This window comes from Noviherbaspirillum album (genome assembly GCF_035916955.1).
GTDB lineage: Bacteria > Pseudomonadota > Gammaproteobacteria > Burkholderiales > Burkholderiaceae_D > Noviherbaspirillum > Noviherbaspirillum album.
This window is the reverse complement of sequence record NZ_JAWIIV010000042.1, coordinates 1-47668: the sequence shown is the minus strand read 5'-3', so window position 1 is coordinate 47668 and position 47668 is coordinate 1. Positions and strand designations below refer to the sequence as shown.

The following is a 47668-nucleotide window of genomic DNA, read 5'->3' as shown; positions in this document are numbered from 1 at the left end:
CGACCGGGCCGTGAAGGCCTTGCCACATCGTTACACCGTTCGTGTCCTCAAGAAAAACCTTAACTGAACGGCATTACCGCAATGCGGGGCTTTTTCATTGCAGGAGCTTGGGCTGCCGTGCGGTCTGGAGTTGCCTTATTTCTTGGCAGCGCGCGTCGTGGCTTTGGCTGCGGCGGCGGCAGGCTGCGTGAACTGGGTGACGGCCTGGTTCAGGTTGGTCTCGATCGTGTCGGCAGCCTGCTTGGCGGTCTTGTTGAACTGCTCATATCCGGCGCTGGCGTTGCCGATGGCGGACTTGAACAGGGCGACGGCGTTTTCCGAACCCGCCGGGGCGTTCTTTGTCACTTCATCGATCAGATCCAGCAGCTTGCGGCTGTTTTCTGCGATCTGCGCTTCGGCAGCCTTGCTGAATTCCGCCTGGACGCCGGACGCGATGCTGGCCAGCTGACGGCCGTAGGCCAATGCTTTTTCGGTATTCGGCTGAGTCTGCGCTTTTGCAAGCGCCAGCCACTCCTGGGGATCCTTCACCGTCAGCAGCTGCTTGACTGCGGCGCTGGACTCTTCGACCGAGGATTTGAAAGTGGTGAGATTGAGATCGACAACCTTTTCCAGGCTTTCGAAGCTTTTGCTGGTCAGGTTGGAAAATACGGCGAGCTGGGCTTCGACGCTGGCTTTGGAGGCTGCAGAAAATTGCTCGGGAATCGCAAACATGTTGGTCTCCTGGAAAGAAGTGCTTCGTTTGAAAGAAAAGACGCACTCGGATCAAATCATGTTTTGTGCGTCGCAACAATTCGCATTTTATGGATTTTTTTTGGCGAGTCAACAATTTTTGTTGCAAAGCACAAAATCCGGAAAATCCCTGAAAAATCAATTGCATTGGAGAATTGCCGACCGGTGCAGTCAGGCCGGCGGCGCATATGGAAATGACACGAATGCTAAACTCCCCGGATTCTTCCTGACTGCTGATGCAAAGCCCCGGTGAAAGCCTTCTATAGCGATCATTTCGTCCTTCCCCTTCCGCCCGGACATCGTTTCCCCATGCAGAAATACCGCTTGCTGCGCGAGGGCGTGGCGGCCGTGCTGCCGCATGTCGGTTTCGAAGAAGCGCCTTATACGACCGACGGCGTGCTGGCGCTGGCGCATCACCCAAGCTATATAGAGCGGGTGTCGCAAGGCCTGTTGTCGGACAAGGAGCAGAGGGCGATCGGATTTCCCTGGACGCCGCAGATGGTGGAGCGCTCGCGTCGATCTGCCGGCGCCACTATTTCCGCCTGCCGAGCAGCCTTCGATTCCGGCGTTGCCGTCAACCTGGCCGGTGGTACCCACCACGCCTATTCCGACCATGGGGAAGGCTTTTGCATTTTCAACGACGCCGCGATTGCGGCCAGGCTGATGCAGGCCGAACGGCGCGCGCGGCGTGTTGCGATCATCGATCTCGACGTCCACCAGGGCAACGGCACCGCATCGATACTCGCCAGAGACGACTCGGTATTCACCTTTTCCATCCATGGCAGGAACAATTATCCGTTTGCCAAGGAGGTGAGCGACCTCGACATAGCGCTGCCGGACGGCGTCGGCGACGAGGAATATCTTGCCAGCCTGGGCGAGGGCATCGACACGCTGTTTTCCCGTTTCGCGCCCGACCTGCTGATCTATCTTGCCGGCGCGGATCCGCATGAAGGCGACCGGCTCGGCAAGATGAAGCTCACCATGGCCGGGCTCGCTGCGCGCGACCGCATGGTGCTCGACAGCGCGCGGGAGCGTCGGCTGCCGGTTGCCATCGCGATGGCAGGCGGCTACGGCAAGAATATACAAGACACGGTGGCGGTACATCTCCAGACTATCGCCATTGCCTCCGCCTACGCGGAATTCACCGGCCATCAACAGACTGCACAATGAAAGCCATCACTCCGTCCGCCCCCGCAGCATCGGGCAGCAACAGCCCCATGCTCTCCGCCATGCCCTTCGTTTTCGTGCTGATCTGGAGTACCGGCTTCATCGTTGCCAAGTTCGGCCTGCCTTATGCGCAGCCGCTGAGCTTCCTGCTGCTGCGCTTTGTCGGCGTGCTGATCGTCTTGTTGCCGCTGGTGCTGCTGATGCGCGCGCCCTGGCCCGTCGGACGCATGCGGCATATTGCGCTTGCCGGCATACTGGTGCAGGCCGGGTATCTTGCGGGCGTATGGTGTGCGATCAAGGCCGGCATGCCAGCGGGACTGTCGGCGCTCATCGTCGGCATGCAGCCCATCCTGACGGCGTTTGCCGCGCCGCTGATCGGCGAAACGGTGCGCCGGCAGCAGTGGCTCGGCCTCTGCTTCGGCATTGCCGGCGTAGGCCTGGTCGTGGCCAACAAAATTTCGCTGACCGGACTGTCGTGGCAAAGCATCAGCCTGTGCATCTTCGCGTTGCTGTCGATTACGGTGGGCACGCTCTACCAGAAGCGCTATTGCGCCAATTTCGACCTGCGCACCGGCACCATCATCCAGTTTTCCGCTTCCATCGTGGTAGTGCTGCCCTTCGCCATCCTGTTCGAGCGCCTAGATCCGGGCTTCTCGTCGGTGCAGTGGACGCCGCAATTCATCGGCGCGCTGCTGTGGTCCATTCTGGCGCTGTCGATCGGCGCGATCTTCCTGTTGTTCGCATTGATAAGGAAAAGCGCGGCGACCCAGGTAACAAGCCTGCTGTACCTGACGCCGCCGACGACCGCCGTGATGGCCTGGCTTATGTTCGGGGAAGCCTTCAGCATGATCGGCATGCTGGGCATGCTGCTCGCGGTGATCGGGGTCGCCCTCGTGGTGAAACAGAAGGCGTAAAAACGCACGAGAAGGTGTGAAAAGGCATGAGACCGGCTTGGTCACGCAAGCCGGGACGCAGGAGGACGATTGGTTTACACTCCGCTTCGATTCAAAAAACGATGGAGACGCCGCCGATGCAGTCCATGCAGCAGAACAGCAAGCCTGAAAAACCAAGTCCCTTGTCCAGAAAGGATTTCCGGCATTTCCTGCCGATCACCACGCGCTGGATGGACAACGACGCCTACGGACACGTGAACAACGTGGTCTATTACAGCTGGTTCGATACGGTCGTGAACCAGTTCCTGATTACCCGAGGTGTGCTGGACCTTGAACACAGCCAGGTTATCGGACTGGTTATTGAAACGCAGTGCAATTACTTTGCTTCGGTCGCCTTTCCTGAGCAGGTCACGGCCGGGCTGCGGGTAAGCAAGCTGGGAAATTCCAGCGTGCGCTACGAAGTCGGCATTTTCCGGGGCGACGAAGAGCAGGCGTCCGCACAGGGGCACTTCGTGCATGTTTACGTGGACCGCACAAGCCGCAAGCCAACCGCCTTGCCCGACGATCTGCGCAACTTGCTGCGGACAGTTACCACTACGGCGGAATGATTTTTCATGCCTTGAAGACAATCCCGCTGCTGCTGCTGTTGACAAAATAATCATACCTGCGGGGATATTTCCCGTTATCAAGATTGCGAACGATCAAATCCTGATGAGAAAGTCGTTTAATACGCTGCGCTAAGGCCTTAATTTCCTTGCTGATTTTCACTATTTTGCTACCCTGCAAGATATAATTACGACTTGCAGAATCAGGGAGGAGTGCAGGATGGTTAAGTCCGCGCTTGGTATTTTCATTTCATTGCTTGCTTTTACCGTCACAACTCCCGCCGTCCATGCGCAGGGGCCGACTGCCGTAAAATCCAGCAAGAAGCAGGTGGCCAAGAAAGCTGTCTCAAAACCCGTCGTCAAGGCCAAGAAAGCCGTCGAACGCCGTTCCGAGAAGAAGCTTGTGAAGAGGACGTCCGCACGGCCCGCCAATGCTCTGGCCGCAAGTTCTGGAAAAGCTGGAAAGTCTGCAAAGTCTGCAAAGGGTGTAAGCAGTGTAAAGTCGGCAAGGAATGCCAAGGTCAGGCCGAATTCTGGTTACCAGCGCGTGGCATTCAGTCCATCGCCTGCGCCGGCAGCCCTGCCTCCAGTAATGACGGCCGGCGACATGGCGGGCCTGCACCTGACGCAGGATCCCCTGTCGCTTAAATCCAACGCGGCATTCGTTATTGATCAGATGACTTCGCAGGTCCTGTTCGAAAAGAATGCCTCCGTGCCGCTGCCCATTGCATCGCTCACCAAGCTGATGATGGCGCTGATCGTAGTCGAAGCGCGTCAGAACATGGATGAAATCCTCGAAGTCACGAGCGACGATATCGACCGTGAGAAGAACAGCAGTTCGCGCCTGCGCGTGGGATCCCACATGAGCCGCGCCAACATGCTGCACATCGCATTGATGAGTTCGGAAAACCGTGCCGCCTCCGCGCTCGGCCGCAATTATCCCGGCGGCCTGCCGGCGTTTGTTGGCGCCATGAATGCGAAGGCAAGGGCGCTCGGCATGAACGATACCCGCTATGTCGATTCCACCGGCCTGTCCAGCCACAACGTAGCAAGCGCCCGCGACCTGGCAAAGCTGGTCGTCGCTGCCTACCAGCACCCGGTGATCCGTCAATATTCCACCAACGAGCGGTATGCGGTCGACACCGGTACCGGCCATCAGCTGCAGTACATGAATTCCAACCGCCTCGTGATGAACTCGAATTGGGAAATCGGTCTGCAGAAGACCGGGTACATCTCCGAGGCCGGGCGCTGCCTGCTGATGCAGACGCGCATCGACGGCCGCCCGGTCGTCATGATATTCCTCGATTCCAAGGGCAAGGATTCGCGCCTGGCCGACGCCGGGCGGGTGCGAAAATGGCTGGAAACCAGCAAGCCTCAGAACCTGGTGCAGGCCGCGGCAAGGCAGGGATGATGCTTCCCGCGAACAATAATTGATTTATAGCAATTACGGCTGCTCTACCCAGGCAGCCGTTTTTATTGATCTATGTTACATTGGGGTTTCTTGGGACCAGCATATTTCTTTAATGAAATCAATGCATTGCAGAAATCGCATGCGGTGGTGGCCCTAGGTGAAAAAGCGAGAAGTTCGGCAGTTTCGTTCAACCTAAGCGAATGACAGCCACATTGCCGCGCGGCGCTGGAGATCCCAGTTGACGCAGACACGGCGAGGGTTGCCTTCGTTTTCAGATGTGTTCAGATACCGGTGTTTACTCCAAAGGTCTTATTAGTCAATGATGATCCCGCAAGCTTGCTGGCTTTGGCCAGTTTGCTGACGGACCGTGAGAATTACGAAGTCATCACGGCGCGCTCGGGCGAGGAAGCATTGCGCAAGGTATTGACCCACGATTTCGCCGTTATCCTCCTGGATGTCAGCATGCCCAGCATGGATGGATTTGAAGCTGCGGAAGCGATTCATTCCCACCCGCGTTCGGCAGCCGTGCCGATCATCTTCGTCACCGCGCATTACGCCGACGAAATGAACCGCCTGAAAGGATACCAGCGCGGCGCGGTCGATTATCTCTTCACGCCGATCATTCCCCAGATCCTGCAGTCGAAGGTCGCCGTTTTTGTCGAGCTTGCCAAGAAAAATCTTCAGTTGCAGCACCAGAAAATGGAGCTGGAAAAGCTTAACGAAGACCTGCAGGAGCAGCGCAAACAGGACTTGCAGCATATCAACGAGCGGCGCCAGGCAGAGGAAGCGCTCCGGCAGTCGCAGGAAGAGCTGCGGCAGCTGGCTAGTTACCAGGAGCGCATCAAGGAAGACGAGCGCAAGCGCATTGCCCGCGAAATTCACGACGAGCTCGGACAGAACCTGCTTGCCCTGCGCATCGACATCGCCATGCTGCATGCGCGCACCGGCGCTACTCATCCCAAGCTGAACAAGAAGGTGCATGGCGTGCTCGATCACATCGACAGCACGATGAAAGCCATGCGAGCCATCATCAACAACCTGCGGCCGACGGTTCTCGACCTCGGTCTCAATGCCGCCATCGAATGGCAGGTCAAGGAATTCCAGCGTCGCACTGGCATAGCCTGCGAGCTGACCATGCCGCCTACCGAACTGGTCATGGATGACGGGCGTGCCACGGCGCTTTTCCGCATTGTCCAGGAGTCGCTGAACAATGTGTTCCGTCATGCGCGCGCCACCAAGGCGAACATCGAGCTGGTTCTGACCGAGTCGCGCCTGCTCATGAAGATTGCCGACAATGGCGTCGGCATCTTCCCGGGATGCAGGCGCAAGGCCAACTCCTTCGGTCTGGTCGGCATCAAGGAGCGCGTCAGCACGCTGGGCGGTGAATTCGATATCCATACCGGGCAGGACATCGGCACCGCGCTCAGTGTTTCCATTCCCCTGGATGACGCTATCGGAACAACAAACGTCGGCATGGAAGGCAGTCTGCCCCCGATAATCTTCGATCGGCGGGCCAGCGATGCGCTTGACCTCAAGATCAGCCGCAAACGTACTCCCGCTCGCCGGAAAAAAGAATCCGACAACATCAACGAACTTACCTGATCCCGCGCTGTGCCCGGCCTTCGGTCGGGGTTGATATTCATCAAGTCTTCTTCGTCTAACGTCGCAACCGGGCGATACTGAATTGCTTCACGGCACTCTTTCGCCGAAAATACGGGGTTCCTTTCTTCTTGGAAATGCAGTGCCATTTCCAAGCCACGCCATGATCGTTGATTGCCGGTGTGGAAAGGATAATATGGTTCATGACAGGCGCCCTGCGGCGGCATATTGAGAGCGAACCTGCAACGGTTGTCGTTCTCATGCGCCGCACGCTTGCAACAACGGATTTTGATCAGAAGTGGGAGATCGTAGATGGACACCAGGACCAAGCTGACCGATGAACTGGATGCCAAGCTATTGCTTGGCGTCCTGACCGCGCTCAAAAAGGGAGATTTCTCCACGCGCATGCCGTCGGACTTGACCGGCTTGGCTGGCAAGGTAGCCGACACGCTGAACGACATCATGGAGACCAATGAGCAGCTGACGCGGGAAATCACCGAGGTCAGCCGCGTGGTCGGACGCGAAGGCCGGCTGACGCAGCGCGCTTCGCTCCCGAGTGTTGCCGGCGGCTGGGCGACCATCGTCAAGTCCGTCAATACACTGATCGACGATCTGGTGCATCCGACTACCGAGATGGCGCGCGTCATCGGCGCGGTGGCGAAAGGCGATCTTTCCCAGACCATGGCGCTCGATGTCGACGGACGCCCGCTCAAGGGACAGTTCCTGCGCGCCGCTTCCACGGCGAATACGATGGTGGATCAGCTTTCCTCGTTCGCATCGGAAGTCACGCGGGTGGCGCGGGAGGTCGGTACCGAAGGCAAGCTCGGCGGCCAGGCCAATGTGCCGGGTGTGGCGGGTACCTGGAAAGACTTGACCGACTCGGTGAACTCGATGGCGGGTAACCTGACATCGCAGGTGCGAAACATCGCCGACGTAACCACCGCGGTGGCAAACGGCGCCTTGTCCAAGAAGATTACGGTGGACGTGCGCGGCGAGATCCTGCAGCTGAAGGACACGATCAACACCATGGTGGACCAGCTGCGCTCCTTCGCATCCGAAGTGACGCGGGTGGCGCGAGAGGTCGGTACCGAAGGCAAGCTCGGCGGCCAGGCCTACGTGCCCGGCGTCGGCGGCACCTGGAAGGACTTGACCGACAACGTGAACTTCATGGCGTCGAACCTGACAGGCCAGGTGCGTAACATCGCGGAAGTGACGACGGCGGTGGCGAATGGCGACTTGTCGAAGAAAATTACGGTGGACGTCAAGGGCGAGATCCTGGAGCTGAAAGACACCATCAACGTGATGGTGGACCAGTTGTCCTCATTCGCATCCGAGGTGACGCGAGTGGCGCGGGAAGTGGGTACGGAAGGCAAGCTGGGCGGCCAGGCGAAGGTGCCAGGCGTCGCCGGTACCTGGAAGGATTTGACCGACTCGGTGAACTCGATGGCGGGTAACCTCACCGCGCAGGTGCGAAACATCGCCGACGTGACCACCGCGGTGGCCAACGGCGACTTGTCGAAAAAGATTACGGTGGACGTCAAGGGCGAGATCCTGGAACTTAAGAACACCATCAACGTGATGGTGGACCAGTTGAACTCCTTCGCATCCGAGGTGACGCGGGTGGCGCGGGAGGTCGGTACCGAAGGCAAACTGGGCGGCCAGGCCAACGTGCCGGGTGTGGCAGGCACCTGGAAAGACTTGACCGACTCGGTGAACTCGATGGCGGGTAACCTGACATCGCAGGTGCGAAACATCGCCGACGTAACCACCGCGGTGGCAAACGGCGACTTGTCCAAGAAGATTACCGTGGACGTGCGCGGCGAGATTTTCGAGTTGAAGAACACCATCAACGTGATGGTGGACCAGTTGAACTCCTTCGCATCCGAAGTGACCCGGGTAGCGCGTGAGGTGGGCACGGAAGGTAAATTGGGCGGCCAGGCGCAAGTGAAGGGCGTGGGCGGCACCTGGAAGGACTTGACCGACAACGTGAACTTCATGGCGTCGAATCTGACAGGCCAGGTGCGTAACATCGCGGAAGTGACGACGGCGGTTGCGCGCGGCGACTTGTCGAAAAAGATTACGGTGGACGTCAAGGGCGAGATCCTGGAACTCAAGAACACCATCAACGTGATGGTGGACCAGTTGTCCTCGTTCGCATCGGAAGTAACCCGCGTGGCGCGGGAGGTCGGTACCGAAGGCAAGCTGGGCGGCCAGGCCAATGTGCCGGGCGTGGCGGGTACCTGGAAAGACTTGACCGACTCGGTGAACTCGATGGCGGGTAACCTGACATCGCAGGTGCGAAACATCGCCGACGTGACCACCGCGGTGGCCAACGGCGACTTGTCCAAGAAGATTACCGTGGACGTGCGCGGCGAGATCCTGCAGCTGAAGGACACGATCAACACCATGGTGGACCAGCTGCGCTCCTTCGCATCCGAAGTGACGCGGGTGGCGCGGGAGGTCGGTACCGAAGGCAAGCGGGGCGGCCAGGCCAATGTGCCGGGCGTGGCGGGTACCTGGAAAGACTTGACCGACTCGGTGAACTCGATGGCGGGTAACCTGACATCGCAGGTGCGAAACATCGCCGACGTGACCACCGCGGTGGCCAACGGCGACTTGTCCAAGAAGATTACCGTGGACGTGCGCGGCGAGATCCTGCAGCTGAAGGACACGATCAACACCATGGTGGACCAGCTGCGCTCCTTCGCATCCGAAGTGACGCGGGTGGCGCGGGAGGTCGGTACCGAAGGCCGTCTCGGCGGCCAGGCGAACGTTCCCGGCGCATCCGGCACCTGGAAGGACTTGACCGACAACGTGAACTTCATGGCGTCGAACCTGACGGGCCAGGTGCGTAACATTGCGGAAGTGACGACGGCGGTTGCGCGCGGCGACTTGTCGAAAAAGATTACCGTGGACGTCAAGGGCGAGATCCTGGAACTCAAGAACACCATCAACGTGATGGTGGACCAGTTGTCCTCGTTCGCATCGGAAGTAACCCGCGTGGCGCGCGAAGTGGGTACCGAAGGCAAGCTCGGCGGACAGGCCCAGGTGGAAGGCGCGGCCGGTACCTGGAAGGACTTGACGGACAACGTGAACTTCATGGCGGCCAACCTGACTGCCCAGGTGCGCGGTATCGCCGGCGTGGTGACCGCGGTGGCGAACGGCGACCTGAAGAAGAAGCTGACCGTGGCGGCGCGGGGCGAGATCGCGGCGCTGGCCAATACCATCAACGAAATGACCGATACCCTCGCGGTGTTCGCCGATCAGGCAACCACCGTGGCGCGCGAGGTCGGCGTGGAAGGAAAACTCGGCGGCCAGGCCTCGGTGCCGGGCGCGGCGGGTACCTGGAAAGACTTGACCGAAAACGTCAACCAGCTCGCGGCCAACCTGACCACGCAGGTACGCGCGATCGCGGAAGTGGCGACCGCGGTGACGCGCGGCGACTTGTCGCGCTCGATCCAGGTGGAAGCGCGCGGCGAGGTGGCGGATCTCAAGGACAACATCAACGAGATGATCCGCAACCTGAAGGAAACCACGCAGAAGAACGCGCAGCAGGACTGGCTGAAAACCAACCTGGCGCGATTCACGCGCCTGCTGCAGGGTCAGCGCGACCTGACCGCGGTGACCACGCTCATCCTGTCCGAACTGGCTCCGCTGGTGTCTGCGCATCACGGTGTGTTCTACATGATGGACTCGCAGGACCAGGACGCGCGCCTGCGCATGATTGCCAGCTACGGCTACCGGTCCAATCGCAAGCTGCCGACTTCCTTCCTGCCCGGCGAAGGACTGGTCGGACAGTGCGCGCTCGAAAAGCAGCGCATCTGGCTGACCAACGTGCCGCGCGATTACATCCAGGTGTCGTCCGGCCTGGGCGCGGCGGCGCCGACCAACATCGTGGTCCTGCCCATCCTGTTCGAACAGCAGGTCAAGGCGGTCATCGAGATCGCGTCGCTGGACCGCTTCACCGAAACCCACCTCTGGTTCCTTGACCAGCTCATGGAATCCATCGGCGTCGTGTTGAACACGATCGAGGCGAACAGCCGTACCGAATCGCTGCTGACCCAGTCGCAGTCGCTGGCGCAGGAGCTGCAGCAAACCAACCTCGAACTGGCGGAAAAGGCGCGCCTGTTGTCGGAACAGAACATCGAGGTGGAACGCAAGAACCGCGAAGTGGAACAGGCGAAGCTTGCGCTCGAGGAGAAGGCGACCCAGCTTGCCTTGTCTTCCAAGTACAAGTCCGAGTTCCTTGCCAACATGTCGCATGAGCTGCGCACGCCCCTCAACAGCTTGCTCATTCTCGCGCAGCAGCTGTCCGACAACCCGGAAGGCAACCTCAGCTCACGCCAGGTCGAATTCGCGAAGACCATCTACGGCTCCGGCAGCGACCTGCTGACGCTGATCAACGACATTCTCGACCTGTCGAAGATCGAGTCAGGCACGGTTACGCTGGAACTCAGCGAGTATCGTTTCCGTACCCTGTCCGGCTATGTGGAGCGCACCTTCCGCCACATGGCGGAAGCGAAGCAGCTCAACTTCTCGGTCGATCTGGCGGACGACTTGCCGGTGGCGATGATGACCGACACCACCCGCCTGCAGCAGATTCTCAAGAACCTGCTTTCCAATGCCTTCAAATTCACTTCGCATGGACAGGTATCGCTGCGTATCGGCCGCGTGCTCTCGGGCTGGACGCCGGATCATCCGAACCTCAACCAGGCCGATGCCGTGCTGGCATTCTCGGTCACCGACACCGGCGTCGGCATTGCGTCGGACAAGCTGCAGCTGATCTTCGAAGCCTTCCAGCAGGCCGACGGCAGTACCGCGCGCCGCTACGGCGGAACCGGCCTCGGACTGTCCATCAGCCGCGAACTCGCTCGCCTGCTCGGCGGTGAAATCCGCGTGGAAAGCGTGGTCGGCGTCGGCAGTACATTCACGCTGTTCCTGCCGTATAACCGCTCCGGCTTCATCAGCCAGGAAACGCTGCAATCCACGTCGTCCATGGGCATGCTGCGCAGCAACACCATCTATCTCAATTCGAATGTCAGCGATGTGCAAGAACTGCATCCGTCGCAGATCAGCACCGATGCACCGGCCCTGCCGTACGAGAGCACCTCGGACGACCGCGCGCTGATCGCCCCCGGCGATCCTTCCGTGCTCATTGTGGAGGACGATTCCCGTTTTGCCGGCATCCTGCTCGACTTCGCCCGTGAAAAGAATTTCAAGGGCATCGTCACGCACCAGGGCGATTCCGCCTTGACGCTGGCGCGCGATTACCTGCCGGCGGCGATCCTGCTCGACATCGATTTGCCGGACATCGACGGCTTCACGGTGCTCGACCGTCTCAAGCGCGATCCGGGCACGCGCCACATTCCCGTGCATGTGATGACCAACCTCAAGGAACGCGAACGGGTACTGCGCCAGGGCGCCATTTCTTACCTTCACAAACCGGTCAGCCGCGAACGCCTGCAGGAAGAATTCATCCGCATCCAGCAATTCCTCATCCGCGGCAAGCGCAGCCTGCTGGTGGTGGAAGACGATCCGATGCAGCGCAACATGATCGTCGACCTGATCGGCGCCAATGACGTGCATATCGTCGCGGTCAGCTCCGGCAAGGAAGCGATGGAAGCGCTGCATGCCAGCCAGTTCGACTGCATGGTGCTCGACCTGTCGCTGCCGGATATCAACGGCATGGAACTGCTCGACCGGATCGGCGACGATGCCAGCCTGCGCAACCTGCCGGTGGTGATCTATACCGCGAAGGAGCTGAGCCGCAAGGAAGTCACGCATCTCAAGCGCATCGCCAAGACCATCGTCGTGAAGGATGCGCGTTCACCCGAGCGCCTGCTCGATGAAACCGCATTGTTCCTGCATCGTTCGCCGACCAGCCTGCCGGAAACCCAGCGCCGCATGCTGGCAGACATCCATCAGGCGGACGGCGGCCTGATCGGCCGCAAGGTGCTGATCGTCGATGACGACCTGCGCAACATCTTCGCGCTGAGCTCGGTACTGGAGCGGCAGCAGATGAAAGTCCTGTTCGCCGAAAATGGTAAGGACGGCATTGAAGTGCTGGAGAAGGATCCGACCATCGAAATCGTGCTGATGGACATCATGATGCCGGAAATGGATGGCTACGACACCATGCGCGCGATCCGTTCGATCCCGCGCTTCAAGTCGCTGCCCATCATCACGCTGACGGCGAAAGCGATGAAGGGCGACCGCGACAAGTGCCTGGCGGCCGGCGCTTCGGATTACATCACCAAGCCGGTGGATGTGGCGCAGCTGTTATCGCTGATGCGTGTCTGGCTGCACCAGTAGATCGAGCCATAGACCTTGGAACTGTCCATGCCGACCATGCAGACCGTTGAAGACCTGGAAATCGACCTTCTCCTTGAAGGCGTTTTCAGGTACTTCGGCCATGACTTCCGGGGTTACCAGCGCGACTCGGTAAGAAGGAAATTGCACGCTTTCATGCGCAGCCGGGAGCTGCGCACGGTATCCGCACTGCAGGAGCGGACATTGCACGAACCGGAGGTGGGCGCTGCCTTGCTGCGCGCGCTCAGCCTGCGTCCCGGCGCGCTGTTCGACGATCCGGCCTACTTCCAGCTCCTGCGGCGGACCATGGTGCCATGGCTGCGCTCATTTCCGTCGCCGCGCATCTGGCTTGCGGAATGCGCGAGCGCGGAAGACGTCTATGGCATGGCGATTTTGCTTGCCGAGGAAAAGCTGCTCGACCGTACGCAGATTTTTGCAACTGCGGAAAACGATGTCCTGCTGGCGGAAGCCAGCGAGGGCGGGTTCGCCTCCGAGCATTTCGAGAGTTATGAGCGCAACTACCGGGAAAGCGGCGGCATGGCGGACCTGGATGCGTACTGCGCCCGGCAGGGAGAACGCGCCGTCTTCAGCGAACACCTCCGCAGCAACATCGTCTGGGCGCAATACAGCCTCGCGACCGACGCGTCGTTCAATGAGTTCCAGATGATCATCTGCCGCCGCGCGATGCCGGACTTCGGAGCCTACCTGAAGCGGCGCACACTGCAATTGTTCTATGAAAGCATGCCGGTGTTCGGCATGCTCAGCGTCGACCGCGGCGACGGCCTCGATACGGCACCTTTCGTATCGCGCTATAAGCCGATATCAAGCGAACTCGGACTGTACCGCAGGGTGGCATGATCGAATGACACCCCGGAGACGGAATGGAAACGGAATGGAAACGGAATGACTGCCGCCTCCATCCAGTGAGCTTCTCTCAGGCCGCTGCGCCTTGTGGTACATGGCCGAGCACGGAGGAAATCTCGCCGGCCGTGCCGACCAGGTCTTCCACCCATTCATCCTGCAAGCGATCCGCGGGCGCGGAAATCGACAGGCCGGCAATCAGTTTTCCGGAATCGTCGTAAATGCCTGCCGCCATGCAGCGTACACCCAGTTCCAGCTCTTCATTATCGCGCGCATAGCCGCGCGCCCGGACCAGGCTGAGCTCGCGTTCCAGTTTGGTCAGATCGGTAATGGAATTTTTGTTGTGTCCGGCCAGGCCGGTACGGGTGGCATAGGCGCGTACCTGTTTCGGATCGTCGGCCGACAGGAACAGCTTGCCCGTGGATGTGAGATGCAGAGGTGCCCGGCCGCCAATTGCGCGAACCACCTGCATGCCGGAACGTTCGGAGAAGGAGCGGTCGATGTAGACGATCTCATCGCCTTGTCGCACCGACAGATTGATCGTTTGCTGAGTACGCCGATGCAGCGCGCGCATGTATTCCAGCGAAGCCTCGCGCACATTGAGCCGGCTCTTGACGATATTGCCCAGTTCCAGCAGGCGCATGCCCAGTCGGTAGGATCCGGCTTCCGCACGGTCGACGAAGCGCTTGAGGACCAGGTCGTTCAAAATGCGGTGCGCCGTGGAAGGATGCAGGCCGGTCATGGTCGACAGTTCCTTCAGGCTGACAGGATCGGGGTATTGCGCGAGAGCATCCAGCAGTGAAATCATGCGTTCGATCACCTGGATCGAGGTCTGGCTGGTTTCAGTTGCCTGTTCGGGTTTCATAATGTGGTTGGTGCGTTGCAATAAACACGTTATATCACATCGTGAAAAAATGAAAAAGGCTCTTTCTTACATTCGGACGGTTCCCCTAGCGCATATCAAGCTTTCTCCATCGAGGGCATTTCACGCGATGACGGCACCTCGTACCGTCCGCACTGCCGGGCGCGGCATATCGACTGCCGTATGTTTTGCGTGTAGTCTTCGAGACGCCGTCGGCAAATGATGACGGCAAGCAAGCGTGGAGAACTCGGGATTTACCTAAGGCAATGACGGAAAACAAAACATCATTCAGCGAATTCAAGAGCAAGAGCGGCTTGAAGCGCATCATGTCGGCTGCCTCCTATTCGATGCAAGGTTTCAAGGCGGCTTGGCGCAACGAGCACGCATTCCGCCAGGAACTGGCGGTCGTCGTTCCGGCAATGCTGCTCGCATTATTCCTGCCTCTTCCCGCGGTGCACCGGCTTGCGCTGGTTGCCGTGCTGATCAACCTGCTCATTGTCGAATTGCTCAACTCCGCGATCGAAACCGTCGTCGACCGGATTTCCCTTGAGCGGCATCCATTATCCAAGGTCGCCAAGGACGTCGGAAGCGCGGCGGTATTTCTCGCGCTGCTGCTCGCCGCGGCAACCTGGATCGTCATCCTGCTGCCGCTGGCGAGAGCATTTTTCACGGCATAGAAGCCGCTCCGATCAAGCGGGAAGATTGCGCTCGATCCATTGCGCGAACGACTGCAGGAATTTTTGCATGAATTCACGCGACGAGTCGTTCGTGAAATCTCCCGCATCGCCCACGATATTGCCGGCATTGCCGATATAGGCTTCCGGCTGCTGCATGACCGGCACGTTCAGAAACACCAGCGACTGGCGCAGGTGATGGTTGGCGCCGAAGCCGCCCATGGCGCCTTGGGACAGGCTCACGACTGCGCCAGGCTTGCCATTCCAGGCACTCTGCCCGTATGGGCGTGAGGCGGTGTCGATGGCATTCTTGAGCGATCCCGGAACGGATCGGTTGTATTCCGGCGTGATGAACAGCACCGCATCGGCATTCTGGATTTGTGCCTTGAAATCGCGCGCCGCCTGCGGCGGATCGGTATCGTTATCCTGGTTGTAAAGGGGGAGGCTGCCGATTTCCACAATACTCAGGGACAGGGAGGGCGGCGCGATGCCGCTCAGCGCGAGTGCCAGCTTGCGGCTGATCGAATCCTCGCGGAGGCTGCCGATGACGACGGCCACGTTTCTTGTTTGACTCATGTTGCTCCTTGCAATATGGAATAAGGGGCCTATTGTCGCCTCTCCCGGCGATGTCTGCACAAGCGTACCTCTGTCCCCGGTTCGCGGCCTGGCCTTCGGAGCACCGCCTTCGTTCTTGTGCAAAATTGAAGACGACGCATGCAGTCAATGCAAGCCTGGGAAAAGGCTTGGAATTGCATCAAGGCGCTGTTTGCACATGAACAAGCGTTCGGCGTTATCATTCGCGCAGAACCTGCCAAGAATCGTCCCTAAGCTTGTTCAGGGGAGCCATGGCAAATCTCCATGCTGGCCACATAAAGATGTACGTCGGCTAGAGTGGGCGGCAGCGGCCGCATTGCGCACAATTTTCCGCCAAGAACAACATGAACAGAAAAGGATCTGCCATGCATCGTCATCAAACAGGAAGCGTTTCTGAAGATTTCGGGAAACTCATTTTGCGAGTTACGCTCGCGCTGCTCATCCTTCTGCACGGCGTGGCCAAGATCATGAACGGCGTCAGCGGCATCGAAGGCATGGTGACCAAGATCGGCTTGCCGCCGGTTTTCGCCTACATGGTCTACGTCGGGGAAGTGATCGCGCCGCTGCTGGTACTGGTCGGCCTCATGACGAGGCCGGCAGCGTTGATCATTGCGGTCAACATGGTATTCGCCGTCGTGCTGGCGCACATGCAGGATCTCTTCAGCATTACCAAGACCGGCGGCTGGGCTCTGGAGCTGCAGGCCATGTTCCTGGTTGCCGCGCTTGCGGTCGCCTTCCTTGGCGCAGGCCGATACAGCATCGGCGGGCAGAGCGGACGCTGGAATTAAACTCCTGCTAGTCTTCATGCCATGAGAAGGGAAGCCGGCATGGCCGCGGCGGCTGCCGGCCGCATCCATGCTGCGCCATAGAGACCAGGCGTTTCAGCAATCCAGGGGAAATTCATGAACAACTCCACGCTCACATCGTTTGCCGCGGCAACTCCGCCGGTACAAGCTACCCTGATCACCACGGATGCCGCCGGCCTGCAGGCTGGAGAGATCCAGATACCCGCCGGCGACCGCGACATTCCCGCCTACTGGGCGGCGCCCGAAGGAAACGGTCCGCATCCGGTCATCCTGGTGGTGCAGGAAATTTTCGGCGTTCACGAGCATATCAAGGATGTCGTCCGCCGCTTCGCCAAGCTTGGCTATCTTGCGATCGCTCCGGACCTGTATGTACGGCAGGGCGATGTCTCGGGACTGGAGAGCATCGACGAGATCCGCAAGATCGTTTTCACCGTTCCCGATCAGCAGGTCATGGCTGACCTCGACGCCAGCCTCGACTGGGCGCAGCAGCATGGCGGCGATGTAAGCCGCGCCGGCGTGACGGGCTTCTGCTGGGGCGGACGCATTACCTGGCTCTATGCGGCGCACCAGCCGAAACTGAAAGCAGGCGTCGCCTGGTACGGCAAGCTGGTCGGCGATTCCACTTCGCTGATGCCGCAGCATCCGGTGCAGCTTGCTTCACGGCTGAAGGCGCCGGTGCTCGGGCTGTATGGCGGACAGGATCAGGGCATTCCTCTGGAAACGGTCGAACAGATGCGCGCGGCGCTGGCACAGGCCGGCGATTCATCGAGCCTTCATGTCTATCCCGATGCACCGCATGCGTTCTATGCCGATTACCGACCATCCTACAGAAAAGAAGCGGCCGAAGACGGCTGGCGGCGCATGCTGGACTGGTTCAGGCAGCACGGCGTCTGAAAGATTCGGCGATGCGGCCTGGCAACAGGCTCGCATGGCCTGTCCGCACCGGCAGCGACAAACTGTCATTCGATGGCAGGCGAGCCCATAATCATAATATTTACACTGCCGTTTAAGAAATACCAATCCCATGTTATGAAATGACTTTAGATTGGTATAAGGTTCGAGCAAAGCTCATGCGGGACTTATGCATCGCAGCCGTGGCTTGAAATAATGCAAGACTCCTGCACCCCTTCTACACATTCCTATACCCGGGATTCGCCTTCACAAACATGAAAGCTTGTCAATTGGTCAGGCCTATAGGCCAATCCGGCCTGGGAAGGAATCGTCATCGAGCGGTATGGTCCCACGGCCAAAAGATCGCCAATTTTTAACATTCATTAAGCATCGTTCAGCATTTTAACCATGCTTTCCTTAAAGCATAACTTGCAGATGCCTCTTTAAGAACCGCCACTGAACCTCGTTCGCGTGTAAGTATGCTGGCACGTTCCACTTTCTTATGTTCGAATCCTTCTTTCCATTGCTCGTGCAATCAACAAGCCGAAGCAGGTTTAAGTACGCCAGGAAATTGTGCAAATGCGGAAAAGCGGACGGGCTGGCGCTTATATGCACCGCATGCGTGCAAGCCTTCTCATTTTTTATTTTTAATCAATCCGGTAACACGATCTGCGTCTAATGTGTAAATTTAAGGAGACAGCAAATTACCGGAACGCCATGCGAGCCAGTCTGCTCATTCTCCCTACCTGTTGAACTCCCTTAACCTCATTCTTAAAAGGAGAGCATTCGATAAAGACAATCGGATCTCATGACACAGTCACGTCTGAATAGAATCATCCCGCCAATAATATAAGGAGACATTCTGATGGGTAATAGAAGAGCGGTGTTCCGTGTAGTCGCCATGTCCTTGGCCATCGCGCTGACCGGCTGCGCAATGCCGGGCAAAACCTCCAAGCAAATCTTATCAACCGACAAGATCTACCCCGCCATCGGTCCGTATTCCCAGATGACGTCTCACGGCGGGTTGATCTTTCTTTCCGGGGTGATCCCTCTGAACAAGGCCGGCAATGCCGTCCAGGGAACCACCGTCGAAGAACAAACCAGGCTGGTCCTCGACTATATCGGCGAGAAGCTGAAATCCCAGGGCTTGTCCTACGACGATGTCCTGATGAGCACCGTGTACATGAAAAACCTGAACGACTTCGCGGTGATGAACAAGATCTACGGGGAGTATTTCAAGACCAATGCACCGGCCCGGGCCACCGTCGAGGTCGCGCGATTGCCGCGTGACGTGCTGATAGAAATTGCAGTTGTTGCCGGACGCCGTTAACCACAAATTAATGCAGGAGACAGAACCATGAGCAAAGATGTTGTCACTGAAGATTCAGGAAACGCGATTGCCGGATCGTCCTACGGGGATACCCGGCATTGGACGCCGAGTCGCCGCGATTTCCTGCGCATGCTGGGCGCCGGCGCTGCGGTCGCGGCGGCGAGTCCGCTGAGCGCGTTCGCCAATAACACTTCCGCAGTGGCTCTGCGCAGCCGTCTGTTGCAGGACGACCGCTTCTGGGCCAGCATCAACAGCATGTTCGTGCTCGACCCCAACCGCACATTCATGAACATCGGCACGGCGGGATCCATGCCGAAAATCTCGCTCGATATCTTCGACGAGGAGAACCGCACCAAGGCCAGGAACTCCGGCAGCGGCTACACCAACCTGCTCGCGGATCGCACCAAGGTCGCTCCCGGCTTCGGCGTCGATCCGGACGAGCTTGCATTCTCGGCCAACACCTCCTCGGGCATGTGCCATGCGATTCTCGGCCTGGACTGGAAGGCCGGCGACGTGGTGGTCACCACCAATCACGAGCACCCGGGAGGCGACGTGCCACTCCGGATCGCCGAGCATCGTTACGGCATCGAAGTTTCGCGTGTGCCCATGCCGGTAGGAAATGACCAGACCGCCGAGACCTATGTAAACCTGTTCCAGCAGCGCATCAACCAGCTCAGGGCCAGCGGCAAGCGCGTCAAGGCCATGATGTGGTCTTCGCCGACGTACAAGACGGGAACCATGCTGCCGATTGCCGAACTGATGGAAGTGGCAAAGCAGAACGAGCTGATCAGCATCGTCGATGGCGCGCACCTGCCCGGCATGATGGCCTATGACTATGCCAAGCTAGGAATGGATTTCATGTCCGGGGCAGGGCACAAGTGGCAATGCGGACCGGGTTCCACGGGCATCCTTGTGGTACGCAACAAGATCCGCGCATCCAATCCGCTGCCGCTGCCAAAATGGTATCCGATCCACACCAGCAGCTATCCGACCACGCCCCCGGTGCGCACCACCACAGGCACGGCAACATACGACATCGGCAGCATCATCACCAGCTGCGGCAGCCTGCATACGCCGATGTTCTCCGCGCTGGTGAAGGCTTGCGAAATGTGGGACCAGATCGGCCGCAAGAAGATCGAAACCTATGATCTGACCCTCAGCCAATACCTGAAGGAAAAGATTGCGGAGCGCTGGGGCGTGGAACGTCTGTATTCGCCCAAGGATGATCCGAGGCTGGTCTCGGCCATCACTTCTTTCAACCCGTTCCATAACGCGATCGATGTGCTGAACTCGACCAAATCAGGCACCTTCGTTTCAAGGATGCTGTCCGACTACAACCGCGGATTCGTCATCCGCAACGTCAATGTACCCGTCATCAATTCGCAGGCGGATCACTGGCCGGTGCGGATATCGACGCACCTGTGGCATAACGCGTCGGATGTCGACCGGCTCGTCGATGCCATGTGGGACCTGTCGAAGAAGCTGGCCTGATTTTCGAGCCAGGGCGGGATTGCGTTTTCGAACGCGGTCCCGCCGAAGACCATGGGCCTTCGCGCGCAGCGTCCGTCGCAAGGACGCTGCCTTCCTCCGCAATCCTAGCTAGCGCGTATCGACCCCGGGCAATCCCTTGAGCCGTCGATAGCTGCGCCAATTCCCCCAGCCGGGCCGGTTGACCAAGCCCGTGCTCCCGATCCTTCAGCCCCGGGCACTTCATTAAGAGAAAATCAATGGAGCGCCGCGAGCACGACAAGCTGAGCTTACAGGCGAGTCCGCACTCCAGTCATCGCAGGGTTCCAATGAACAATTTCCATGGGGAGATGGTCGAACCCCATGCACTGCTGCGCGAAGCGCGTGTGCGTCCGTGATTCCCGGCGCCGCGCTTCGCATGCCGACCAAAGCGCAACTCCAGCGCACTCACAGATTGACAGTATGACACCAGGTAGTACCGACTCCTTGCAGCGCGCGCCCGACGCGCCTTCACTGCCCGACACGCCGTTACGCTTCATCCTGCACTTCGTCGCCCGCTACCGCTGGGCATACCTTGCGCTGGTCCTGTTCGAAACCGGGCATTCAGTCTGCGGCATCATGATTCCGTATGCGCTCAATTTCATCGTCAAAGGCGTGGCCGGCGCGAGCGGACATTCCATGGACATGGTCGATGCGATGCGCGGTCCGCTGCTATTGTTCATTGCCTTTTCGGCAGGCGAGCTGCTGTTCGGACGCATGGCGGGCGGTATCCATATCCGCCTCGGCCCCCGCCAGCGCCAGAACGTCACGCGTTCGGTGTATCACTACCTGCAATATCATTCGCATCGCTACTTCAGCAACAATTTCGCCGGCGCGCTGGCTCACCGCATCAGCGAAACCGCGATGGGCGTGACCCAGACGCTGTGGTCCGTCATTACCGAATTCTGGCCGGTCGCCATCGTATTCGGAGTCTCCATCGTGCTGCTTTTCCAGGCGCATGTGGAGCTGGGCCTGTTCGTCGGCGCATGGTCCTTCTTCTTCATCGCGATTTCCTATGCGCTGGCGCGGCGCTGCCAGCCGCATGCGCTGGGCGCTGCGGCGGCACGCAGCGAGACGACCGGCAAGCTGGTCGACTCCGTCACCAATCTGACCAGCGCCCGGCTGTTTGCGCGGCTCGATCACGAGCGGGGGCTGCTGGCCCAGGCGCAGACGCATGAGCTGCGCGCGGTGCGCAAATCCAACGGTTACAACGAGCGCGTCCGCTGGTTCCAGTTCACCGCTGCCGCGCTGCTCAAGGTCGGCGTGCTGTACTACGCGCTGACGCTCTGGGGAAAAGGCGAGATCGGCGTCGGCGATTTCGTGATGGCGGTCAGCCTGTCGCTCCTCATCATCAATGAAGCGCGCAACCTGAGCCGGCGCTTCCTCGAATTCTTCGAGTATCTTGGAAACGTGGCCAACGGCGTGCAGACCATCGTGCGTTCGCATGAACTTGTCGACAGGCCCGTTGCGGTTTCGCCCGCCATCCAGCGCGGCGAGATCGAGTTCCGCGACCTGGAGTTCGGCTACCATGCCGAACGGAAGGTATTCGACAAGCTCAACGTGCGCATTCCCGCCGGCCAGCGGGTCGGGCTGGTGGGCTTTTCCGGGTCCGGCAAGTCCAGCTTCGTCAGCCTCATCCTGCGCCTGTACGATGCGCAGCGCGGCGGCATACTTATCGACGGCGTCGACGTGCGCGAGATGCGGCAGGATGCGCTCCATGCGCAGCTCAGCCTGATTCCCCAGGACCCAAGCCTGTTCCATCGCAGCCTGATGGACAATATCCGCTATGGCAGGCTGGACGCGAGCGATGACGAAGTGATCGACGCGGCGAAAAAAGCGCATGCGCATGACTTCATCATGCAGATCCGGGAGCAGTACCAGTCCATGGTAGGCGAACGCGGCGTCAAGCTGTCGGGCGGCCAGCGGCAGCGGATCGCAATTGCGCGGGTGATCCTGAAGAATGCACCCATCCTCATCCTGGACGAGGCCACGTCCAGCCTCGACACTGTTACGGAAAAGGCCATCCAGGACACGCTCGATGAAGTCATGCTCGGCAAGACGGTGCTCGTGGTGGCTCACCGGCTATCGACCATCGCGCATCTCGACCGCATACTCGTCTTCGACAACGGCCGCATCATTGAAGACGGCAGCCATGCGGAGTTGCTGGCCAGGCGCGGCGCTTACCATCGGCTTTGGCACAAGCAGTCGGGAGGCTTCCTGCCGGAGCGTCCGTTTGCCGATGGAGATCCGATGTCCGAAGCGAGTCCGCCTGGATTCGGCGAAGACAGTCGAGGCAAGAAGCCGGCGGTCGAACCGGCGGGCTAGGTCTCATCCGTTCAGCATCAATTGCAGCCGCCTCCGGCGCACAAGGGCGGCTGCGAAGCGTTCGAACAGGGAGCGGATGCCAATGCGACAATCGTACCCATACAACACAAGGCCTCTTTGCGGGTGACAGAAGCGGCCGGAAAGCACTATAGTTTCGGCGAACGACGGTGAGCGCAACAGAGAAATAGCGATGACGATAGCGATCAGGACAGCAGAACCCGATGATGCAAAGGATGCATGCGACGTGCTCAGGCGCTCGATCTCGGAGTGTTGCGAGGATGACCACCGCCACGACGCCGAGGTGCTTGCTGCCTGGCTGGGGAACAAGACGCCCGAGAATGTGCGATGCTGGTTCGGCGCACAAGCCAACCATTCCATGGTGGCGATCGTCGATGACAGGTTGGCCGGCGTGGCGGTCATGACAAGGCAGGGCAGGATCGTGCTGTTCTATGTCGCCCCGGAGAGTCGCCACATCGGCGCCGGCAAGGCCATGCTGCAGGCCCTCGAAACGCAGGCCCGGAACTGGGGCCTGGCCAGCCTGCAGGTCACCAGCACCCTGACCGCACGCTGCTTTTATGCGCGCAACGGCTATATAGAGGGCGCTACCGCAAAAACTTCCTATGGTGCCGAAGGCGTCCTCTTTTCCAAGAGGCTCGTGGCCAGCTATCCGCAGAAGCCGGCATGCCGGTGTAATCTGGCCGCTGGCTGACTCTTCCGCAGATGTTCTTGCGCTGTTGTCGACAGTGGGTGCTGTCTTTGTCTGTATCTGGAGAGAAGGCGGACGCATTGCGTCAGGCGGTTTCACATAAGCTGCTGCCAGACCGAATGCGCTCTAATGATGCCGGATGAAGCACTCCCGCATTGCCTGCACCTGTTCCTGCGAAATCAAATGACCGCGCGCCGCAGACCGCGCCAGCCACATTAGGCCGATGTTTTCATCGCGCGTGACACCATTGCCTTCCAGATAACAGCGGGCCAGCCAGTGCATCGCTTCCGGACACTCCTGCTTGGCGGCCAGCTCAAGCCAGTAAAGTGCTCCCTGCGGTTTCCGGTGTGACAGAAGCAACAGGGCAAGATCGTTCTGGGCACTGGCGCTGCCCGAATCTGCCTGCTTAACAAGCTGAATATCTTCACTGTCCAGCGGCACCACGAGCTGGGGTCTGATTGCTTCAAACGGAATGAGGGTTTTATAAGACGAGCCGCCTTCCTCGGCCACCCGGGGAAGGCTGCCATCGGCAATGCGTCGGCGCAGCGTACGCTCGCTTTGGTCAGTTAATGCAATCACGGCGTTGAGACTGATAGCAAACATCTAATATTCCATCAATTCTGGCAGGCAATTTATCATGACAAGTGCTGTGGCAGACTTTTTTGACCGGCAAATCAGGCGCTTGGCAGCATCAAAACACAGGCATTGTGAAAAATCAAAGAAATTTCTCAAATTTTATTACTGGCACGCAAGCTGCTAATAGGTAATCAGCGCGGTAAAGACCGCCGAATTGATCAACCAAGGGAGAATCACATGAAACTGCAACAGTTCAAACCGGCACAGATGAAGGCAAACGTACAAAAGGGTTTCACCCTGATCGAATTGATGATCGTAGTGGCGATCATTGGTATTTTGGCGGCAGTGGCGATTCCTGCTTACCAAAATTATGTGTCAAAAGCCAAATTCCAAGACATCGTGTCTGCTGCAGCTTCAGTGGAAAAAGCGATCTCTTTGTGTTTGAACGAGAATGCTGGAGATGCTGGTGCGTGTGATACAGCTGAAAAAGTCGGATTGACTTCGATTACAAACTCCAAGGAGGCTTCTACGGCATTGGCAATTACTGCTACTACTGCTGCAGTAACAGCGACAGCTAACGCTGGAGCAGGCGGATATACTTACATCAATACTCCTGCAATGAATGGTTCTCAGATTGTATGGACTCAGTCTGGCACCTGCCTTGCAGCAAAAGTCTGCACTCAATAATATACGTTTTCAAGCAAACGCCCCGTATGGGGCGTTTTTAAATTTCCGACGCTACAAGCAGAAGTGGTCTTTAGTTAATTAGTCTTGACGCATTGCCTGTGTTATTAAAAGTAATTGGCTGAAGCTTAGAAAGTTCACGGAATGTCAATTGCATTGATAAGGAAATGCAGCCAATGTGCATCCAAGGAAAATATATGAAAATTCCTCAGGTTAAACACCGAGCCTCAAAAGGCTTTACTCTAATAGAGTTGATGATTGTTGTTGCGATCATTGGTATATTGGCCGCGGTAGCAGTTCCGGCTTACCAAAATTATGTTACTAAAGCAAAATTCCAAGACATTGTTTCAGCTGCTGCTGCAGTCGAGTCGGCTATTTCAATGTGTATTAACGAGAATGCAGGCGATGCGTCTTTATGTGATACCGCAACGAAAGTTGGCTTGACGTCTATCACTAATTCTAAAGAAGCCGCTACTGCGGTAGCAATTACTGCAACAACTGCGGCAGTTACAGCTACTGCTAATGCTGCAGCCGGTGGATATACATACGTCAATACTCCTTCGTTGAACGGGACACAAATTGTTTGGACGCAGTCAGGAACCTGTTTGGCAGCCAAGGTTTGTTTCGACTAATTTTCCTTAAAGACCGCCCTAAGACAAAGCGCTTTTTTCCGCATTTGATTCGGCCCTCAGCACGGAAGTGTTCCTTAAAAGCCTTTGGGAATAAGAAGGAACAGTTCCGCCGGTGATGCAACCTCAAGCTTTTCCCGGATTTTGGCACGATGGAATTCGATCTTTTCTACACTAACCTCCAATTCTTCCATCATGGAGCGGCTGTTTTCCTGTCAAGCAGGGGCCTTAGCACCTGCTAATCGCGCTCGGCTAGCCCTCCGTGGCCATGTGTACCGACGTCCTGCATGCATTGCTGCTTTTGCTGCGCCGCGTTTGTCTCGAGCGCTTCCATGACCGCCGGCGCCAGGGTTCCTGCGTCAAGCGGCTTCTCGATGGATTCGTAAGAGCCGTGCTTGACGGCTCTCAGCGCGGATGCCATTTCGCGGTGTTCCCTCTGCCCATGTCGCCGCGCTCTGATGATTTTGGTACCCATTGCAAGGACATCCCGGCCAGCGGACTTCTCTTCCATCGCCAGAGGCGGTAGCAACGCGCAACGAAAAGCTTACTGACGGGGAGCGTCCCGGAAATTGTTCAACCTGCACGAGACGAGGCAGATCTGGTATTTTTCTTCGCACATGGCAAGACTCTTCGATCTGCGCGTCCGGTAACCGTCTTCCTTTATCTGGGTCGATGCATGATCTGCCGGCGCATTCTGCTGCGGGACGGATTGTGCCGCCTTGTCGGCCTTGGCCCAAAAAGGAATGACTGCATCGCTCTGTGCCGCCCGCTCGGCTTCCTTTCGGCATTCCGTTTTCTGCGCCGGGCAGACATCGAGGCAAACCTGCTGTCCTTTCGCATACAGCGAGAACGCAGCCAGCGGAAACAAGACAATAAAACGCGAGAGTCTCATATAAGCTGATACGGACAAGTTCTCCGAAGACTATTCATCCCGAGTCTGCCTCACCACTCTGCTGGCCAATAACGTCAATGGATGGCAACATCCGAAGCCCCGTAGTTTGTCATCGCACATTTAAGAGGCCATGGCGTTGGAAACGCATCCTTCGACTGCCACTGCCCATGTTCCATATGCTGCCCATGCACTTCCCTTGCCTAGGCACGCGCCGAAGTTTCAACTTCGCGCGATGCAAGACTAAAATGATTGTCTCAAGGCCCAAGGTCAGGCATTCATGATCGCCGCCATTAATTCATCCGTCTTGACAGGCTTTTTCAAATGGCTGTCGAAGCCGGATTCAAGCGCCTTGATTCGGTCTGCCTCCTGTCCATATCCTGTGACGGCAATCATCCTGAGGCCCTTTGTGCGGACATCGTTGCGCAGGCGTGTCGCGACCTCGTAGCCTTGTATGTCCGGCAGGTCGATATCGATCAAGGCAAGGTCGGGACGTTCCGCGAAAGCTGCCTGCACGCCGCTCAATCCATCTTCGGCTGCGGAAACCAGGTGCCCATGGGCTGTCAATAGTTCGCAGAGCAGATCGCGTGCATCCTTGTTGTCTTCAATGACCAGTATTTTCTTCGTTGAAGTCTGCTCCCGCTTGGTCCGTTCAATAACGCCCGCCTTTGCCTGCACCTTCAACAGTGGGAAGCGGAGATGGAAGGTGGTTCCTTTTCCTTCGCCCTGACTCTCGGCGCTTACCTGGGCATCGTGCTGCCTGGCGAGCGACCGTACCACGGCCAATCCCATGCCTATGCCGCCCTTGGCCCGGTTCGTTACAGGGCCCTGGACGAAGGTCTCGAAAATGTTTGACAGAAGAAGCGGAGAAATGCCGACGCCGGAATCCTTGATTTCGAAAACCGCGCTTCCGGCTTCCGCTTTCACCGAGATATCAATAGTGCCGCCTTCCGGCGTGTACTTGAAGGCGTTTTCGACCAGATTGGCAATCATCTGGTTCAATCGCGTAGCGTCGGCGACGATCATGGCGCGTTCCAGTCGCAGCGAAACCCGGTATTTGCCTGGAATGCCTTGCGCCTCGAAGCTGTCGTAACAGTGCCTGACTGCGTCAGCCAAGTCCACCGGCGCCTTGGAAAGAGTAATCTTCCCGCTCAGAATGCGCTGGGAGTCGAGCAGCTCGTCCACGAGGCTAGACAGCTGGTCGGATTGTCGTTCTATCACTTCCTGCGCGCGCCGGCGAACCGTTTCGGATACGCCATCCATCCTGAGCAATGCCGCAGCGGAGTGTATCGCCGCCAGTGGATTGCGCAGTTCGTGTCCAAGCATTGCCAGATATTCGTCCTTGGCCCTGCTTTGGGATTCAGCCAGGTTCCTGGCTTCTTCCACCTCTTGCAAATGCCGCTGTTTGGCAGTGTTTGCCTCCCGCAGCACCTTGCCCGCGTCAAGCAGGGCTTCATGCAGCTCGTTGACTTCATCCAATGAAGAATGATGCCTTTCGGGGATTTTCCCCTGGCCCAGCAACGAAGCCGCGCTCGATGCGCTTCTCACCGCATCGAGAAGCTTGCGACCGAATAAATAGGCCGCAAATGTTCCGATCAGGAGGGCGGAGAAAAGTCCGAGCGCCCCGAGGATCGCCGCCTGCCTGGCCGAGTTCTCGATCTCGGATACGGGCACGCCGATCCCGACCGTCCAACCCGTGAGGCTGGATCTTGCCGTTACCGCATAGACCTCCAGTCCTTCACGACTGCGACCCCGAAACTGATTGGTGCCTGCCAAGATAAATTCACGTATTTCGGGAAGGGGAGGTTTGCCTACGGATGCATCGTGCTCGATGTTGCGGGCAATCGTGATGCCATTGCGGTCAAACAGCGAAATCAGCCAGGTATCGGGAAGGGTCTTGGGAAATTTTTCCTTCAATGCGTTCACGTAAAGCCACTCCGTAATGACGAAACGGCGCCCGTCATCGATTGTGACCGGCGTTTCCGCGGCCACCAGATAGCTTCTTGTCCTGCTGCCGAGAATGAGATCGGAAATCGCCGGCTCGTTTGTCGCAAGCAATTTATTGATTCTCTCCGTTGTCGTGGGAAGTGGCGGCTTGAGCTCGGCGTCGTAAGGCGCGAGGGTGTTGAAAAGCTGCAGGCCCGTATTGTCTAGCAGCGATGTGTGAGTATTTCTTCCCTTGTTCGTGGCGATGGCGATTTCGTAGAATGCAGCGAAGTCTGCGTCCTTCAACCGATGAGAGGTCGCCAGGGTTGTGGATATTGCAAAGGCTACGGCCATTTCCTGGTCGATTGCCAGCATGGTCGAATGCGCGACCTCGTGCATATTGCGAAGCGCCAGATCACGCTCGGCCTGCAAGAGCATCAACAGCGTCCAGCCTGAGAAGAAAACGATGGGCACGAGTACTGCCGTGACCATCACAGCCAGATGCGATTTGACTTTCATTGAAGGCTAGTTGGATAAGAGTTCGAGGAGAATTTTGCGACGGAAGAATACTACCTGAGGACTTTGAGACAGTCCAAGTTGGCTACTCATGCGGGACAAATTTTCTGCCGCCGGTGGAATAGGGCGCATCAATTATGGAAAATCCCCAAAGTTGCTTCACCTTGACCATGACAACGGGTTCGTAAGCCGAGTTCTTGGTGTATTGCATAAATCATAAATTGACTTCTGTCAGACATTGGGTCAATGTCCAACGAGAAATCTACCGTCGCCAAGCAAGCTTAGGTTGAGTATGCAATGGTCTGAGTGAGCCGGGAAAAGGCGAGACTAAAAACAAGTCTCTTCAACATGAAAGAATGAATCGATTCAGCCTTTTCATGTCAAGTAACTATACTTTATGTTTTCCAAAAAGCGCCCATGGACACCACCCTAGTAGTGAATAGGCATTTCTGCCAGGTTAATGGAAGCAAGCATTTCTTCCAATGACGCAACCAGACCGAAAACGCAACGAGGGAGCGGGACCTCTAGCGGAGCACCCTGACCCATTCGATTTGGGTCGGTGGGCCGCTTCCCCTGAAATGCTTGCGATAGTCGTATTCATCTTCGCGTTAGCGGTTACCTTATTTTTGGGAAATTCCGCTAAAGCCTATTCCGAGCAGGGACTTAAAGCCGAGTTCAACTTTCAAGTCAGGCAAACAACCAAGCGTATTGAAGAGCGCATGGCAACCTATGAACAGGTACAGCGCGGCGCTCAAGCTTTTCTTATGGCGTCAGATAGCGTCAATCGAGAGGAATTCCGGCTGTACGTCAGCTCACTTCGCTTGGAAGAAAAATATCCCGGCATCCAAGGCTTGGCCATTTCCCAGATTGTGCCAAAGGATATGAAGGAGCAGCACATTGCAACCGTCCGCCGTGAGGGTTTCCCAAACTATACTATTTTCCCTACCAGTGAACGGGACACGATCTCGACTATCACGCATATCGAGCCATTCTCCGGGCTAAATCTGCGTGCGCATGGCTACGACATGTTGACCGACTCTGTAAGGCGAGAGGCAATGGAGCGAGCACGCGATACTGGGCAAGCAGCGGCGTCCGGAAAAGTAAAGCTTATTCAGGAAAATGGGGAGCGGGACCAATCAGGACTGGTAATGTACTTCCCGGTTTATCGTCGCGGTGCGACCGTAACGACCGTTGAGGAGCGACGCAAGAACATCGTCGCATGGATAGGCGCACCGTTCAGAATGAATGATTTGATGGCGGGTTTAGGCGGTGAACGTTCAAGTGACATCATCATGGCCATCTATGACGGAAATGAAGTCTCCAACCAGGCATTGCTTTTTCATTCAATAGAAACACCGTCTCAATCGTTAAATCATGCATCACTTCTCCAAGCCCAAGAACAGATTACGGTAGGCGGGCGCCCATGGACCCTGTTAATCCGGTCAAGTCCGGTCTTTGAGACACGACTTCAATCAAGCGAGCCGACCATCATTGTGCTGGGTGGCGTCATTGCCAGTGCAATTCTGTCGATCCTTTTCTGGTCGCTTGCATCAGGACGCAAACGTGCGCTGGCGTTAGCAAACTCCATGACTAACCATCTGCGCGAGAGCGAATTCCGATGGAAATATGCATTGGAAGGAGCCGGTGACGGTGTCTGGGATTTGGATACGGCGACGGGGAAAATCATGTTTTCCAAACGCTGGAAAGAGATGCTCGGCTATGCGGATTCGGATTTAAAAGGTGAGCAGTCTGAGTGGGTACGACTGATTCATCCAGAAGACTTGAGCGCCACCATGAGAATTGCTGATGAGTTCTTGTCCGGCGTCCGACCTACATACTCAAACGAATTCCGGATGCAATGTAAGGATGGTAGCTGGAAGTGGATACTTGCTCGGGGAACGGCAGTAAGCAGGACAAATGATGGAGCAATCTTGCGCGCAATCGGTACGCATACGGATATCACTGAACACAAGCAGAATGAAGAAGCGCTCCAGGAATCAAATAATCGGCTTGCCATGGAACAGCATCGTATGCGCGTCATTCTGGAAAACTCCCATGATGCGTTTGTGGCTTTGGATAGCGATGGGCATATCACAGACTGGAACGTGAAAGCTGAACAGACATTTGGATGGACCTCTGAAGAAGCACTCGGAAAGGACTTTGCTGATCTGATTATTCCACGTGAGCATAGAGAAGCTCATCGACGGGAAATGATGCAATTTTCTGAAACGGATAATAAAAATCTAACTAGCAATGTCATTGAGGCTGCTGCTCTCCATAAAGATGGTCACGTTGTCCCGGTAGAGCTGGCATTAGCAGGCGTACCCCAGCTGGAGGGGTTTGCAGTCAGTGCATTCATTCGAGACATTTCTGAACGCAAAGAGGCAGAAAGGAATCAGGCTGAACGGGCAAAAGCGCTGGAGGAAGCGAGGGTGGCGCTACAGCATTCACAGAAACTTGAAGCAGTGGGAAAACTGACCGGCGGGGTAGCGCACGACTTCAACAACGTTCTTCAAACTATTGGCGGCAACGTAGAATTGCTCAGATTTATGTTGGCAGGCCAACATGCCATTGAAAAGCGACTTGATGGGGTAATGTCTGCAGTCGACCGAGGCGCAAAACTCTCTTCGCAATTGCTGGCATTCGCGCGACGACAACCCTTGCAACCCGTCGTGATAAATCCATCCCGCATCGTTGTAGAAATGGAAGACTTATTACAGCGTGCGCTGGGCGAAGCCATTGCACTTCAGACTTCGTTTCCAGAAAACTTGTGGAACGTGGCTGTGGACCGCGGTCAGTTTGAAAACGTTGTCCTCAACCTGACTATCAATGCACGTGATGCTATGCCCGATGGCGGAATCCTCTCGATCGTTCTGAAAAATGAGACTGTTTCCTCAAGGTCTATGCATCTGGGAAAGCATGTTCCTGATGGAGAGTATGTCTTCGTATTAGTGGCTGATAATGGCATCGGTATGTCCAACGAGGTTCTCGACCAGGCATTCGAGCCATTTTTCACGACAAAGCCACTTGGAGTCGGTACGGGGCTAGGTCTCAGCATGGCGTATGGATTTGTCAAGCAAAGCGGAGGGTACATCCAGATTGATAGCGCTCCGGGCGAAGGTACAGCTATTTCAATCTATCTTCCTAAAGTACCAGAGGCTGAAGAGACAGTGCCATCAGAAGAAGGAGAAGCGCCTGTAGGTGGCAGCGAAACGATCCTGGTCGTCGAAGACGATGCCGAAGTTCGGGCAACAGTTGTCGGGCTCTTGTCGGACTTAGGATATGAAGTAATTGAAGCCCACGACGGGGAAAGCGGACTCGATAGACTACGTAGCGGCAAGCATGTTGACCTGCTTTTTACCGACGTGGTTATGCCCGGGCCGATATCAAGCCCCATGTTGGCACAGGAGGGCAAAGTGCTCATACCCGACTTGGCTGTCCTTTTTACATCGGGTTATACAAGAAATGCCTTGGTCAGCGGTGGTCAACTCGAAAAAGGTGTTCAGCTCTTGAGTAAGCCATACAACCGGGAGCAATTAGCAAAACGAATTCGCCAGGTTCTTGCCTCGAGTACTGTCAAGAAGGATTTTCAACGTCTTGCCTGATCTCTTCATAAGCGCAGGAATGGATGCTGGAATCAGAAGCATGTAATGGCGCATGTCTCTGTCACGGCCTCTTTTACATGGAAAGTGACGGTGTTCTGCTTAGTCCTGTATGAAGCAACGGACGGAGCCGTGTGACGTTCATAAGCCTTGAGCGGTCAACTAATTAAGAGTGGTTCTTCAGAAGCCACAACTTGACTACGACCTTCGATTTTTGCTTTATATAAGGCGACATCGGCGCGCTTCAGCAATGATTGAAAGCTTTCACGCGGGAGCCGACATGCGACGCCAACACTAAAACTGGGGTGGCGGGTAGTACCTCCGTTTTGAGATGTCTTGTCTTCGGATTTGCCGATTTGGCAAAGAAGCCGATTTGCAACTGAAATCGCAGTAGGCAAGTCCGTCTCAGGCATAAGAACGACGAATTCATCACCCCCGAACCGGCCGAGATAGTCGGACGCTCGAAGACGTTCTGTGACGTTTTTAACAAAACATGTCAGGGCTTCATCTCCGGATGCATGCCCAAAAGTGTCGTTTATAGCCTTCATGTTGTCCAAGTCCAGGACCATGACGGACAGCTTGCGGTTTTTCCGGTCTGCCAAAGTTAATTCACGTTCACCGATTTCAAAGAATGCGCGCCTTGACCATGCTCCGGTAAGAAAGTCATGATTGGCCGCGTATTCCGCAGCAGACATCATCTTTCGATGAACTATCAGCAGTCCTCCCAAGGTGAGTATCGGGAATGTGAACGCTCCTACAGCGATAAGAAGGACATTCCACTCAGTCGCGTCATGGAGCGTACGAGGGGCATCCGACCGCAAGAACTGTTGCGCAACTCGATAGGTATGTCCGCAGAAGATCACGCAAGCTGCGCTTAAAGAAAAAATAAATGGATATTTCGCTGAAGACCACGTATCACGTGCATTGAAGATGGTGATTGCTATTGCAAGTCCAATACTCGCTTGATAAGTCGAGACGGTGACCAGGCGTGCGGTGTACGAATTAAAACCGTAATGGAAGGTGGAAATCAGCACCAGGAATATTGCTAGAACACAGACCAGAAAAATAGTAAGCGGAGGGCGATTGAAGAATCTACGGAAGGTGACAAGGGTTGCTAACGACGCAGCTATGTAAAGCGTGTTTGCAACTTCGTACGCCACAAAAGGATGCAAGCTTCTCCCAAAGCCGTAGAGGAAGTTCGCCCCCAATCCAAGTAGGTTTGCGACAAGAAGTGTACGAACGCCGGGCACTCGGCTATCTTTTACGGAGTACACCACCAGTATCATCACAAAGCACAGAAGTGCTGCGATGGAAAAAGCGCCTTTGGTGCCTAACACTGGTTTCTCCTAATGCGTCTTGCACGGGAATTCATTTTCTGAATATCCCATTTTAACAAGTATTTCTGTATCGCAACATCTATGATTATGGGAAGAAAGCAGGCGCCGATTGCATTTTGAGCAAATAAAAAGCAAGGCGTGGGGCTGAATAAGTGAAGATACGAACCCAGCCTATTTGCGAATTTCGGGGCGTATGAAGCAGGAATTACTGGGAGCTTGTATTCGATGCGAGATATGGCTGCGCCCGAGCACGCGCAGGTAGACGCCATGGCGGTCATCCAAGCGTTTCGCTACACAATTTTCAACCTCGTTGAAAAGGAGTACGTACAACCGGATGGAACGCAGGTTCCGGACATGTTGGTGTGCGCAGTACTCAAGCAAGATTGCAGGCCATGTGAACCCATTGCGACATTAGGTCCTTATTCATTGCCGATCACTGGGTAGCAGTGGAAACTTCTGAAAAGAATTTAGGGGAAGTACACGCGCACGAATGATGTTAAAGGAACTGGACTCCCAATTCCATTGTGCGAAACATCCGTCCCGGCCTTTGATAAAAATCCAAGAGCCCGTCTTTCATCATTGCCGCACAAATGGTCAAGGTTTTATCTTCGGCATGCAGTTTGCAATATGTTGTACGTCACAGCCTTCGTTTTCATAGGCCGATGACGATTTTTCAAACAAGACGAGGACAGAGATGAGACAAGGCGCGATGCAGTTTTTAAAAAAGGCGGGTGTACTTTGTAGTGGCATGCTCTTAAGTGCCGCTGCGTGGGCTCAGACGAATTTTACAATGACCTATAACGGAGCCAGTCCATCTGGGGGGGAGTGCTCCAGCACCTACAACATAGTTGGAATGGAGCCTACAGCACCAGGCAAGCATCCGGTCTTTGTATATATGGTTGGAACATGGGAAAATTTTACTAATGCATCCGCTCTTGAGGCGGTAAAAAGAATGGCGGCAAAAGGTTATGTCGCCGCGACTGTGGAATACGGTAATTCCGCTTTTGGTAGTTGCGATGTCATTGGCTCGAAGTCAAAGTGCATCTTCGACCCTGATAACGCAGCAAGCGCAATTACTCAAATCTGTTCCCGCAAGGGGGCAGATTGCCGTAAGGGCTTGGTTGTTGGTGGCTTCAGTCAGGGCTCCATCATGGCAGTACTGGCGAAGAACTACGATGCCCGCGTACAGGCGGCCTATGGGCTTGGAACCGGAGTGCAATATGCTTCCACAGACTTGCGACAGTGTATGGCCAATGGCAACCATGTACTGCCTGCCGACCGCCTGCGCATCGTCAACGGGGAGGCTGACGAATTCATGGGGGGGAATCAACTTACGGTCCGTAGCCAAATGCAGGAAGTGACAGGTCTCAATTGCGGTCTCACGGCAAATGGGTGTGTCAATCCTAACGGAAGTGGCTGGCATATGGTGCAGCAAATACGGATGAGCAGCGGCTTGGCCGACCACTGCTACATGCGCTCCGCTGGATGCGCGAGTAGCGAAGACACCCTTCAGCCCGCATGGCAATCGGGAGGAGAGGCTTGGCAACTCGAAGATAATCTACGATGGCTTACCAACTTCACCGGTAAATGATTTGCGCCTGTATCTGCAGGCGTTGGGATAGGTATTTTCCCAACGTCATTGAGGTTGGGAAAATACCGTGTTGCAGCTGGAAAGCTTTCTATTTTTATTGACTGGCGGGGAAGTGGATAAAGTGCTTGCCACACACCAAAATCTTGGCAGGCCTTAATTCCAATCTTAAGTCAGACATGACAGATGAGATCGATGGATTCTTTCGACTGGCAAGGCCGCCAGGCGGGAAAAGATGCGATCTCATGTCATGGAATGGCTTGGGATTGGTATCAGGGCATGATCGGCTTCTTCGCCGCCTGCTTGGCGCGCACGTCCTTCAATGTGCGTTCAATAATCGTGACGCGATAGTTGGTCGAAGGATGCAGCGCCGTGTACGCGTTCAGCATGCTCGGTGGATACTGCGCCGCAAGCCGGCGCCAGAACGGCACGACACCGTCGACCTTGTAATTGGCGCGCGCCAGCATGTAGATCGCGAGCTTGTCCGCCATCGCATCCTGGGACTGCGGCATCGGCTTGATGCCGGCGAGCCCGGTCATCATGCTCATGTCGGGGCGGATGCGGGTCAGGTTGTCGATCACGCCGCCGATGGTGGCGCTGGTGCGCTGCCGCGCCGGATGGGCCAGTGCATTGTGCGCCATTTCCCTTGCGATCACGTAGGCAAGCTCGTCGTCGGTGCGAGCGAAATTCATCATGCCGCGCGTGACCAGCACTCGATGTCCGTCCGAGTAAGCATTGACGATGTCGGTGTTGCCGAGTTCGAAGCCGTAGGCGCAGGCGAACGTGAGTGGTACGGTTACCTCGATTTCCGAGCCCTCGCGCACCAGCGACAGCTTGACGCTGGAGCGCTTGGTCACGATCGGAGCGAGGATGCCGGCGGCCTGGCGCTCGGCATTCTGCCCTTCCGGCAGGCGCTGTCCTTCAACCGCCAGGATGCTGTCGCCGGGGCGCACGCCGGCGCGCGAGGCACCGCTGCCCTCAAGCACGCCCATGATCTGAAGCTGGTCGCCCAGGCCAAGTGCTGTTTGCGCGGCACTGACATAGTCCTGCGAATATGAGTACCGGTTCTTTGCGGTAAAGCCAAGCAGATTGCGTGCGTTAGCCTTGCACAGCTCCGGATTGCTGATGATCAGGGGTGCCGCAACGCGGTACAGCCGGTCCTGCAGCGCCACCAGCGACTTCAGCGTCAACTCTTCCGGTGTAGGTGCTGCCGGAACGGCAGGCCGTGCCACCTGCTCCGCAGGACGCGACGCCGCACCGGGTTCCGTGGTGCTGGTCGTGGTGGTCGCGCAGGCGGCCAGCAATAAGGCGGCAGGCACAAGTGCAAGGTGCTTGCCGGCGGCGGACAGCATGGGTAATGAAAGCAGGCGGATCGGCCGCTTGGCTGAATGCATCAATGATTCTCCCTTAGTGTTTGCCGGTACTGCCGAAACCGCCGATGCCGCGTTCGCTGTCGCCGAATTCTTCGACCACGTTGAAGCCGACCTGCAGGACCGGCACGATCACGAGCTGCGCCAGCCGTTCCATCGGATTCAGCGTGAAATCGTTCTGCCCGCGGTTCCATGTCGACACCATCAACTGGCCCTGGTAATCGGAATCGATCAGGCCAACCAGGTTGCCGAGTACGATGCCGTGCTTGTGGCCCATGCCGCTGCGAGGCAGGATCATCGCCGCATAAGCGGGATCGGCGATATGGATTGCCAGTCCGGTCGGTACCAGGTGAGTCTCGCCCGCCTTGATGGTGAGCGGCGCATCGATGCAGGCACGCAGGTCGAGGCCGGCGCTGCCCGGCGTTGCATAGGCGGGCAGTTGTTCCTTCATCCGGGGGTCTAGAATCTTGACGTCAATGGTTTTCATGAAATGTAAGAATAAGTGTAGGCATTCGGCGCTCGCGCCGTTCATTACAAAAAGATACAGCTAGGTTTACTGGAGCCTGTCCAGGCTCCTATCCGAGGCGGCGCGCGATCTCGCCGACGAGCAGCCGGCCGAGCATGCGCTTGTCGGCGCGCGGCAGGCGCTGATGTCCGGCATCGTCGAACAGCACGAGCTCGTTTTCATCCTTGCCGAAGGTCTGGTGGCCGATGTTGCCGACGAGGAGAGGAATGCCCTTGCGCTTGCGCTTCTCCTCGCCGTACTCCAGCAGCTTTTCCGACTCGGCGGCGAAGCCGACGCAATAGGGCCTGCCTGGCAGTGCGGCGACGGCGGCAAGGATGTCCGGGTTCTGTGCGAAGTCGAGCCGGGGCACGTCGCCGGCGCCGTTCTTCTTCAGCTTCTGCCCGCTGGCATTGGCGACGCGCCAGTCCGCCACGGCGGCCACGGCAATGAAGACATCCTGTCCGCCGACGCGCGACAGTACCACGTCATGCATCTGCTGCGCGGTCTGCACGTTGATGCGGTGAACGCCGTAGGGCGTGTCGAGCGCGGTGGGACCGGAGACGAGCGTCACTTCCGCGCCGGCTTCGCGCGCGGCGCGGGCGATCGCGTAACCCATCTTGCCGGAGGAAAGATTGGTGATGCCGCGCACCGGATCGATGGGCTCAAAGGTCGGACCGGCGGTCAGCAGCACGCGCTTGCCGGCGAGGACTTTGGACTGAAACGAAGCGATGATTTCCTCGATCAGCTGTTCCGGTTCCAGCATGCGGCCCATTCCCGTTTCGCCGCAGGCCTGCTCGCCTGCATCCGGTCCGAGCAGTGCGATGCCGTCGGCGCGCAGCTGGGCGACGTTGCGCTGGGTAGCCGGGTTCTGCCACATTTCGACATTCATCGCCGGCGCGATCATCAGCGGTACTGTCATCGGGCGCGCCACGCACAGCGTCGACAGCAGATCGTCGCAGGCACCATGCGCCAGCTTGAACATGAAATCGGCCGAGCAGGGCGCGATGACGATGGCGTCGGCATCGCGCGTCAGGTCGATATGCGGCATGTTGTTGGCAATGCGCGCATCCCACTGATCGGTATGTACCGTGCGGCCCGACAGGGCCTGCATGGTCACCGGCGTGATGAAATGGGTGGCCGCATTCGTCATGACCACCTGCACCTCGGCGCCAGCCTTGCTCAGGCCGCGCGTGAGTTCGGCGGCTTTGTAACAGGCGACGCCTCCTGTGAGGCCTAGAACGATCTTTTTACCGGCGAGGTCCATGCGTTGCTTTCTGAAGTCGGTTCCGAACAGGCAAGTTTAGCAGCGTAGTCAACCGCCTACTTGCCGACCCGCCGCAACTCATCCACGATGAACAGGGCGGCACCGCCGACGATCGCCATGTCCGCCACATTGAACGCCGGCCAGTGCGGCAGGCTGGAATTGGGAATGTAGAAGTCGAGGAAGTCGATCACATGGCCGTAGAGCACCCGGTCGATCAGGTTGCCGATAGCGCCGCCGAGGATCAATGCCAGCGCCCAGCAGAACAGCCGCTGCCCTGCATGTCGCTTGAGCAGGTAAACGATGAAGATGGCGGCGGCGATCGCGATGCCGGTGAAGAAATAGCGCTGCCAGCCGGATTCGCTGGCGAGGAAGCTGAAGGCCGCGCCCTTGTTATAGGCCAGCACCAGATTGAAAAAGGAAGTGACGGGACGCGATTCCCCGAATACGAGCATCTTGTTGACCGTGATCTTGGTGATCTGGTCGATCAGGATGATGATGGCAGCAATGCCGAGCCAGGGCGCGATGCTGGTCCGCGGGCTCGAGGAAAGGGTCTTGAAGCTCTTTTGTTTGGATGCCATATTGGTTGCGAAGAGTTGCGGTCCGCACGCCGTGCGGACCGATTGAACGTGTGGCCATGCATGATTTCCAGGGAGAGCCGCTCGATGCGGCAGGCGTCTCTCCGCGGGGCGGTGCGCCGCATCAGGCGGCCTTGCGCGGCTCTCCCTTGCCGAACAGGTTGCTGACGCAGCGGCCGCAGATGCCGGGATGTTCGGCATGCGCGCTCACATCGGCCCGGTAATGCCAGCAGCGCTCGCATTTCTGGTGAGCCGACGGCGTGACGACGACGCCTTCCTCGGCCTCGCTGCCGACCCTCGTCACCTTTGCTTGCGACGTGATGAAAACGAACTTAAGGTCGTCGCCGAGGCTGTTGAGCAGCGCGAACTTGTCGCCGCTGGCCTTGATCTCGATTTCCGCCTGCAGCGAGGAGCCGATGCCGCCGGCGGCCCGCACTTCCTCGAGCTGCTTGGTCACCGAGGTGCGCACCTCGCGCAGCGCGGCAAAGCGCGCCAGCAGGCTTGCCGCGTCGGCAATCTGGGGCAGGGCATAGTAGGTTTGGGTGAAAATGGTTTCGTCGCTCTCCGCATAGCCTTCCGGACCGGCGAATACCGCCCATGCCTCTTCGGAGGTGAACGACAGGATCGGCGCCATCACGCGCAGCAAGGCCTGACTGATGTGCCAGATCGCAGTCTGCGCGGAACGCCTCGCAGCTGAGGTGGTGCCGCCGGTGTACAGGCGGTCCTTCAGGATATCGAGATAGAAGCCGCCGAGGTCTTCCGAGCAATAGCCCTGCAGCTTGGCCACCACGGGATGGAATTCGTACACTTCATAATGCTGCAGCAGCTCCGCCTGCAGCTCGGCCATGCGGGCGATTGCATAGCGGTCGATCTCGAGCATCTCGGCCACCGGCACCGCATCCTTCTTCGGGTCGAAGTCGGAAGTGTTGGCCAGCAGGAAGCGCAGGGTGTTGCGGATGCGGCGATAGGCTTCCACCACGCGCTTGAGGATCTCGTCGGAAATCGACAGCTCGCCGGAGTAGTCGGTTGACGCCACCCACAAGCGCAGGATTTCCGCGCCCAGCGTGTCGGACACCTTCTGCGGCGCCACCACGTTGCCCTTGGACTTGGACATCTTCTTGCCTTCGCCGTCGACCACGAAGCCGTGCGTCAGTAGTGCCTTGTAGGGCGGCTGGCCGTTGATCATCGACGACGTCAGCAGCGAGGAGTGGAACCAGCCGCGGTGCTGGTCGGAGCCTTCGAGGTAGAGGTCGGCGGGAAACTGCGACTGTTCCGCATGCGAGCCGCGCAGCACGGTCTGGTGCGTCGTCCCGGAATCGAACCAGACGTCGAGCGTATCCTTGTTCTTCACATACATGTCGGCATCGGCGCCGAGCAATTCCTTCGGGTCGAGCGCCTGCCAGGCTTCGATGCCCTGTTCGGCGACGCGCCTGGCCACTTCCTCCAGCAGCTCCGGCGTGCGCGGATGCAGTTCGCCGGTCTCCTTGTGCACGAAGAAGGCCATCGGCACGCCCCACTGGCGCTGGCGCGAGAGGGTCCAGTCGGGCCGGTTGGCGATCATGCCGTGCAGGCGCGCCTTGCCCCAGCTCGGGAAGAAGGCGGTGGCTTCGATGCCGGCGAGCGCGGTTTCGCGCAGCGTGGGGCCGCCGTTCTTCGGAACGCTGTCCATGCCGGCGAACCACTGGGAGGTCGCGCGGTAGATGATCGGCGTCTTGTGGCGCCAGCAGTGCATGTAGCTGTGGGGCTTGATGCCGAAACCGAACAGCGCGCCGACTTCGTCCAGCTTTTCACAGATCGGCTTGGACGCATCCCAGATGCCCATGCCGCCGAAGAACGGCAGCCAGGACGCATACTTGCCGTCACCCATGACCGGGTTGAGGATTTCATCGTCGCGCATGCCGTGCGCCTTGCACGACAGGAAGTCTTCCACGCCGTAGGCCGGCGCGGAGTGAACGATGCCGGTACCGGCATCGAGCGTCACGTATTCCCCGAGGAAGACCGGCGAGAAGCGGTTGTAGGCCGGATCGAGATCGGCGAACGGATGCCTGAAGCGGACATGCGCGAGCTTGGCGCCGGTCGTTTCACCGAGCACGGCGGCGGTGACGGTCGCGCCGGCTGCGGCTTCCTTGTCGGCCCCCTTGTCAGTCCCCTTTTCGGCGATATCCTTCAGGAAGGCGTCGACCAGGTCGGCTGCGATGATCACGTGCTTGCCATGATGCTTGCCAGCTTCGATCCTGAGCAGGCGGTAGCTGAATTCGGGATGGACGTTCAGTGCCTGGTTCGACGGAATGGTCCACGGCGTCGTGGTCCAGATGACGGCATAGACCGGGTCGGCGGGCAGGTTGGCCAGCCCGAACGCCTTTGCCAGCGCATCGCGGTCAGCGGCGGGAAAGCCGACGTAGATCTCGGGGTCGCGCTTGTCCTGGTATTCCACTTCCGCCTCGGCCAGCGCCGAGCCGCAGTCGAAGCACCAGTTCACCGGTTTCAGGCCGCGGTAGACGAAGCCCTTGTCGAGAATGGTGCCGAGCGCGCGGATTTCGTCGGCCTCGTTGCCGAAGTTCATGGTCTTGTAGGGGTTGTCCCACTCGCCCAGTACGCCGAGGCGGATGAAGTCCTTCTTCTGGCGCTCGATCTGTTCCGACGCATAGGCGCGGGACTTGGCCAGCACCTCTGCGGTCGGCAGGTTCTTGCCGAACTGCTTCTCGATCTGGATTTCGATCGGCATGCCGTGGCAATCCCAGCCAGGCACGTACTGCGCATCGAAACCAGCCATGTTGCGGGCCTTGACGATCATGTCCTTGAGGATCTTGTTGACCGCATGGCCGATATGGATGTCGCCGTTCGCATACGGCGGTCCGTCGTGCAGGATGAACTTGGGACGTCCCTTGGAGGCCTTGCGAATGCGCTGGTAGATCTTCTTGTCCTGCCATTCCTTGACCCATTTCGGTTCGCGCTTGGCGAGGTCGCCACGCATCGGAAAGGCGGTTTCGGTCAGGTTGACCGGATACTTGTTTTTTTGCTCGGACATGATGGTTTCAATGGTAAAAATTCTGTGGATCAAACGGATGCGGCCGCGCGTCTGATCGTCAAATTCGGTCGGTGGCGGAGACCGCGAGCGTTTCGCGTTCCTTGAAGAACTGGCGCGCCTGCTGCACGTCGCTTTCGATGGCGGCGGTCAGCGTGGGGAGATCGACATATTTTTCTTCGTCGCGCAGCTTCTTGAGAAATTCGACGCGGACGATCTTTCCGTAGCATTGCTCGGCATAGTCGAACAGGTAGGTTTCCAGCAGCACGCGCCCGCCGTCCTCGACGGTGGGACGCACGCCGAGGCTGGCCACGCCGGGCAACGGATGCGCCGCCAGTCCGTGCACCTGCACGACGAAGATGCCTGACAGCGCGGGCCGCTTGTGGGCGATGCGCAGGTTCATGGTCGGAAAGCCGATGGTGCGCCCGAGCTTCTTGCCGTGGATGACATGGCCGGATATTGCGTAGGGATGGCCGAGCAGCGTGGCGGCGAGCGGAAAATCGCTAGCCGCGAGCGCGGCGCGCACTGCCGACGATGAAATGCGCACGCCGTCATTGGTGACCGCCGGCATCGCTTCCACATGGAAGCCGTACTTTTTGCCGGCCTCGATCAGGCTGGCAACATTGCCGGCGCGCCTGGTGCCATAGCAGAAATCCTCGCCCACCATCAGCCATTTCACGTGCAGGCCCTCGACCAGCACCTTCTCGACGAAGTCCTCCGGCGACATGGATGCGAAATGGGCATTGAAGTGCTCGACGATCACGCGGTCGATGCCGGCATTGGACAGCGACTGCAGCTTGTCGCGCAGGTTGGCGATGCGGGCCGGCGCGCGCGACAGGTCGCCGGCGAGGCGCGCAAAGAATTCGCGCGGATGCGGTTCGAAGGTCATGACCGCTGCCTCGACGCCAAGCCGCGCCGCCGCTTCGCGCACGTGCGACAGCAGGGCCTGGTGGCCGCGATGCACGCCGTCGAAGTTGCCGATCGTCAGCGCACAGGGCGCACGCGATTCGGCGTTGGGAAGTCCGCGAAATACCTTCATTGGGATGGCCGGAGATCTCTGGTGCAAAACCGGTGATTATAAGCGCTTTCCCGGTCTTTTCCGCTTCGCAAGCCTCGGTGGCATGACAAAATGTCAATGCAGGTAGCGCTCCTGCGGCCGGGTGCGCCCGGTATCGGCAAGCGGGTCCTGCCGGTAATAGGCCTTGAGCAGGCGGAAAACATCGGGGTAGGCGAGGGCAAGCGGCTCGGGATGCACGAAGAACGCCTCCGACGCCACCGCGAAGAATTCGGCCGGATGCCTTGCCGCATAGGGATCCAGCGGAAGGTCGGCGGCCAGTTCGTCGTAGTAGGCGGCATGGGCATCGATGGTGTCGTCGAAATCCTCGGGCAGGCGGGATTCCAGCAGTTCCACGTGTTCGTGGAAATCCTCGTAGGCGCTGCTGAACACATCGCGCCATTCGGTGGCGTCCAGGTTCTGATGCCAGTCCGGGAAAAACGGCGGGTAGCCGTTGGGCACGCCGGTAGTCATGTCGATCTTGTGCGCAAATTCGTGGATGACCACGTTGTAGCCCGGCACCTCCACGTCTTCCGCATCTTCCCATGACAGCACGACGGCGCCGCCCGCATCGATGGCTTCCCCGGACACCGGTTCCTGCCATTCATGCACTACGCCGGCTTCATCGACCTCGGTCTGGGGAATAATGAAGGCATCGGGATAGACAATGATCCCCGCCATGTCGTCGTACAGGTCGAGGCTGAGGTTGAGGACGGGAAGGCAGGCCTGGGCGGCGATAATGACTGCGATTTCGTCCGACAGCAGGAAGCCGCCCGCCCCGGTAACGGTCTTGCGATGAAGCAGGTCCTCGCACAGTGCCTTGAGACGCGCCAGATCGGCGTCGTCAAGGCGGTCCAGGAACGGCAGGCGCGCGACGCACGCCTGCCAGAGTGTATCGGGAATGCTGGGCTTATCCCGGAAGAGAAGATTTTTTAACCATTGCATGGCGCCATTGTCGCGGATATTCAAGCGTCTTGCCCGATCGTATCGCAGACAGGCGACAACTTAATGATAACCGCCCATGAAATGATCGAGCAGCGCGCTCATGTTGCCGACGCCGCCCTGGGGCACCTGTCCGGAAGGCGTGAGCTGGTCGATCAGGTCGGGCAGCATTTCGCTCAGGTGTTCGGCCGCCTCATGTTCGGTGTAGCCGGTTTCCTCGGCAATCTGCTGCAGATGGCCCTCGCCCAGCACCTGTTCCATCTGGGTTGTCGTAAGCGCGACATTCGGGCCGGAACCGATCCAGGACCGGATCACGTTGCCCATGCCGGCCTCCTGGAATTTCTCGACCAGCCCATGCAGACCGCCGGTCTGGCCATTGTTGGCGATCAGCGCCAGCGCGGCCTGAAGGAGTCGCGTGCGCGAATCCATCAACGGCAGATGATTGTCTCCGAGCATGTCGAATGCCTTGTCGAGCAGTCCCATGGGTGCCTCCAGATGCGGATTGAATAAAGCAGTCACCTTAGGGCAAACCGGATATTTGCGCGCGGCAATCGAAGCAAAGTTTGATCTCCATTCAAGGCTCGAAAAGTTCCCTTGAAACACTAAAAATTTACGCCCAAATGCACTGCAAGTACGACGTCAGTACGTTTGCGCAAGCTTAAAATTCTCCCCACACCGCATTGATGCCGGCCAAGGCTGCCAGCCCGGCGGTTTCGGTGCGTAATACCCGTTTCCCGATCGACAACAGCAGCACGCCGTGATTCGCAGCGGCGCTTTCCTCCTGTTCGGTGAAGCCGCCCTCGGGGCCGATCATCACTGTAACGGCCTGTGGCGGGTGGTGCCTTGCCCAATCGGACAATGACTGTTCGGCGCGCGGCGTCAGCAGGATGCGGCGGTGCAAATCCTGCCGGCCTATCCAGTCGCCGAACTGCACCGGTTCGCAGACATGGGGAAGGCGGTTGCGACCGCATTGTTCGGCGGCGGCCTCGATGATGCCGCGCCAGTGCTGCAGCTTTTTTTCGGCGCGTTCGGCGCTCAGGCGCACGACCGAACGCTGGGCGGCGAGCGGCTGGATCGTGGTCGCGCCGAGTTCTACGGCTTTTTCCATGATCCAGTCCATTTTCGACCCCTCAGGCAAGCCCTGCGCAAGCGTGATTGCATACGGCAGCTCGGATTCGCGCGGCGAGAAAGTCTTGACTTCCGCGACAGCCCTGCGCTTTTCAATGCTGGCGAGAGTCGCCGTATATTCTCCGCCCTCGCCGTTGAACAGGGTGACCATGTCGCCGATGGCCATCCGGAGCACATGTATATGATGGGTAATTGAATCGGGAAGCGAAACTAGTCCGCCGATGGCGAGTGGTTGCTGGAGGAAGAATCTAGGCATGGTCGGGAGGTTGAATGACGCTGAATGATGTTGAACTGGCAAGCCTGGAAGAGCCCAGCCGGATCGTAGTTTCACATTGTTCTTACTTTTTTCGGTTTTCCATGCCTTCGGATATCTTTGCCTTCCGATCAATGCGGCATGCGATGGGCAATCGGCAGCTTTCAGTAGATATGTTGTCAATCTTTAATCCAGACTCCGTGATGGATCCAGCCCGGCGTTCTTGATTGGCAAAACATGATGCCCCGATTTTAATGGCGGCAGACTCAGTCTGGTAAAATAACGGGCTTTGCACCATCCTGCGCAGAAATGGTCCGAAACCATCGCCGCGCACCGCAAGCCGCTCCAAGATCCGCCACATACCTTGATTTGACATGACTTCCACTCTCCCCACCGACAAGATGGCCAATGCGATCCGCGCACTGGCGATGGACGCAGTACAAAAGGCAAATTCCGGCCACCCCGGCATGCCGATGGGCATGGCAGAAATCGCCGTTGCCCTGTGGGCAAGGCACCATCGCCACAATCCGGTCAACCCGCGCTGGATCAACCGCGACCGCTTCGTCGTTTCCAACGGCCATGGCTCGATGCTGCAATATGCATTGCTGCACCTGAGCGGCTACAGGCTGTCGATGGACGAGATCAAGAATTTCCGCCAGCTGCATTCCAAGACGCCCGGTCATCCGGAATACGAAATCACCGAAGGCGTTGAAACCAGCACCGGGCCGCTCGGCCAGGGCATCACCAACGCCGTCGGCATGGCGCTCGCCGAGAAGCTGCTGGCCGCCGAATTCAACAAGCCCGGCTTCGACATCGTCGACCACTACACCTACGTCTTCATGGGCGACGGCTGCCTGATGGAAGGCATTTCGCACGAAGCCTGCTCGCTGGCAGGCACGCTGCGCCTGAACAAGCTGATCGCGCTCTATGACGACAATGGCATCTCCATTGACGGCAAGGTCGACGGCTGGTTCACCGACGACACGCCCAAGCGCTTCGAAGCCTACGGCTGGAACGTCATCCCTGACGTCGATGGCCACGATGTGAACGCCGTCGACGCCGCGATTGCGCAGGCGAAAACTTCCGATAAACCAACCTTGATCTGCTGCAAGACAGTCATAGGCAAAGGCGCGCCTAATATGCAGGGCAGCGACAAGGTGCACGGCGCGGCTCTCGGCGACAAGGAAATCGCCGCGACGCGCGATGCAATTTCATGGTCGCACGCGCCTTTCGAAATCCCCGCCGATGTGTATGCGGCATGGGATGCGAAAGCTGCAGGCCAGGCACTGGAAAACGAATGGAATGCATTGTTCAAGGCTTATGACGAGCGCTATCCGCAACAGGCAGGCGAGCTGCAGCGCCGCATGAAAGGCGAGCTGCCCGGCAACCTCGATGCCGCGATGGACGCCTACATTGCCAGCTGCGTGGAGAAGAAGGAAACCATCGCAACCCGCAAGGCCAGCCAGAACGCGATCCAGGCATTGGCACCGGTGCTGCCGGAATTCCTCGGCGGTTCGGCTGACCTGACCGGTTCCAACCTGACCAACTGGAAGGAAAGCGTGGCGGTACGCAGCGAGCAGCCGGGCAACCACATCAATTACGGTGTGCGCGAGTTCGGCATGAGCGCGATCATGAACGGCATCGCACTGCACGGCGGCTATCTGCCGTTCGGCGCGACCTTCCTGACGTTTTCCGATTACAGCCGCAATGCGATCCGCATGGCGGCACTGATGAAGATCCGTTCGCTGTTCGTGTTCACGCACGATTCGATCGGCCTGGGCGAAGACGGCCCGACCCACCAGTCGGTCGAGCACATCTCCAGCCTGCGCCTGATCCCGAACCTGGACAACTGGCGTCCGTGCGATACCGTGGAATCGGCGATTGCATGGCGCGAGGCGGTCAAGCGCCGCAACGGTCCGAGCACGCTGATCTTCTCGCGCCAGAACCTGCCGTTCATGGAGCGAAGCGCGCAGCAGATCGCCGACATCCAGCGTGGCGCGTACGTGCTGCGCGATGCGGCCGACGCCAAGGCGGTGCTGATCGCAACCGGCTCTGAAATCGAGCTGGCCGTCAAATCGGCCGACGAACTGGCCAAGCAGGGCATCGCGGTGCGCGTGGTGTCCATGCCTAGCACCGATGTGTTCGACCGCCAGGATGCGGCCTACAAGGCCAGCGTGCTGCCGAAGGGCTTGCCGCGCGTGGCGATCGAGGCCGGCGTGACGGACTTCTGGTACAAGTACGTCGGACTCGAAGGCGCCGTGGTCGGCATCGACAGCTTTGGCGAATCCGCTCCGGCGGGCGTGCTGTTCAAGCACTTCGGCTTCACGACCGACAATGTCGTGGCCAAGGTGAAGTCGGTGTTGGCTTAAGGCTTAAGAATTTCCAGCGCCTCTCCCGCATGCAGGCTTGCTGCGCGGGAGAGGGCTGAATGATTACCGTGCTTTTTCATTCAGGAGAAAACCATGACAATTCGTGTCGCAATCAACGGCTATGGCCGTATCGGCCGCAACATCCTTCGTGCCCACTACGAAGGCGGC

Annotated in this window: 39 protein-coding genes and 1 pseudogene; 21 read left to right on the top strand and 19 right to left on the bottom strand. The window is 58.0% G+C overall.

What is annotated here, in order from left to right:
* Positions 1–135 precede the first annotated feature (135 nt).
* Complete coding sequence (phaP, locus tag RY831_RS28330) at positions 136–711, bottom strand: TIGR01841 family phasin (protein ID WP_326509690.1); 576 nt, start codon at positions 709–711, stop codon at positions 136–138.
* Here phaP and RY831_RS28325 point away from each other — a divergent pair.
* The 4 genes from RY831_RS28325 to RY831_RS28310 all read left to right on the top strand — a co-directional run bounded on the left by RY831_RS28325 (position 710) and on the right by RY831_RS28310 (position 3397).
* The gene (locus RY831_RS28325; RefSeq protein ID WP_326509689.1) at positions 710–982 is read left to right on the top strand and encodes a hypothetical protein; all 273 of its coding nucleotides are present in this window, start codon (positions 710–712) and stop codon (positions 980–982) included. The two genes, phaP and RY831_RS28325, sit on opposite strands and share 2 nt — an antisense overlap.
* Positions 979–1899, top strand: coding sequence for a histone deacetylase family protein (locus tag RY831_RS28320; RefSeq protein WP_326509688.1), 921 nt, complete (start codon positions 979–981; stop codon positions 1897–1899). The genes RY831_RS28325 and RY831_RS28320 overlap by 4 nt, the downstream gene beginning before the upstream one ends.
* Positions 1896–2810, top strand: coding sequence for a DMT family transporter (locus RY831_RS28315; RefSeq protein WP_326509687.1), 915 nt, complete (start codon positions 1896–1898; stop codon positions 2808–2810). The genes RY831_RS28320 and RY831_RS28315 overlap by 4 nt, the downstream gene beginning before the upstream one ends.
* Positions 2811–2926: 116 nt before the next feature.
* Positions 2927–3397, top strand: coding sequence for an acyl-CoA thioesterase (locus tag RY831_RS28310; protein ID WP_326509686.1), 471 nt, complete (start codon positions 2927–2929; stop codon positions 3395–3397).
* Between the two features lie 4 nt (positions 3398–3401).
* Here the strand turns inward: RY831_RS28310 and RY831_RS28305 are convergent, their stop codons facing one another.
* On the bottom strand, positions 3402–3557 hold the full coding sequence (locus RY831_RS28305) for a hypothetical protein (protein ID WP_326509685.1): 156 nt from the start codon (positions 3555–3557) through the stop codon (positions 3402–3404).
* Positions 3558–3614: 57 nt separating this feature from the next.
* Here RY831_RS28305 and pbpG point away from each other — a divergent pair, with 57 nt between their 5' ends.
* From pbpG to RY831_RS28285, 4 genes are all read left to right on the top strand, one after another.
* Entirely contained in the window at positions 3615–4805 is a 1191-nt protein-coding gene (gene pbpG / locus RY831_RS28300) for a D-alanyl-D-alanine endopeptidase (protein ID WP_326509684.1), read from the top strand.
* Positions 4806–5159: 354 nt separating this feature from the next.
* Entirely contained in the window at positions 5160–6407 is a 1248-nt protein-coding gene (locus RY831_RS28295; RefSeq protein ID WP_437126334.1) for an ATP-binding response regulator, read from the top strand.
* A gap of 309 nt (positions 6408–6716) precedes the next feature.
* On the top strand, positions 6717–12716 hold the full coding sequence (locus tag RY831_RS28290; protein ID WP_326509682.1) for a HAMP domain-containing protein: 6000 nt from the start codon (positions 6717–6719) through the stop codon (positions 12714–12716).
* A gap of 27 nt (positions 12717–12743) precedes the next feature.
* Positions 12744–13571, top strand: coding sequence for a CheR family methyltransferase (locus RY831_RS28285; protein WP_326509681.1), 828 nt, complete (start codon positions 12744–12746; stop codon positions 13569–13571).
* 76 nt (positions 13572–13647) lie between these two features.
* On the opposite strand, the gene RY831_RS28280 is transcribed toward RY831_RS28285, so the two are convergent.
* On the bottom strand, positions 13648–14439 hold the full coding sequence (locus RY831_RS28280; protein ID WP_326509680.1) for an IclR family transcriptional regulator: 792 nt from the start codon (positions 14437–14439) through the stop codon (positions 13648–13650).
* A 263-nt stretch (positions 14440–14702) separates the two neighbouring features.
* Here RY831_RS28280 and RY831_RS28275 point away from each other — a divergent pair, with 263 nt between their 5' ends.
* Positions 14703–15113 carry a diacylglycerol kinase gene (locus tag RY831_RS28275; RefSeq protein WP_326509679.1) on the top strand — a complete coding sequence of 137 codons (411 nt, stop codon included), beginning with the start codon at positions 14703–14705 and terminating at the stop codon, positions 15111–15113.
* Between the two features lie 12 nt (positions 15114–15125).
* Here RY831_RS28275 and RY831_RS28270 read toward each other — a convergent pair whose 3' ends face one another.
* Positions 15126–15686 carry an NADPH-dependent FMN reductase gene (locus RY831_RS28270; RefSeq protein WP_326509678.1) on the bottom strand — a complete coding sequence of 187 codons (561 nt, stop codon included), beginning with the start codon at positions 15684–15686 and terminating at the stop codon, positions 15126–15128.
* 383 nt (positions 15687–16069) lie between these two features.
* On the opposite strand from RY831_RS28270, the gene RY831_RS28265 reads away from it, so the two are divergent.
* From RY831_RS28265 to RY831_RS28240, 6 genes are all read left to right on the top strand, one after another.
* Complete coding sequence (locus RY831_RS28265) at positions 16070–16492, top strand: DoxX family protein (RefSeq protein ID WP_326509677.1); 423 nt, start codon at positions 16070–16072, stop codon at positions 16490–16492.
* 114 nt (positions 16493–16606) lie between these two features.
* Positions 16607–17404: a dienelactone hydrolase family protein gene (locus RY831_RS28260; RefSeq protein WP_326509676.1), complete on the top strand. Its 798-nt coding sequence runs from the start codon at positions 16607–16609 to the stop codon at positions 17402–17404.
* Positions 17405–18266: 862 nt separating this feature from the next.
* Positions 18267–18731: a Rid family detoxifying hydrolase gene (locus RY831_RS28255; RefSeq protein WP_326509675.1), complete on the top strand. Its 465-nt coding sequence runs from the start codon at positions 18267–18269 to the stop codon at positions 18729–18731.
* Between the two features lie 6 nt (positions 18732–18737).
* The gene (locus tag RY831_RS28250) at positions 18738–20222 is read left to right on the top strand and encodes an aminotransferase class V-fold PLP-dependent enzyme (protein WP_437126336.1); all 1485 of its coding nucleotides are present in this window, start codon (positions 18738–18740) and stop codon (positions 20220–20222) included.
* Positions 20223–20660: 438 nt separating this feature from the next.
* Positions 20661–22562: an ABC transporter ATP-binding protein gene (locus tag RY831_RS28245; RefSeq protein ID WP_326509673.1), complete on the top strand. Its 1902-nt coding sequence runs from the start codon at positions 20661–20663 to the stop codon at positions 22560–22562.
* 190 nt (positions 22563–22752) lie between these two features.
* Complete coding sequence (locus RY831_RS28240; protein ID WP_326509672.1) at positions 22753–23271, top strand: GNAT family N-acetyltransferase; 519 nt, start codon at positions 22753–22755, stop codon at positions 23269–23271.
* 123 nt (positions 23272–23394) lie between these two features.
* Here RY831_RS28240 and RY831_RS28235 read toward each other — a convergent pair whose 3' ends face one another.
* On the bottom strand, positions 23395–23871 hold the full coding sequence (locus RY831_RS28235; protein ID WP_326509671.1) for a tetratricopeptide repeat protein: 477 nt from the start codon (positions 23869–23871) through the stop codon (positions 23395–23397).
* Positions 23872–24111: 240 nt separating this feature from the next.
* Here RY831_RS28235 and RY831_RS28230 point away from each other — a divergent pair, with 240 nt between their 5' ends.
* Both RY831_RS28230 and RY831_RS28225 read left to right on the top strand, forming a co-directional pair.
* Positions 24112–24531, top strand: a complete 420-nt coding sequence (locus RY831_RS28230; protein WP_437126335.1) for a pilin — start codon at positions 24112–24114, stop codon at positions 24529–24531.
* Between the two features lie 194 nt (positions 24532–24725).
* Positions 24726–25160: a pilin gene (locus RY831_RS28225; RefSeq protein WP_326509669.1), complete on the top strand. Its 435-nt coding sequence runs from the start codon at positions 24726–24728 to the stop codon at positions 25158–25160.
* Between the two features lie 235 nt (positions 25161–25395).
* On the opposite strand, the gene RY831_RS28220 is transcribed toward RY831_RS28225, so the two are convergent.
* The 3 genes from RY831_RS28220 to RY831_RS28210 all read right to left on the bottom strand — a co-directional run bounded on the left by RY831_RS28220 (position 25396) and on the right by RY831_RS28210 (position 28491).
* On the bottom strand, positions 25396–25578 hold the full coding sequence (locus tag RY831_RS28220; RefSeq protein WP_326509668.1) for a response regulator transcription factor: 183 nt from the start codon (positions 25576–25578) through the stop codon (positions 25396–25398).
* A 123-nt stretch (positions 25579–25701) separates the two neighbouring features.
* Positions 25702–26049 carry a hypothetical protein gene (locus RY831_RS28215; RefSeq protein ID WP_326509667.1) on the bottom strand — a complete coding sequence of 116 codons (348 nt, stop codon included), beginning with the start codon at positions 26047–26049 and terminating at the stop codon, positions 25702–25704.
* Positions 26050–26316: 267 nt separating this feature from the next.
* On the bottom strand, positions 26317–28491 hold the full coding sequence (locus tag RY831_RS28210; RefSeq protein ID WP_326509666.1) for a hybrid sensor histidine kinase/response regulator: 2175 nt from the start codon (positions 28489–28491) through the stop codon (positions 26317–26319).
* 575 nt (positions 28492–29066) lie between these two features.
* Here RY831_RS28210 and RY831_RS28205 point away from each other — a divergent pair.
* Complete coding sequence (locus tag RY831_RS28205) at positions 29067–32093, top strand: CHASE domain-containing protein (protein ID WP_326509665.1); 3027 nt, start codon at positions 29067–29069, stop codon at positions 32091–32093.
* Between the two features lie 155 nt (positions 32094–32248).
* Here RY831_RS28205 and RY831_RS28200 read toward each other — a convergent pair whose 3' ends face one another.
* A complete protein-coding gene (locus RY831_RS28200) occupies positions 32249–33427 on the bottom strand; it encodes a GGDEF domain-containing protein (protein ID WP_326509664.1) in 1179 nt (392 codons plus the stop codon).
* Positions 33428–34121: 694 nt separating this feature from the next.
* On the opposite strand from RY831_RS28200, the gene RY831_RS28195 reads away from it, so the two are divergent.
* On the top strand, positions 34122–35018 hold the full coding sequence (locus RY831_RS28195; protein WP_326509663.1) for an alpha/beta hydrolase: 897 nt from the start codon (positions 34122–34124) through the stop codon (positions 35016–35018).
* 269 nt (positions 35019–35287) lie between these two features.
* On the opposite strand, the gene RY831_RS28190 is transcribed toward RY831_RS28195, so the two are convergent.
* From RY831_RS28190 to RY831_RS28145, 10 genes are all read right to left on the bottom strand, one after another.
* Positions 35288–36409, bottom strand: a complete 1122-nt coding sequence (locus RY831_RS28190; RefSeq protein WP_326509662.1) for a M48 family metalloprotease — start codon at positions 36407–36409, stop codon at positions 35288–35290.
* 13 nt (positions 36410–36422) lie between these two features.
* Positions 36423–36872, bottom strand: coding sequence for a dUTP diphosphatase (gene dut, locus RY831_RS28185; RefSeq protein ID WP_326509661.1), 450 nt, complete (start codon positions 36870–36872; stop codon positions 36423–36425).
* Positions 36873–36960: 88 nt separating this feature from the next.
* Positions 36961–38154 carry a bifunctional phosphopantothenoylcysteine decarboxylase/phosphopantothenate--cysteine ligase CoaBC gene (coaBC, locus tag RY831_RS28180; RefSeq protein ID WP_326509660.1) on the bottom strand — a complete coding sequence of 398 codons (1194 nt, stop codon included), beginning with the start codon at positions 38152–38154 and terminating at the stop codon, positions 36961–36963.
* Between the two features lie 56 nt (positions 38155–38210).
* Positions 38211–38732 (bottom strand): signal peptidase II, encoded by a 522-nt coding sequence (lspA, locus tag RY831_RS28175; protein WP_326509659.1) that lies wholly within the window; start codon positions 38730–38732, stop codon positions 38211–38213.
* A 121-nt stretch (positions 38733–38853) separates the two neighbouring features.
* Complete coding sequence (gene ileS / locus RY831_RS28170; RefSeq protein ID WP_326509658.1) at positions 38854–41757, bottom strand: isoleucine--tRNA ligase; 2904 nt, start codon at positions 41755–41757, stop codon at positions 38854–38856.
* Between the two features lie 58 nt (positions 41758–41815).
* Positions 41816–42793 carry a bifunctional riboflavin kinase/FAD synthetase gene (locus RY831_RS28165; RefSeq protein ID WP_326509657.1) on the bottom strand — a complete coding sequence of 326 codons (978 nt, stop codon included), beginning with the start codon at positions 42791–42793 and terminating at the stop codon, positions 41816–41818.
* 93 nt (positions 42794–42886) lie between these two features.
* Positions 42887–43753 (bottom strand): M90 family metallopeptidase, encoded by an 867-nt coding sequence (locus tag RY831_RS28160; RefSeq protein ID WP_326509656.1) that lies wholly within the window; start codon positions 43751–43753, stop codon positions 42887–42889.
* A 60-nt stretch (positions 43754–43813) separates the two neighbouring features.
* Positions 43814–44233, bottom strand: a complete 420-nt coding sequence (locus tag RY831_RS28155) for a YidB family protein (RefSeq protein WP_326509655.1) — start codon at positions 44231–44233, stop codon at positions 43814–43816.
* A 175-nt stretch (positions 44234–44408) separates the two neighbouring features.
* Entirely contained in the window at positions 44409–45134 is a 726-nt protein-coding gene (locus RY831_RS28150) for a 16S rRNA (uracil(1498)-N(3))-methyltransferase (RefSeq protein WP_326509654.1), read from the bottom strand.
* 82 nt (positions 45135–45216) lie between these two features.
* Positions 45217–45507: a hypothetical protein gene (locus tag RY831_RS28145; RefSeq protein ID WP_326509653.1), complete on the bottom strand. Its 291-nt coding sequence runs from the start codon at positions 45505–45507 to the stop codon at positions 45217–45219.
* Here RY831_RS28145 and tkt point away from each other — a divergent pair.
* Both tkt and RY831_RS28135 read left to right on the top strand, forming a co-directional pair.
* A complete protein-coding gene (tkt, locus tag RY831_RS28140; RefSeq protein WP_326509652.1) occupies positions 45506–47500 on the top strand; it encodes a transketolase in 1995 nt (664 codons plus the stop codon). The genes RY831_RS28145 and tkt overlap by 2 nt on opposite strands.
* 93 nt (positions 47501–47593) lie before the next feature.
* A pseudogene (locus tag RY831_RS28135) lies at positions 47594–47668 on the top strand (aldehyde dehydrogenase); the annotation flags it as partial.

Coding starts and splice junctions, on each gene's coding strand:
- RY831_RS28325 (WP_326509689.1), top strand. CDS start 710: ATGTTGGTCTCCTGGAAAGAAGTGCTTCGTTTGAAAGAAAAGACGCAC.
- phaP (WP_326509690.1), bottom strand. CDS start 711: ATGTTTGCGATTCCCGAGCAATTTTCTGCAGCCTCCAAAGCCAGCGTC.
- RY831_RS28315 (WP_326509687.1), top strand. CDS start 1,896: ATGAAAGCCATCACTCCGTCCGCCCCCGCAGCATCGGGCAGCAACAGC.
- RY831_RS28310 (WP_326509686.1), top strand. CDS start 2,927: ATGCAGTCCATGCAGCAGAACAGCAAGCCTGAAAAACCAAGTCCCTTG.
- pbpG (WP_326509684.1), top strand. CDS start 3,615: ATGGTTAAGTCCGCGCTTGGTATTTTCATTTCATTGCTTGCTTTTACC.
- RY831_RS28290 (WP_326509682.1), top strand. CDS start 6,717: ATGGACACCAGGACCAAGCTGACCGATGAACTGGATGCCAAGCTATTG.
- RY831_RS28285 (WP_326509681.1), top strand. CDS start 12,744: ATGCCGACCATGCAGACCGTTGAAGACCTGGAAATCGACCTTCTCCTT.
- RY831_RS28280 (WP_326509680.1), bottom strand. CDS start 14,439: ATGAAACCCGAACAGGCAACTGAAACCAGCCAGACCTCGATCCAGGTG.
- RY831_RS28275 (WP_326509679.1), top strand. CDS start 14,703: ATGACGGAAAACAAAACATCATTCAGCGAATTCAAGAGCAAGAGCGGC.
- RY831_RS28270 (WP_326509678.1), bottom strand. CDS start 15,686: ATGAGTCAAACAAGAAACGTGGCCGTCGTCATCGGCAGCCTCCGCGAG.
- RY831_RS28265 (WP_326509677.1), top strand. CDS start 16,070: ATGCATCGTCATCAAACAGGAAGCGTTTCTGAAGATTTCGGGAAACTC.
- RY831_RS28260 (WP_326509676.1), top strand. CDS start 16,607: ATGAACAACTCCACGCTCACATCGTTTGCCGCGGCAACTCCGCCGGTA.
- RY831_RS28255 (WP_326509675.1), top strand. CDS start 18,267: ATGGGTAATAGAAGAGCGGTGTTCCGTGTAGTCGCCATGTCCTTGGCC.
- RY831_RS28245 (WP_326509673.1), top strand. CDS start 20,661: ATGACACCAGGTAGTACCGACTCCTTGCAGCGCGCGCCCGACGCGCCT.
- RY831_RS28240 (WP_326509672.1), top strand. CDS start 22,753: ATGACGATAGCGATCAGGACAGCAGAACCCGATGATGCAAAGGATGCA.
- RY831_RS28235 (WP_326509671.1), bottom strand. CDS start 23,871: ATGTTTGCTATCAGTCTCAACGCCGTGATTGCATTAACTGACCAAAGC.
- RY831_RS28230 (WP_437126335.1), top strand. CDS start 24,112: ATGAAGGCAAACGTACAAAAGGGTTTCACCCTGATCGAATTGATGATC.
- RY831_RS28225 (WP_326509669.1), top strand. CDS start 24,726: ATGAAAATTCCTCAGGTTAAACACCGAGCCTCAAAAGGCTTTACTCTA.
- RY831_RS28220 (WP_326509668.1), bottom strand. CDS start 25,578: ATGGCATCCGCGCTGAGAGCCGTCAAGCACGGCTCTTACGAATCCATC.
- RY831_RS28215 (WP_326509667.1), bottom strand. CDS start 26,049: ATGAGACTCTCGCGTTTTATTGTCTTGTTTCCGCTGGCTGCGTTCTCG.
- RY831_RS28210 (WP_326509666.1), bottom strand. CDS start 28,491: ATGAAAGTCAAATCGCATCTGGCTGTGATGGTCACGGCAGTACTCGTG.
- RY831_RS28205 (WP_326509665.1), top strand. CDS start 29,067: ATGCTTGCGATAGTCGTATTCATCTTCGCGTTAGCGGTTACCTTATTT.
- RY831_RS28195 (WP_326509663.1), top strand. CDS start 34,122: ATGAGACAAGGCGCGATGCAGTTTTTAAAAAAGGCGGGTGTACTTTGT.
- RY831_RS28190 (WP_326509662.1), bottom strand. CDS start 36,409: ATGCATTCAGCCAAGCGGCCGATCCGCCTGCTTTCATTACCCATGCTG.
- dut (WP_326509661.1), bottom strand. CDS start 36,872: ATGAAAACCATTGACGTCAAGATTCTAGACCCCCGGATGAAGGAACAA.
- coaBC (WP_326509660.1), bottom strand. CDS start 38,154: ATGGACCTCGCCGGTAAAAAGATCGTTCTAGGCCTCACAGGAGGCGTC.
- lspA (WP_326509659.1), bottom strand. CDS start 38,732: ATGGCATCCAAACAAAAGAGCTTCAAGACCCTTTCCTCGAGCCCGCGG.
- ileS (WP_326509658.1), bottom strand. CDS start 41,757: ATGTCCGAGCAAAAAAACAAGTATCCGGTCAACCTGACCGAAACCGCC.
- RY831_RS28165 (WP_326509657.1), bottom strand. CDS start 42,793: ATGAAGGTATTTCGCGGACTTCCCAACGCCGAATCGCGTGCGCCCTGT.
- RY831_RS28160 (WP_326509656.1), bottom strand. CDS start 43,753: ATGCAATGGTTAAAAAATCTTCTCTTCCGGGATAAGCCCAGCATTCCC.
- RY831_RS28155 (WP_326509655.1), bottom strand. CDS start 44,233: ATGGGACTGCTCGACAAGGCATTCGACATGCTCGGAGACAATCATCTG.
- RY831_RS28150 (WP_326509654.1), bottom strand. CDS start 45,134: ATGCCTAGATTCTTCCTCCAGCAACCACTCGCCATCGGCGGACTAGTT.
- tkt (WP_326509652.1), top strand. CDS start 45,506: ATGACTTCCACTCTCCCCACCGACAAGATGGCCAATGCGATCCGCGCA.
- RY831_RS28145 (WP_326509653.1), bottom strand. CDS start 45,507: ATGTCAAATCAAGGTATGTGGCGGATCTTGGAGCGGCTTGCGGTGCGC.